Here is a 47,130-nt window from a genome sequence, read left to right as displayed (position 1 = left end):
CCACCAACCGTGAAGAGCCCGATTACCGCGTCACCGGCACCGAGGTCCTCACCTTCGGGCAGCGGCGTGTCAGTGTCGAGGCAACCGCCGAGGCGGGCTGCCCGTCCTGTGGGGTGATCAGCACCCGCGTTCATTCCCGCCGGCCCCAACGTCTCCGCGACATCCCTGTCGCCGGTCCCGTCGACGTGATCTGGGCCAAGCGGAGATTCTTCTGCGATGAGTATCTGTGCCCGCGCAGGACGTTCACCGAGGAAACGGCGCAGGTCCCGCGCCGGGCCCGGTCCACCCGCCGGCTCCGTGACGCCCTCGTGGCCGCGGTGATCGGATCCGGAAGGGCCGCCGCGGAGGCTGCCTCTTCGTTCGGTGTCTCGTGGTGGCTGGTCCAGCGGGCCCTGGACTCAGCAGCCCTGACACTGCCTGATGTCGACGCCCTGACGCCGCGGATGCTCGGCATTGATGAACACCGCTACCGGTCCGTACGGTTCTTCCGCGACCCGGCCACCAAGGCCTGGAAACGCTATGAACCCTGGATGACCACCATTGTTGATCTGGACACCGGACAAGTCCTGGGGATCGTTGACGGCCGTGACAGCGAGGGCGTCGGAGACTGGCTCTTCGCACGCCCGCTGGAGTGGCGCCTGGGCGTGCAGGTCGTCGCGATCGACCCCTCAGCGGCGTTCCGCAAGGCCCTGCGGATGTGGCTCCCGCGCACCGCGGTGTCGGTCGACGCGTTCCACCTGGTCAAGCTAGGCAACGACATGCTCACCGAAGTCCGGCAACGGCTCACCCAGCAAGTCCATGGCCGGCGGGGACGCTCCATCGACCCTGTCTGGGCTAACCGGCGACTGCTCCTCCGGGCCGGGGACACACTCTCGGACCGGGCACGGGACAGGCTCAGCACGGTGTTCGCGACCGACGACGCCACCGGGAAGCTGCAGGCCGCCTGGCTGGTCAAAGAGCAGCTCCGGGCCCTGCTCGCCACCGGGTCCCTCGCCGATGCAGCCGTGGCGAAAGACCGCCTGCAAACCCTGGTCGAACAGGCCGCCCAGCCGGAAACGAACCGGCTCTGGCGAACGGTCTGCCGGTGGTGGAAAGAGATCGAAGTCCTCATCGTCACAGGCGCGACAACGGCGAAAGTGGAAGCCAATAACACCGCGATCAAACACATCAAACGGACAGGCCGGGGATTCACCAACGCACGCAACTACAAAACGCGTATCCTGTTGCGCAGTGCCGCCAGAACAGCGGCGTGAACACCCATCACGGCAGAACATTCACCATGAACCGTGAAGAGCCCCTTTGAAAGGGCTATCAGCGCTTGACGCAGCCGCTGACCTTTCACTCTGCCATCAGCCCGCCGCAAATTGCGCATGAGCTAGCCTACGGTCTAGCGCGCTGCTGTGCTCCTGCCGCTCCTCTTCGTTCGTAAACCGACGACCAACGACACGAGCAGGATTGCCGACGGCAATCGAGTAACTCGGAATGTCCCGGGTAACAACCGCACCCGCACCTATCACAGAACCTTCACCCACGACGACGCCTCCCAGAATAATACTGGATGCGCCTATCCAGACATCGCGACCGATATCAACAGAGTCCCTCGGGCGAGGTTCCCGATTGCCAATCCAGGTTGAAAGTGACATTGGAGTTCCCACCTCCGATATCGCATGGTCTTCTCGCCCAATTATCTGAACATGCATTCCGATCAAGGCATAGTCGCCAATTCTCCCGTTGACCTGCACTACACTTCGCGGGCCGATCGAAACCCCTCGACCAATCTTGAGTCTGTGTGTAGACCCGATAATCACCCCCCTACCAACGCGCAAATCTCCTTTATACTCAACGTTCCCGTGCACTGACAGTCTTCGCATGAACGAACGTACCGCGCGGTTCATCCAAAATGGAATTATTGATCTACTTTCTTGATCCACGATCTCAACATCCCCCTATAACAGATTAGTCCGGCTATTCTTCAGCGCATCTTCAAGACCAGAAGCCATTGCTTCCGCTGAATAACGCAGTTTTGTGTAACGCGATATAGCTAGATTCGGTAAATTATCACGATTCTCCCATTTGGTGAGAATTGTTTTGCTCAGTTCGATATTTGAGTTTGATCGGAAGTAAGTTACGCCGCCGGAAGCATCTAGCTCTATCTCAGGCGAATGGGGCTCATCATCAGCTACCAGCATTGGGACTCCAAATCCTAAGCTTTGGGTGAGACCCAGCCCAGCAAAGCCTGGAGACACCGAGCAGAACGCACGCGCGTAGAACGGTGACAAGGCTTCCAGATCGTCAATCCACCCAGGGAATTCGACTTGCTCTGCGATACCCAGGCGCGACGTCAAATGCCTCAACGCCGCTTCCTCTGAACCGCCACCAACTAGGATCAACCTCATGTCCGGCTGTGTCCTTACGGCTTCCCCGAAAGCCTCCACTAACAAGGAAACTTTTTTAGCGGGTGCAAATCGTCCGACATAGAGCACAGAGCTGCGCTGGGCGTCGTTTGCGTCGAGCGCAGGCCGAACCGATTCCTTCCTGTAAAGGGAGTTAGGAGCAATCCAAACCGCACTTCCCGGTATGTCGCTAATCGCCTTTTCGGCATCTCGATACGTGTAGGAGATCGTCCCCTTTGCGATTCGACGCATAATCCGTCTCAAAACGGCGGTTCTCGATCCTGCACCAGCCTGCGGGTGGATGTGGCCCCAAACGAGTGTTCGCCTTCCTAGCGCGGCGCGAATTGCCAATAATAGCCATGCACTGATGCTTCGCGGGTTCAGGTCCAATACCGTAGTCTTCGCATTCACGGCCGGCCCCCATGAGCCCAATTGTATGAATGCTCTGCCCCTTAGGAGTCTTCTAATTGATACCTGCGTGTACAGGTCCTTGGGAATTCCTGTTTTCACTGATTCATCAAGATGCGCGGAGCTGACGAATATTCTGAGATTGTCACCCATTACATCGGTCAAAATCCGGACACATTCTGTCCGGTATTTTGGCAAGACTGCGAGATACAGTACGTATTTGCCGGGTTGTTTCTTCTTACTCATGCGTGGCATCACTTTCTGCTGCCGCTTCTGATCTGGGGGGAAATCGATCTCCCAAGACTTCCGCATCCGGCTGCCCGAAGATGACACCCTCGGGAACCACGACGCCAGATCGAACAACTGTATTTGGAGTTACAATGGCTGATCTTCCAATACTCGCGCCCCCGAGCACGATGCATCGAGCCGTAATCCATGCACCTGCTTCTACATTGATCGGCCTCGTTATGAGGCCCATGTCTTTCCGCACTGCATGGCTTCCAGTCGTCAGAAATGCATCCTGTGAAATCACTACATCGGTGCCTACAAAAATGTCATCTTGATTGTGCAGCCAGACACCTTCGCCGATCCAACAGCGGTCCGAGATATGCAGCTTCCATGGGAACTTCACCCTCGTGCGAGGCCTAAAAATAACGTCTGCGCCTATGTCGGCTCCGAACAACCTTAGGGCTTTGACGCGGATCGACGAACTGATTTGCCACGGGTTGTAGACGAACAACAATTCGACAATCGCCCACATGTAGACAACACTCCGCGGCTTGTCCCAGGCCAGCTTTTCACCGGGAGCTTGGGAGAGATCCAAAATCCTGATGCCACCTCGTCCTCGAGCGTCCGGCGTAGCTGCTTCCATTGTTTTTACTCCCCTTAGATCGCTGGCCACAGGCTGGCCACTATTGTTGCACCTGTGAACAGACGCCAGCTCAATATCGCGATTTTAGGACTGCATTACGCTCCTGAGCCTTCCGGCAATGCTCCATATACAACCAGCCTCGCGGAGGGGCTCGCTGCCAAGGGACACAACGTCCGTGTTCTTACAGGCTTCCCCCACTACCCGGAGTGGAAAATCCGTCGAGAGTACCAGGGGTGGACCATCCGAGAGACGATCGAGGGAGTTCGGGTCATGCGTCTCCGCCACCACGTTCCGCGCCACCCAACGGCTCTGGGCCGGATGCATATGGAGCTTAGTTTTGGCCTTCGCCTCTTGTTTGCAGACTGGGGCAACCCGGACGTCGTGGTGCTGGTCAGCCCTGCGCTCTTCTCCACCGGACTGGCCATGATTCGCGCAAGGTTGGGGCGGAAGCGGCCTGGTGTCGTCGTTTGGGTCCAGGATCTCTACAGCCGCGGCATTGTTGAAACGGGTGGAAGGCCCGGTTTTGCATCGAGGAGTATGGCGCGGCTGGAAGGCAAAATTCTCGGATCGGCACACGGTGTTGTGGCCATCCACGAACGGTTTGCGCGTTATATCGTCGACGCACTGGATGTCTCCCCTGGATCGATAAGTGTGGTTCGCAACTGGACGCATCTGCCATCAGCCGCCTCTACTAACTGTTCTGAAACTCGCAAGCGTCTTGGCTGGGACGACAAAGACATCATCGCGCTCCACTGTGGCAACATGGGAAGAAAGCAAGGACTAGAAAATGTTGTTGCCGCGGCACGTCTGGCTGAAGAAACGGATAGTCGCGTGAAGTTCGTTCTTATGGGGGATGGAAACCAAAGGGAGGCATTAATGTCTGCCGCTCAGGGCCTCACTCACTTGACATTCGTCGACTCGCTACCTCAGCAAGACTTTCAAGCTGCACTTCAGGCCGCCGATGTCCTTCTTGTGAACGAACTGCCCGGCGTTCGTGACATGTCCGTCCCAAGCAAGCTCACGTCGTATTTCACTTCGGGTGTGCCCGTAGTGGCGGCAACAGACGAAGGAAGTGTCACTTCGGAAGAAATTGCGCTGTCGGGCGCCGGGATCCGTGTGGATGCAGGGAACCCTTCCTCATTGGTTGCCGGCATCGAGTCATTGGGTAACAACCCAAACCTGTCAAAAGAACTAGGCCAGAACGGCATGCGATTCCGTGAAAAAACATTGTCCGAGTCCTCGGCAATTGCCCACTATGATGATTTCATAATGAGTCTGGGGTTGTTGCGCGGCCGCTAGGCAGTGCGACCATTTCAAATTCTCGCACTGTGGGGGGGCACCATGACTAAGCGCGCGCTGATCACCGGAATTACAGGGCAGGATGGCTCGTATCTCGCAGAACTGCTGCTGAGCAAGGGCTACGAAGTCCACGGCCTGATCCGCCGGGCCTCGACATTCAATACAGCAAGAGTCGACCACCTGTATGTCGATCCGCATGATCCGAAGGCAAGGCTATTCCTTCACTATGGTGATTTGAGCGACGGGGTTCGCCTCGTGACACTGCTGGCGCAAATCAACCCGCATGAGGTTTACAACCTAGCCGCTCAGTCACACGTTCGTGTGTCTTTCGACGAGCCCGAGCACACCGCCGACACCACAGGTGTCGGAACCATTAGGCTGCTTGAGGCGGTCCGCATGGCGGGGATCGACACGAGGTTTTATCAGGCATCCTCTTCGGAGATGTTTGGGGCTACTCCTCCTCCGCAGGACGAAGAGACCCCTTTTTATCCGCGGTCACCCTACGGGGCCGCAAAGGTGTACAGCTACTGGGTAACCAAAAATTACCGTGAGGCTTACGGCATGTTTGCCGTCAACGGCATTCTCTTCAATCACGAGTCACCCAGGCGCGGGGAAACGTTCGTGACTCGCAAGATCACCCGCGCTGTTGCAGCCATCCAGGCCGGCAAGCAGGACCTTCTGTATATGGGCAACCTTGACGCTGTCCGGGACTGGGGCTACGCCGCAGAGTACGTGGAAGGCATGTGGCGCATGCTTCAGGCCGACGAACCCGATGACTTTGTTCTCGCCACCGGGGGTAACTACACGGTCAGGGACTTCCTCCGGATTTCATTCGAATACGCCGGCCTCAAGTGGGAAGACCATGTCCGGTTCGACGAACGCTATCTGCGTCCAACGGAAGTGGACGCTCTGGTAGGAGACGCATCCAAAGCCCATGCCAAGCTCGACTGGAAGGCGTCAGTTCACACACCGGAACTTGCCCGCATCATGGTTGACGCTGACATCGAGGCCTTGAAGCACGCGGGAAGCAGCTGGATCGATAGCGTCGACCTTGAAAGCTGGAAGAACTGATGAACCCAGAGATCGATTTCGTACCAGTCGCGCTTGATCGTTCAGCAAAGTTCTACGTCGCCGGCCACCGAGGGCTCGTGGGGTCTGCAATCTGGCGAAACCTGAAGACCGAGCGTTTCACGAACCTCATCGGACGCACGTCCAAGGAGCTCGATCTCAAAGACCGCGATGAAGTCTTCGCTTTCTTCGCGGCTACGAAACCCCGCTATGTCGTCCTCGCTGCCGCCAAAGTGGGCGGCATTCTCGCCAACAATACGTACCCCGTGGATTTCTTCAGTGGGAATATACGGATCCAGACAAACGTTTTGGACGCTGCACGCGAGCAAGGGGTAGAAAGACTATTGTTCTTGGGGTCGTCTTGCATCTATCCCAAGTTCGCCGACCAGCCCATCCGCGAAGATTCATTGCTAACCGGTCACTTGGAACCAACCAACGATGCCTATGCGATAGCCAAAATAGCGGGCATCATGCACATCCAGGCGATTCGTCGACAGTATGGGCTGCCCTGGATATCGGCGATGCCCACCAACCTTTACGGCCCGGGGGACAACTTTTCACTTGAGGGATCGCATGTCCTTCCGGCGCTCATCCGGCGATATGACAAGGCAGTATCTGACGGTGCCAGCAGCGTAACGAACTGGGGAACAGGTTCCCCCCGACGTGAGTTTCTGCACGTCGATGACATGGCTGCCGCGTGCCTGCACCTTCTTGAGAACTATGATGGGCCCGAGCAGGTCAACGTCGGCACTGGAACTGACTTGACGATCAAGGAATTGGCCTCGCTGGTAGCGGATGCCGTTGGCTACGACGGACAGATCACGTGGGACACAACCAGACCTGATGGGACTCCGCAGAAGCTGCTCGATGTGGCCAAGCTGGCGAATTCCGGGTGGACTGCAAGCATCAATCTAAGCGACGGAATAAAGAGCACTGTCGAGTGGTATCGCGCAAACGTCGATCACATTCGATTGTGAAAAGGTCTTGTTGGGGGGATCAACATGCCACTCAAAGAAGAGATTAAACAATCCAAAGCCAAGGGCCACCAGGATTGGCGCAACAAGTATGCCCTGCGCCTGAAAGTGGTTGATGCTGGCGTTGTCGTCTGGGCTGTCGCCGGGGCTTACGGAGTTCGATTCGGATTCTCGGATATAAGTGCGGGCGGTGCCACGGATGTTGACTATTTTCTCCTTTCCATTGTGTTGGTGATCGCCTGGTGGCTGATGCTAGGATTTTGGGGCTCCAGGGAAGCCCGCGTACTCGGCTCCGGGTCGGAAGAGTATAAAAGTGTACTTGCGAGTTCTGCGTGGCTTTTTGGTTTTGTCGCTGTCGTGTCATACGCGGTGCGCATTGACACGCCTCGCGGATTCGTTGGTTTGGCCTTTCCCGCGGGCACTCTCGGTCTATTGGCGGCTCGCTGGTTGGTACGACAGCACCTGAGTCTTGAGCGGAAGCAAGGCAAAAGCACTTCCCGTGTGCTCATCATTGGTGGCACCCACTCCGCCGCTCATCTAGAACGTTCGCTGAAAAGCGCACCCGCTGCAGGTTACCTTCCTGTCGCAACTCACATAGCCGGGGAAACGTTTCGCGCCACAGATATGGAAGCCCCGCTGACGGGCATTCCGACCGATTTCGATTCCATTCTTTCCGTGATCCTGGCTACAAATGTGGACACCGTTGCTGTCTCTGCCGGCGTTAATTTGCATCCTCACGATCTGAGGCGGCTTGGGTGGGAGCTTGCTGCGAGAGACATCGGTATGATCTTGGCACCTGCCCTAACAGACGTGGCCGGTCCGAGAATCCACACTCAGCCTGTCGCAGGTCTTCCACTAATCCACGTCTCGACACCGAAGCTCACCGGTGGAAAGAAGATAGCCAAGCGCACTTTCGATATTGCCGTTGCAGGGCTACTGGTCGCATTCCTTGCCCCGGTCTTCCTAGTCCTGGCACTCCTCGTTCGAGTTACTGACCGTGGTCCGGTTTTTTATCGCCAGGAGAGGATTGGCCTTCGTGGCACCACCTTCTCCATGCTCAAGTTCCGCTCAATGAAAGTGAATGCGGATCCGGAACTCAATGCTCTACTGGCGGCGCAGGGTTCCAGCGACACTCCTCTTTTCAAGATCGAGAATGACCCCCGAATCACACCCTTGGGGCGAATAATGCGTAGGTACTCACTGGATGAGTTGCCTCAGTTACTTAACGTTCTCGGTGGAAGTATGAGCCTCGTAGGGCCACGTCCACAGCGCGAAGGTGAGGTCGCTCTTTACGATGACGCGGCACACCGCCGCCTTTACGTAAGCCCTGGAATGAGCGGGCTGTGGCAAGTCAGTGGACGGTCCAATCTCAGTTGGGAAGAGAGTATTCGGCTGGACCTCTACTACGTGGAAAACTGGTCACTTATAGGCGACGTTGTAATTCTCTTCAGGACATTCAAGGCAGTTTTCGCAAGCACGGGCGCGGTCTGACCAGGATCCTGTCCAACTCTGGCGGACTACGCCGAACATGCTGGCATTGGGGGAGGCAAAATGCGTATTTCAGTAATCGGTTGCGGATACCTCGGAGCAGTACACGCCGCTTGCATGGCGAAGCTCGGACATGAGGTGGTGGGAATCGATGTGGACGAGCAAAAGATCGCGGCCCTGTCCTCGGCAGCGGCCCCGTTTTATGAGCCCGATTTGGATGAACTTCTTCGCGAAGTCCAGGAGACGGGCAGACTGAGATTCACATCCGACCTGAGCGCTGCGGCAGGAAGTGACATCCACTTCATCTGCGTTGGCACGCCCCAGAAAAAGGGAGAAAACGGCGCCGACATGACCTACGTTGATGCTGCCACAATTGGGCTGCTCCCCTACATCGCGTCTGGGAACGTCGTCGTTGGTAAGTCCACTGTTCCGGTGGGCACAGCCGCGCGGCTCGCCAATCTAGTCCTGGACGCAGAGCCTTCAGCCCATCTGCTTTGGAACCCTGAGTTCCTACGAGAAGGGCATGCAGTGTCTGACACCTTACAACCGGATCGGTTCGTGTATGGCGTGCCAGGTGGCTCCGAAGAACATCCAGCCGTTGGTCTACTCGACGCTGTGTACTCGACGCCACTGACAGCTGGGACTCCCCGCCTTGTGGTCGACCTCCCCACCGCTGAGCTGGTAAAGGCTGCTGCCAATTCCTTTTTGGCGACCAAAATCTCCTTTACCAACGCCATGGCTGAAGTATGCGAGGCCTCAGGCGCCGACGTCAGCGGGCTCGCGGACGCAATCGGAATGGATGACAGGATCGGCCGCAAGTTCCTCAACGCGGGAATAGGCTTCGGCGGAGGCTGCCTTCCCAAAGATATCCGGGCCTTCATGGCCAGGGCCGGCGAACTCGGGGCCGATCAAGCACTAACCTTCCTTCGTGAGGTGGACGCCATCAACATGCGCCGCAGGACGCGCGTCGTTGAGCTCTCCCGTGAATTGTGTGGCGGCTCCCTGCTGGGCATGAGGATTACTGTGCTAGGTGCCGCGTTCAAGCCCGAAAGCGACGACGTCCGCGATTCGCCGGCCTTGAGCATCGCCGCACAACTTCAGCTCCAAGGGGCTGTGGTGACTGTCACCGATCCGAAGGTACTTTCCAACGCCTCGCGCAGGTTTCCCGAGCTACAGTACGAACCTAATTCTGAAAAGGCCGTTCAGAAGGCAGACGCCTTGCTTCTACTTACAGAATGGCAGGAGTACCGCGACCTTGATCCATACGAGCTAGCACGCTCAGTAGCCTCGCCCCGAATTCTCGATGGTCGCAACGTCCTGGATGCTGGTAAATGGCGCGCAGCTGGGTGGACCTACCGCGGTCTTGGACGTCCCTGACGATGACGGAAACCCAACACTCGGAGAATCGAGCCATCTCCAGCACTCGACGGTCTCCGAGGCCTCACCAGTATCGTCGCCGGCGACTCCTATTCGCCCTCGCCTCGCTGGGGGTAATAGCCGTCCTGGCTGTCGCCGCAGCGGCTTGGCTGGGAAGTAAAGCCTCTACGATAAACTCCGAGCTCAACGCGGCCACTCAGCTGATCCCTTCCCTTAAAGAAGAGCTCGCTGGTAACAACCCCAGTGGCGCGACTGGCTCGGTCGATCAACTTCGGGCCCACACCGCAGCGGCAAAGGACGCGGCCGACGATCCGATTTGGACCTTGGCGTCGATCCTGCCGGGACTCGGTCCCAACTTCGGTGCCGTGGCTGAAGTTGCACGCTCAGCCGACGACGTGGCCAACCTCGGGCTGGAACCGCTTGTGAAGGTCTATAGCTCCCTTGACTGGGACAGTCTGCTTCCGAATAGCTCTGGCACGAACTTTGGACCGCTTCAGGCAGCGTCTCCGAGCGTTTCGTCCGCCGCACACGCTGTCCGTCTATCTGCTGATCGCTTGAATCAGATCGATGTAAGCAGGCTGCTACCTCAAGTGAGCGAGCCCGTGATTCGTGCCAGAGACCAATTGCAGGACGTCACGGGTGCTCTGGATGCAGCGGCCGATGCAGCCCAGATCGTCCCTGGGATGTTAGGGGCAGAAGGACCACGGAATTACGTGCTCATGATTCAGAACAACGCCGAAATCCGCGCATCTGGTGGTATTCCGGGAGCTCTTGCCGTTCTCAACCTCGACAAAGGGAAGCTGACGCTGGGCTCGCAAAGCAGCGCCACAGAGCTTGGAGTGATGTCGCCGCCGGTGCCCGTGGATCCTGTGCAGCAGCAGATTTACTCCGGCCGTCTGGGTAAGTACATGCAGGACGTAAACCTAACGCCTGACTATCCAACGGCCGCCAGTACCGCACAGGCAATGTGGGAACGCAAAACTGGGCAACACGTTGATGGCGTTATCTCCATTGACCCCGTTGCGCTGAGCTACATCCTGGACGCGACCGGACCGTTGAACATTAGCAGTCCTGAACTCATCGGCCTGGCAAAGAATAAGTTGCCCACAGAACTGACAGGCAAGAACGTCGTACAGACCCTCTTGTCAGATGTGTACGCCAAAATCGAGCAGCCGAAGCTACAGGACGCTTACTTCGCCGGCGTCGCCCAAGAAATTTTTGCGGTCTTGTCGAACGGAAAAGGTGGCGCCAAGGGGCTGATCGAAGGGATCACGCGCGGTGCCGGAGAAGGCAGGGTCCTGGTCTGGTCCGGTATGACCGATGAACAGTCAGTTCTAGGTAAATACCCGCTCAGCGGCTCCATCACAGGCCCCAGCGTCTCCCCCGCCCAGTTCGGCGTCTACTTCAACGACGGCACCGGTGCCAAAATGGACTACTACGCCAAGCGCACCGTCCAGTTGGTGAAGGAATGCTCGCAGGACGGCTACGAGCAGACGACGGTTCGGGTAACCAGCACGAATACTGCGCCAGCCGACGCAGCAAGGATTCTGCCGGCCTACGTCACCGGCGGGGGCATTTACGGCGTCCCCACCGGTTCGGTTCGAACCAACATCGTGGCTTACGGACCAGTCCAAGCGAACGTGGAAACCGCCAAGTTGGACGGACAGAGGACAGACTTTGCTCCCTACCAGCACAGCAACAGGCCCGTAGGCGTTCTGGCCGTTCAACTCGCTCCTGGAGAAACCAAGACGGTCGAATTCACTTTCGGAAAAATCGTCCAGCACACGGAACCGAACGTGGTTGTCACGCCCACTGTGCAGGCTGTAAAAGAGGTCGTCCTGCCTACGCAAAATGCAGAATGCGTACCGGGCTCATAGACAGCCCGATAATCCTATTTAAATCGGACTGAATAGTCGTTGCCCCCACTGTGTAGCAGGTGGTAGCTTCATTTTGGGATATCCGGAATTTCCGCACAGGTCTCGTGCGGAGAGGAAAACCTCCTCAAATCGGTGCCCCACAACTTAATCGTCTCCGGGGGGACACCAATGAAAAAAGCACTCGCAGCACTCGCGCTTGCAGGATCTATCGCGTTGGTCGGCTCAGCACCGGCCATGGCAACCACTTACCCCGCCCTTCCGCCACAGGCAGCCGTTTCTGACGGCACCGTTGGCCCGGGCGAACAGTTCGTGTTTCGCGGCCAGGGCTTCCTTGCCGGCGAATCACTCACCATCACCGTCACGCCGGGCAACCCGCCCGCCGCCTCCGGCGCCAACATCGCCGGCAGCCGCTCCGTAGCAGCGAAGATCAATGTGTTCCTGGCACCGCAGACCTTCACCGCCACCGCTGACGCACAGGGCGCGTTCGCTTTCCCGCTCACCATCAGCACCGCAGGCACGTATTCAATCTCCGCCACGGGTAACACCTCCGGCGTCACCGTCGGTCCTGTCACCGTGGTGGTGGATCCCGCATTCGCCAGCACCGGCGCGCTGGCCAACACTGGTGGAGGTCCCCTCCCGAACACGGGCGGAGGCGCTGGTCTTGCGAACACCGGCGCTGACGCAGGCCTGATTCTTTGGACCCTGGTCGGCGCAGGTGCACTTGCCGCCGGCGCATCATCAGTAGTTGTAGTCCGCCGCCGCGCCAAGACCGAGGCCGCTGCCTAACCGCAACACACACAGGAACCAAAGAGGGTGGGTGGTTCTCCGTACTTCTGGAGAACCACCCACCCTCTGTATTAAGACCAAGAACAGTGGTCTTGAACTAAGCCCGTGGTATCTAATGGATCCATGGGGGAGACTTTGGCGCAGGACACCATGGTGGTTCGATTTCTTTATACCCCTCCCACGCCCCAAGGCGCTCCCCTACGTCCTTTTAGCTCTCCTGGCGGCAGCGCAGTCGGCACAGCCGCGTTAGCCTTCTGAGAACGCCCTGAGGCCCTTTTGAACCATTTAGAAAACCGACGGCTCTGGCGGGGAATTCTGTTAGCAATGTTCGTCCCTTTGGCGTTGGTCGCCTTTTGGCCAAGCCCCGTAGATCAGCCCATTCAGGGTGAACTCGCCAGAATCCTCAGGTTTTTCCATGCCCATGGAATTCCGGCCTGGTTCGATTACAAATTTGTCGAGGCTTCCGCCAACGTTGTACTTTTTGTCCCGCTGGGCGTGGTGGCATCGCTGGCTTTTGCAGAAAAACGCTGGTGGCAGATCGGAGCCTTCGGCCTCATAGTCTCCGGTTGTATCGAACTGGGCCAGCTCCTCTTTCTTCACGACCGCTTCGCAAGCCCGCAGGACGTTGTCACAAACACCTCAGGCGCTGTAATAGGAGCGCTGCTGGCGATAGAAGCCCTTAAACGGCCACAGGCCCGCCGCTTATCAGCGGCAGGCCTGCGAAACGCCAACAGCAGCTAGCTGACGAAACCCTTCATCCAGGTCTTCAGGTCCTCGCCGAACTCCACCCGCTCCGAGGCCAGGGTGATCACAGCCTTGAGGTAGCTGAGCTTGTCCCCGGTGTCGTACCGGCGGCCCTTGAACACCACGCCGTACACGCCGGAGCCTTCACCATCGCTGGCGGCCAGGGTCTGAAGCGCATCGGTCAGTTGGATCTCGCCGCCGCTCCCCGGCCCAGTCTCCTCCAGCACGCCGAAAACCCTGGGATGCAGCACGTACCGGCCGATCACAGCCAGGTTTGACGGTGCCGTGCCCGCAGCTGGCTTCTCCACCAGGCTGTTGACGCGGACGTAGTCCTCACCCTCAATGGCAGTGATGTCCGCGCAGCCATACGCGCTGGTTTGGGACGGATCCACCTCGATGAGTGCGATGACAGATCCGCCGGTCTTCTGCTGCACCTCCATCATGGTGGTGAGCAGGTTCTCGCTCTCGTCAATGAGGTCATCGCCCAGCAGTACAGCGAAGGGCTCGTTCCCCACGTGCTGGCGGGCGCACAAAACAGCGTGGCCCAGGCCCTTGGCCTCGCCCTGGCGGACATAGTGGATGGGCCCGAGTTGTGAGGCATGCTGAACGGCGTCGAGGCGGTCCTTGTCTCCCTTCAGTTCCAGGGCACGTTCCAGGCCAGGCTCGCGGTCAAAGTGGTCTTCGAGGGAGCGCTTGTTGCGCCCCGTGATCATCAGCAGGTCCGTGAGGCCGGACTTTACGGCTTCCTCAACGACGTACTGGATAGCCGGACGGTCAACAACCGGCAGCATTTCCTTCGGCATGGCCTTGGTGGCGGGCAGGAACCGGGTCCCCAATCCGGCGGCAGGAATAACGGCTTTGGTAATCGGTTTCCCCATTGTCATATCTGAACCATACAAATGTGTGCGTTAACATAGCAATCTCTAGCCGGTGAACTTCGGCTCACGCTTCTCCTGAAATGCCCTAAATCCCTCGGCATAGTCATTACTTTTACAGAGCCGTGCCTGCTCGGCATTCTCTTCTTCCATGGCATCCCAGAGGCCCAGCCGCTGGTCCCGGATGTGCGCAACGAGCTCCTTGCTGGCGTTGAAGGCACCCGTGGCACCCACAGCCGCTTTGGCTACGATGGCCCGGGTGTTCGCCAGCAACTCCCCCGCAGGCATCGCCCGGCTGAACAGCCCCTGCGCCACTGCATCGGCACCGCTCATCAGCTCCGCCGTATAGATCAGGTCCAGCGTGCGGTGCATGCCCAGCCGCTCCGTGAAGTACCAGTGCCCACCGGAATCCAGCGTCGCACCCAGCTTGGCGAACGGCGACCCGAACTTCGCGTTCTCCGCCACATACACCACGTCCGTAGCCAGCAGCAGGCCCAGCCCCACGCCCAGGCAGGCCCCGTGGGCTGCGGCAAACGTCGGCGCCGGGAAGTTGCTCATCTTCTTCAACAGGGGCTGCACCAGCCCACCCAGGTACGCTTCGGCGTCGTCACTTTCCGGCGTCACGCCGGAAATGTCCCGGCCCGCGCAGAAGGCGCGGCCCTCTCCCCTCAGCAGCAGCGCCCGCACCTCGCCCCGCGAGGCGGCGTCAGCGGCGTCGTCGTACGCCTGTCCCAGGTCCGCGAGCGCCTGCTCGTTCAAAGAGTTCAGCTTGTGCGGCGCATCCAGCACTACCTCGGCTACGCCGTTGCTGATGGAGACGGAAATCATGGGGCTCCTGTTCTGGCCGGTTCATCGTGCGGTTCAGCGTCCTGTATGACCTAAACGTCGAAGTCGACGGTGACTTCCGGCGTCGTGGGGTGCGACTGGCAAGTGAGCACGTACCCCCTGTCCAATTCATCCTGCTCCAGTGCATAGTTCTCGTCCATAGTGACGCTGCCCGTGACCAGCTTGGCCCGGCAGGTGCCGCACACTCCGCCGGCGCACGCGAAGGGCACATCCGGGCGGACGCGGAGCGCGGCGTTGAGGATGGATTCGCGGGCGTGCGTGGGGCTGGCCACCTCGCCCTGGAGTCCGTCCAGCTTGAATGTGATCTTGTACGTCTCCTTGGACTCGTCCACCAGTACGGGCCGGCCGGCGTGGCCCTCCGGGCGGTCCGGCTTGCCTGACGTGAACAGCTCGAACCGGATGTGCTCGGGCTTCACGCCGCGCTCGGCCAGTGTGTCCCGGCACAGCTGCACCAGCTCGAACGGCCCGCACAGGAACCACTCGTCCACATCGTCCGCGTGGATGGCCGTGCCCAGCAGCTGGCGGAGCTTCTCGGCGTCGATCCGCCCGCTGAGCAACGGCGCGATCCGCTGCTCGCGGGACAGCACGTGGTGCAGGGCCAGCCGCTGCGGGTACTTGTCCTTCAGGTCTGCCAGCTCCTCCAGGAACATGACGTCCATGGCGGCCTTGTTGGCGTAGATCAGGTCAAATCGGGTTTCCGGGTTGGCGGCCAGCAGAGTGCGGGCGATGGCGATCACCGGGGTGATGCCCGAGCCCGCCGCGATGGCCACGAAGCTGCCCGGCTCCCCCGCCAGCTCTCCGGCCAGTTCCTGAGGGCGGTTCATCGAGCTCATGACGTTCTGCTCCACCGCCCTGCCGTCCCGGCCGTGCCTGGACACGAACGCGCCCATGGGGCTCATGACATCCAGGGTGTCCCCCGGTTTCAGCTCCGAGTTGGCCCACGTGGAGAACAGCCCGCCCAGGTCCTTCTTCACGGCCACCCGGATCTCGCTGCTGCCGTCCTCAAAGGTCCGCGGCTCGGCGCAGATCGAGTAGCTGCGGCGGACTTCCTTTGGTTGCCCGTCCTCGTCCGGCAGCGTGGTGCGCAGGGCTACGTACTGGCCGGGCAGGTAGTCGAATTGGCCAGCCAGGTCTGCGGGGACCGTGAACGCCACCTCGATGGCGTCCTCGGTCAGCCGGCGGACCTCCTTCACCGCCAGGGTATGGAAGGACGGACGACGGCGGCCGGTGGCCTGCGCCGATTCGGCGGCAGTCTGGCGGACAACGGGCATGAGCCTTCCTTACAGGACTTTGAAGTAATCGAACGGTTCCCGGCAGTCCTGGCACACGTAAAGGGCCTTGCAGGAGGTGGAGCCGAAGCGGGTGAGTTCCTTGGTGTTCAACGACGAGCACTGCGGGCATTTCACGGCGAGGGTGAGTCTGATGGGACCCGAGTGACCGCCGGCTTTCGCCATGCCCGACGGCGGGGCGATGCCGTACTCCCGCAGCTTCGCCTTGCCGGCGTCCGTCATCCAGTCCGTGGTCCAGGCAGGCGCGAGCACTAGGTCCACCTGAATATTGTTGTACCCCGCCTGGGTGAACGCGGCCTTGAGGTCGTCACGAATGGCATCCATGGCAGGGCAGCCCGAGTACGTGGGCGTGATGGTGACCTGCACAGCCGGTTCCGGGCCGCCGTCGTCGAACAGCTGGACATTGCGGAGGATTCCCAGGTCCTCAATGGTGAGCACCGGGATTTCCGGATCGCATACCATGGCGGCGATGTCCCAGGCCTTCTGCCGGAGTGACTTCTCCTGGATCGTCTTCTCCTGCGCCTGCCTGGCCACGGCCGTCACCAGCTCGCTCCGGGATACTCCCGCGCCAGCACCTGCATCTCCGCGAGGATGTACCCCAGGTGCTCGGAATGCATGCCGCGCCGCCCGCCGCCGGTGGCAGCCGGAACCTCCGGCACCTGCAATTCGGCTTCCGCGAGGACCTCGCCGGTCAGCCGGTCAAAGTCCTCGCGCAGCGCTGAAGGCTCGACGGCGGCGCCGGTTCCAGCCAGGCGGGTGGTCAGCCCATCGTCCTCGAAGAGTTCGGCGACGTAGGGCCAGACCAGCTTGAGGCCGTGGATCATCCGCCGGCGCGACTCGTCCGTGCCCCCGGCCAGGCGCAGGATCCACTGGGCGCTGTGGTCCCGGTGGTAGTCCACTTCCTTCACGGCCTTGGCGGCGATGGCGGCAAGGGTAGCGTCCGTGGATTCGCTCAGCCGGCGGTAAAGCTCGAACTGGTAGTAGCTCACCACGAACTGGCGGGCGATGGTCACCGCGAAGTCGCCGTTGGGCTGCTCGAAGAGGTGGGCGGAGCGGAACTCGTGCTCGCGGCGGAAGTAGGCAAGATCGTCTTCGCTCTTCGCTGCCCCTTCCCCTCCGAGGGCGGCCCCTGCGTAGCTGAGGAAGGAGCGGGCGTGGCCCAGCTGGTCCAGGGCGATATTGCCCAGGGCCACGTCCTCCTCCAGCTCAGGGCCCCGGGAGATCCAGTGGCCCAGGCGCTGGGCCAGGATCAGGGCGTCGTCGCCCAGGCGGAGGGCGTACTCTGCCACGTCCTCGCTGGGGCTGGCAAGGCCGGTGCGGACCTCCAAGGCGATGTCCTCCGGGCGGAGGGCATTGCCGGGCGTGATGCGGGTGGCGGAGGCGCTCGAGTCGCTCACAGGTGCTTCACCCCTTCGCTCTTGGTGTAGTACGTGGCGTGCCGGTAGTCCTTGCCCTGCGGGGACTCGAAGAACGCGCCCTTGGAGTCAGGATCGCTGGCGGCGATGGCGTCGGCCGGGACCACCCAGATGGACACGCCTTCGTTGCGGCGGGTGTAAAGGTCGCGGGCGTTACGCAGTGCCATGGCGGCGTCCGGTGCATGGAGGGATCCGGCGTGGACGTGGCTGAGGCCCCGGCTGGACCGGACGAAGACCTCCCAGAGGCCCCAGGCGTTCCGGTCCTTTGCTGCTGCTGTTGCTTCGGTGGAAGCCGCCTCCGGAGTGGGGGCGCCTGCCGGGACCTTGGCCGCCGTGCTGTTTAGCTCCCCGGCGGAGCTTGCCGGAACTTCCGGGTTGCCGTGCGGACTCATGCTGCGTATTCCTTCTGCTGTTTTGCTCGCTGTTTGTCCGCGTAAACCGCAGCTGCCTCGCGGACCCAGGCGCCGTCGTCGTGCGCTTCACGGCGACGTTCCAGCCGCTGGGCGTTGCAGGGGCCGCGGCCGGCCAGGACTTCCTTGAATTCGTTCCAGTCCAACGGGCCGTGCTCCCACTTTTTGGTCTCCTCGTTGAAGCGGACCTGACTGTCCGGGAGGGTCAGGCCCAGCACGCGGACCTGCTCCACCATCATTCCCACGAAGCGGCTGCGGAGTTCATCGTTACTGAAGCGCTTGATGTTCCAGGCCATGGACTGGCGGGAGTTGGGCGAATCGTCATCCGGCGGGCCGAACATCATCAGGGCCGGCGCGTACCAGCGGTTTACCGCGTCCTGGGCCATCTGCCTCTGCCCCGGGGTGCCGTTGGCGAGTTCCAGCAGGATCTCGAAACCCTGGCGCTGGTGGAAGGACTCCTCCTTGCAGATGCGGACCATCGCGCGGCCGTAGGGGCCGTAGGAGGCGCGGCACAGGGGCACCTGGTTGCAGATGGCGGCCCCGTCCACAAGCCAGCCGATTGCGCCCATGTCCGCCCAGGTCAGGGCCGGGTAGTTGAAGATGCTCGAGTACCTTGCTTTGCCGGCGATAAGGTCGGCCATCATCCTGTCCCGGGACTGACCCAGGGTCTCGGCAGCGGAGTAGAGGTACAGCCCGTGGCCGGCCTCGTCCTGGACCTTGGCCATCAGGATGGCCTTGCGCTTCAGGCTGGGGGCGCGGGAGATCCAGTTGGCTTCCGGCTGCATGCCAATGATTTCGGAGTGGGCGTGCTGGGATATCTGTCGCAGGAGGGTCTTGCGGTAGGCATCCGGCATCCAGTCCCGCGGCTCGATCCGCGAATCCTCCGCCATCACACGGTCAAAGTTCACCTGGCCGTCCGCGTCGCGCTGGGCTGCTTCTGCTGCAGCTGCGAGGTCTTCCGGGGATAGCCCATCGGGCACTGACTGCAGATTCTGCGCTGCCATGGTTGCTCCTATGCAAAGGCTTTCGGCGGACCGCATTATTTACCGACCGTTCGTTCAGGATATGTGGAAGGGCGAGAAAGCGTCAAGCGACGGACCTTAAGCAAGTTCCCAGCAACCGTAAGTAGCATGAGCGGATCCGAAACGCGGAGAGGTATCCCCCTTGCCTGATCGTCAATATATTCCCGTCCCCAAGTCCGGCGCGTCCGTGCCCTACCCGGGACAGGGCACGCTGGTTGACAGCAGCCGCAAACACCCGGGCCGCCATGGGCGCCGCTGGCTCAAGATCACCGGCGCCGCCGCCGCCGCGCTGCTGCTGTGCGTCCTCGCTTTCGGCGGATACTGGGTCTGGCGTCTCAAGTCCAACATCACCACCTCTGCTCTCGGAGCCGGCGGTCTCCGGACGGAAGGGCCCGTTGATGACAGCAAAGACCGGATCCAGATCCTCGTCCTGGGCAGTGATACAAGGAGCGGGAAGGACGGACAATACGGCACCGCCGACCAGTCGTCAGGGTACGGGCATTCCGATGTGATGATGCTGCTGGACATTTCCGCCGACAACAACAACGTCAACGTCATCAGTTTCCCGCGGGATCTGCTCGTCGACGTCCCGGCCTGCAAGGACCCCGCCACGAACCAGCAACATGATGCGCGGCCAAACGTGATGATCAACAGCGCCATGGCCGACGCCGGCATCGGGTGTGCCGTGGACACGGTGAACAAGCTCACCGGGATGCAAGTAGACCACTTCATGATGGCGGACTTCAACGCCGTAAAGGAACTCTCCAATGCCGTCGGCGGCGTCGAGGTATGCGTCAACGCCGCCGTCTCCGATCCCGAATCAGGACTCCACCTGCCCAAGGGGACCTCCCTGGTCCAGGGCGACCAGGCCCTGGCCTTCCTGCGCACCCGCCACGGCTTCGCCAACGGTGGAGACCTGGGCCGAATCCAGGCCCAACAGTCGTTCCTGGCCTCCCTCACCCGGAAACTGAAGGCCGACGGGACCCTGGGCGATCCGCAGAAGGTGCTGGGTATTGCCGATACGATGACGAAGAACCTGACGGTCGATGATGGCTTGGCCTCGGTTCCGGCGCTGCTGACGCTCGCCGGCCGGCTTAAGAACATCGACCCGGCAAAGGTCAACTTCATCACCGTACCGACCGTCCCGGCGGCTTCGGATCCCAACCGGCTGGACCTTGACGAACCCGCGGCCAAGGACCTCTTTGCGGCCCTGCGCCGCAGCGCCGACCTAACCCAGGCCGCCCCCGCTGCGCCCCCTTCCACGGACCCGTCCACAACGGCGGCCGCAAAACCAAGCTATGACAAGGCAATCCAGCCCGTCACCATCGCCAACGGAACCGGCGTGGCCGGCCGGACCGGCGAGATCGGGGCGCTGATCAGCGGGGCCGGTTTCACGAAACTTACCCGGGTCCAGGCCCAGCCCCGGGCGCAGACCATGGTCTACTACGGCCCCGGCTTCGACGACGTTGCCGCTGACATCGCCGCCCTGTTCGGACTCCCGCCCGCCAGCGTTCAGCAGGCAGCCGGCATCCAGGGCGTGCAGCTCTACGCCGGTAAAGACTTCGCGACCGGAACGAGGCCGGCACCGCCCACCCCGGCCCCCGGCGCCGTCGCCCAGACGGCCAACGACCAGACCTGCCAGACCGCCAACCCGGGCGGCTAGACGTCCTCCCGTAAGGAACAACGATTGAAGCATCGCCTTTCAAGCACCCCTGGCCGGCGCCTGCCGTGGCGCTCCTGGTGGCTGCTGCCCGTATCCATGGTCCTGCTCTTCATCACACTGTCGATGGGGATTCTGGCGAAAAACTTCGGTTCACCTGGCCCGGACCTTGATGTGGATGTAAGCCTCAGCCACGGCCGCAGCCCGGCCCTGACCACTCTCGCCACGATCATCAACGATGCGCTCTCCCCGGCGGGCAACGTCGCCATCCTGGCCCTTGTGTGCCTGATCCTCATGTTCGGGCTGCACCGGCCGCTGACCGCTTTGGCGTTCGGTTCCACGGTTGCTGCCGGGTGGCTGTCCTCGGAAATCGGAAAGATCGCGGTGGCCCGGCTCCGGCCCCCGGGAGCATTAACACACGCACTCATCCCGGAAAACGGGTCCGACAGCTTTCCCAGCGGTCACACATCATTCGCGGCCGCGCTGGTCTTGGGCTCCGTCCTGGTCCTCGCCAGCACACCGACGCAGCGTGCGGCCACCGCCGTCGTCGGCAGTATTTTCGCCGCCACGGTGGGTTTGTCGCGGCTGTACCTGGGTGTCCACTACCCGACCGATGTTGCCGGGTCCCTGCTCATCAGCACCGCAGGAATACTGTTCTGGCTTCCCCTGTGGAACAACATCATCGAACCCCGACTCAGCCGGATCTCCCCTGGTTTTGCCAGCCCTCGCCGGTAGTCCACATATGTCCGCCCAGGTCCCTTCATTTCACCGGAGGTGCCACTGCATTCCCTGGCACTGTTGCCCGGACCCGTCGTGGAGTACGTTTCTCGAATGGAGGATACCCATCAGGTCATCGTGGTCGGGGCCGGATTTGCGGGCTTGACGGCAGCCAAGGAACTTGGCCGTAAAGGCGTGGATGTGCTGCTCATCGACGCGAACAGCTACCACCAGTTCCAGCCGCTCCTTTACCAGGTAGCCACGTCACAGATCGGAGTGTCGGCCATTGCCCGCCCCCTTCGATCCATTTTCCGCCGAATCCGGCGCGTGAAGGTTACCACCGCCAACGTGGCAGCGGTGGATGTAGCCAAGCGCACCGTCACCACGGACGACGGCGATACCCTCCAGGCCCAAACCCTGGTGATTGCGGTGGGCGCCGTTCCGAACTTCTTCAACACGCCAGGCGCCGAGGAACATGCCTTCCCGTTGTATTCGGTCACCGACGCCACCAGGCTCGGTTCCAGCCTGACCCGTCTGCTGGACCAGGCTGACCGGGAGCCCAGTGGCTCCGTGGACATGGTCGTCGTCGGCGGCGGTCCGACAGGCGTGGAGACAGCAGGAGCCCTCGCGGAAAACATCAAATTTGTAGTCACCAAGTTCTTCTCTCCGGAGCTCGCGGACCGCTGCCGGGTGCATCTGGTGGACATGGTCCCGTCCGTACTGAACACCTTTTCGTCAAAGTCCCAGGACTACACCAGGCGCCGCCTGGCCAGGATCGGGGTCCAGATGCACATGGGGGTCGGCGTCACCGAAGTCCGTCCCGACGGCGTGACGCTGGCCGACGGGACGGACATACCTAGCCGGCTGGTCGTCTGGGCGGGCGGCCTGAAGGCTGGCAACCTCATTGCCAACTCGGGCCTGGCCCAGGGCAAAGGCGGGCGCATCGACGTCCGCCCGGACCTGACCGCCCCCGACGTCGACGGCGTGTACGTCATCGGCGACGCGGCCAACATTACGGATTCGACCGGAGCCAAACTGCCACAGCTTGGTTCTGTGGCCCAGCAGGCAGGAAAGTGGGCCGCCCGCAACATCCACGCGGACATCAACGGCGGTACCCGCCAGGCTTTCCACTACTTCGACAAGGGATACATGGCGATGATCGGGCGGGGCGCCGCCGTGGCCGAGATCGGACGCAAGCGCATCCAACTCCAGGGGTCATTGGCTTTCGTCTCCTGGCTCCTGGTGCATCTGGCCCTCCTGTCCGGATTCCAGCAGAAGGTCCGTGCACTGTTTTCCTGGCTCAACGGCTACATCATTCACAGCCCGGCGCAGGTGGTCGTCGGCGCGCCTGAGTGACACCTGTCCAGTGCCGCCGTTGAGGGGCAGATGGGTCAGTGGAGAAGCCAGCTCGAATCTGATTCGCCGTCGAACTTTCCCGGCCTGCGCAGTCTGCGGATCAGGACGATGAATGGCCAAGCCATGAGCTGCAGAACGCCGCCAACAAGCAGCAGGAGAACGAAAAGAAACAACACCGGCGAGTACAACAGGAACACCGTCACCGCAGTTGCCACATAGCCGCCAACGAATGTGAAGATCGACTGTGTATCCATCTGGACTCCTATCAAACTGCCTCGGAGACCGCCGATACATAGGTAATAACACGAGAAGATCCGGTTGACAATGGAGCCGCCCAACAGCCTCCCGGGCCGTCTACAATCCGTCGACTGCCCAACCTTCCTCATAGTCCGGATGGTCCTGGTGGACCGAAGCCAGGCACATCAGGACATACTCACTGGTACCGCCGGTCTCGGTGGGAACGTCGGCCACCAACGGGACGTTACCCAGGATCTTCCGTTTGGCAGCGCATTCCGCCAGGACCCGGCCCGGATCACACCACCCCGTGACTCCGGTGCCCGGTTCCCCGCCGCTCAATTGTTGCCGGGCAGCGGACTCCGCTTCATTGATTCGCGCTTCAAGGAACTCAATGATGTCTGCCATGCACTTATCCTCGCATTCCGGTTTTGGCCCGCCGCTTCGTCTACTCCGCTGCAATCCCAGTCGATCGCTATCCGGCTCTCAGTCATGCGGCGAGTCTATGCAGAGGACAGTCGAACTCACGAATATTGCTGACCACTTTTCAGCCCTGACCAGGGTTTCCCTGACAGGTCGCCGCGGACACGTGAAAATCACTTCGCCGAAACACCACTGCAATCTCACCGGGGCATGCTGGCTTTACTGGGACACAACGAGCAGGAGGCGGCTCACATGGAAACTCAAGGGGTACAAACCGTCCAGCTTCAAACTGGCGACTACATCGAGGCGTGGCACAACGGGAAGCTGTTCCACCAGGGCCGGGTGACCGACGTCGTCCCCCGGCTGGATCTATTTTGGATCCTGGACTCTCGAACCGGCACTCGCAGGCTGCTGGATCCGGAGGCGCTGGTGATTGTGCGGGTGGCGGAATCGCCTGTTGCAGGCGCGCTTGGCGGCACCGCGAGCGCGGAGCCGATGCCCGCCTGATCGCGGACAGCACACGTTACATGCCTGGCCCTGCGCGGCCCAGGACACAGAAGCGCTGAGGCCAGCTGGAGCATTGCTAAACGAGTTCATCGTGGAGAATGCGCGCAGCATAACCCATCGCCTGCTCCGCTGACGGCTGGGCGAGAGCCGGCACCCGACTGCGGGTGAGTGCAACGACAACCAGGACTTCCCCGCCTTCATGTTCGACGACGCCCGCTTCGTGACGGAGGTGGACGAACGAACCCGTTTTCGAATACCAGGTTGAAGTATCGGCTGAGAAGTCCGGTGCGAGGCGATGCCGGAAGACGTTTGCGGCGAGCATGTCGCGCAGAGGTGCCGCCACCGCGTCCTCGATGTCTCCGTCCCAAATCTTTTGCAGAAGGTCGGCAAGCCCACGCGCGGTGCCGGCGTTAGCGCGCTCGATGTCCAGTTGCGGCAGCGGAGAGGGGTGCCCTTGTTTGTCAGCGGAGACGACGAGCGAGTGCACCGTGGCGACGTCCCGGGTTACAGTTTGGGTCGCGAGGGAGGCATAAAGTTCGCCAATCGGATGACGCAGGACGATGCCGCTCGTCCCGAGGGCCTGAAGCCATTCGGTGACATCGCGCGGGGAGACGATGCGGAAAATCGCATCTGCGGCCGTGTTGTCGCTGATCTCTATCGCAAGCCGGATGAGGTCCCCTACGGCGATCGTAGCCGGGTAAGTAAAGCGGGCTATGCCGGGACCGCCCTGAGATCGGCTCGCGTCATCGATGCGAACCGGCGTGCTCAGGTCGAGATCACCCCGTTGCGCGGCGTGGAGCGCGGCCGCTGCGAGTGGCAACTTGGCGATGGACGCCAACGGGAAGGGCCGATCAGGGTCAAGCGCGAGCTCCTGCCCAGTGCCGAGGTGACGCACGAGGAGGGACCCTGACAGTCCGGCAGTCTCGAGAACGTGCGCTGCTCGGCGCAGAGCGCTCGCCCGCGCACTGCTGCTGTCCGCCGGGACGGTCACGGCTGGTCCAGACTGACGACGCCGAGCGCCGCAGCGATTTCCCGCCGAAGGGCCGTATTGAACAGCTTCCCGCCGTCTGGAGTGCGCGACTCAAGCCGATACGCACGTGCTACATCCAACTCGCGCAGCCCGAACCATTGCAGACCCCACGCTGCGGCCTGATCCCGGGCGCAGAGGACCCAGTCGTCGCCTGCCAGCGCACCGGTGAGCGCGCTGACGACGCTTGCGGACGCGTACACCTGATGCGCAGCCAGCCCGGATTCCGCAGCTGCTGCTCGTGCAACGGACATAAGTTGGGCGGATGCGTCCTCTTCCAGGACGGCAATACGCGAAGCCGCGCGCGGCCCCAGGGCCCTGGTCGGACGCAGAACCGCAAGTGTAAGCGGCCTGATCCGATCGGTGGCTTGCGCGAGGCCCAGCGGCACTATCCAATCGGCCCGTGCGGTCTCGACCGGGAGGATGGCGGCATCCACCTCCCCCAGTCGGAACCGCAAGGAACGCCGCTCCCGGTCGTTTTCCTCGATCTCGACGTCGGCGCCCGCCCCGAGCGCACGCAGGCGAAGGGCTGCCCACCGGGCGGGATTTAGGTCGCCTGGTACGAGAAGGCGGATCGCGCCCCGAAGATGGGATGCTGCCGCATCGAGGAGCGAGCGTTCGGCGCCCAGAAGCCCCTGAGCATGTCCCAGAAGTGCCGCGCCCATCGGGGTGAGACTCACCTGGCGCGTGCTCCGTTCGAGCAGCGCCCCGCCGAGTTGGGCCTCGAGTGCGGCGACTCGCCGGCTTACTACGGGCTGGGTGGTCCGCTCGTCATGCGCGGCGGCCGAGAAGCTTCGCCGATGAGCGACGGCGACGAACGCACGCGCTCCACTGAGGACATCCATTCCACAATTATGCGGTAAATGCATTAATCTCGTCATTTTCGGCTTTGAACGCATCACACCCTGCCCCTCAGACTGGCCTCATGAATCCATTTCACGTAGCCCATCCGCAAAACCTGCCCTTCGACCCGACCCGCCGCGGGATCCTCGTGTTCGGCGCAAGCCAACTACTCGCAACGTCCCTAACCGGCACAGGAAGCCTGATATCCGCAGGCGGCAAGCCACCCGTGACGGGGAACGTCCATCGGCGTCTCGACCGGGCACTCGCCGACCTCGAATCGGCGACCGGCGTCACCATCGGGATTGCCGCGGGTCAACCAGGACAAAGCTCCTACACGTATCGAGGCGGTGACGCGTTCCCGATGTGCTCCCTTTTCAAGCCGCTCGCTGTCGCCCGGCTGCTGCGCGACCACGCATACGACGACGAGTTCTGGAAGCGCCGTATTCTGTTCCGTGACGATCAGATTGTCGAGAACTCCTTAATTTGCGCTGCCGACGAGGATCGGGACATGAGCGTCGAGGAACTCGCCGACGCTGCACTGCGTTTCAGCGACAACACTGCTGGCAATCTCCTGCTCGAACTCATCGGAGGTCCCGGGGAGATAGGCGCATATGCGCGGACGCTCGGTGCGCAGTCCACCCGTCTCGACCGGTGGGAGCCGGAGCTCAATGAGTCCCTTCCCGGGGACCTTCGCGATACCAGCACGCCGTCTGACATCCACAAACTCTACGAGGCCCTCCTGCTCGGCAACGCACTGAATACTCTCGGGCAGGCCCGTCTTCGCTGCTGGATGCTCCGCAACGCAACCGCAGGAAAGCGGCTTGGGGCTGCCGTCCCCCCTGGCTCTGAACTCGCTGACAAGACCGGGGCCGGCGGTTACGGAGTCGTGAATGACGCTGGCGCCGTGTGGAAGGATGCGCGTGCTCCCCTAACGCTCGCCGTGATGACCCGGACGAGCAATCCGGCAGCGGTGACCAGCAACGCCCTCATCGCACGCATTGGGCAGCTCGTTTTCGAGGAGCTCCTTTGAGGGCCGTTCGCCGATCCGGCGTAGTACCTAAACTGGTTAGCGTGGGAGCCACCTAAGACAGTTCATGCCCCCCCGAGGCAAGGGATTTTCTGACGGCCTGGCCACGGCGGCAATATCATCCGGGGTCGTCCGGCAGCACCCGCCTATGAGCCGGGCACCAAGTCCACGCCAGACGGCGGCTCCTGCCGCGAGGCTTTCGGGCTGCTGGCTACCGGGGCCGGCGGGGCTGTCCCCGGCTGCGGCCGGCCCCCACATTTTGGTGACTGCGTCATAAGTTTCGCCCGAATTTGGATAGGCGATGAGGGGCATATCGGTGGCATTGCCCAAAGCGTCCAGTGCCGGGGAGACCAACTCCAGTGGCACGCAATTCACTCCGACCGCCGCCACGAGTGGCTGATCCCCACAGAGCCTTGCCACCTGGGCCAGCGGCGTACCGTCACTGATGTGCCCTCCGTCCCGGAGCGTGAAGGAGAGCCAGCTTTCGACGTCGAACTCCTTTATCAGCGCCAGCAGGGCCTCGGCCTCCGGCAATGACGGGAGCGTTTCGCACGCAAGAAGGTCCACTCCCGCTTCCACCAGCGCTGCGATCCGAGGCCTGTGGAACTCCAAAAACTCGTTTCGGCTAAGGATGTAATCGCCCCGGTATTCCGACCCATCCGCGAGGTATGCGCCATAGGGCCCGACAGAACCCGCAATCAGCAGGGGGCCAGCTTCGGGGTGTTCGATCAGGTGCTCTCGGCGCGCTTCGTCGGCCAGCCGCACACTTAGTGCCACCCGTTCCAAGGCCGCTTCCTCAGTGATGCCGCGCCGGGCAAATCCCAGGGGTGTCGCCTGATAGCTGGCCGTGATGGCCACGTTTGCCCCGGCGCGGAAGTAATCACGGTGAACGCGTTTGACGAGTTGGGGCTGTTCCAGCAGGACTTTGGCGGACCACAAAGCGTCTTCCAGATTGCAGCCGTGCGCTTCAAGCTCAGTAGCGAGGGCGCCGTCCACTATCAGGTCCGCTCCGGCGTCGAGCAGGCGGGAGAGCTTGGTGTTACTTGGCATCGTTTAGGGCTCCAAGCGGTTCGGTCTTCTATTCAAGAGTATGCGCTATAAGCAACTTCTAATGCTTGTAATGATCATAACTCTATGCCAGCATGACATGCACCACACTATTGCACGCCGATCAGGAAGAGGCTTCCTTGAAGATTGAAATGAAGGCAGTGCGTAAGCTGCGCGTCCATTGGCCCATAGCCTCGGAAACCTTCTCGCGACTCGCAAAGGGCGATGCAGAAGCATTCAAGGACGAAGCGGGCATCGTGGCCCTGCTTCAGGCTTTATCTGGATCCCCAGACCTGGGGGATTTCGGCAACTACAGACATGTCTTCGAATCCGGTGTGGGTTTCGAGGGATTCACATGCGCTGAAGGTGCGACCCCTACCTTGGGGGCGGTAGGCCAGGAGACGATCTCACCGACCTTCGTCTTCACAACGTATTTCGATGCTGCACTCGATGACGCTGCGGTGCAACGCTTCCTGGAGCACATCGTTGACATCCATCCCTGGGAGGTGCCGGTCATCGAGCTGACGGGGCCGATGAGCGTCTCCAACACTGCCCTGCCGGCAGTCTTTGAAAGCCAGGCCGCATCATGATTGAAACCACAAGCGGACTTTGGGACGGCCTGCAGCCGCTTCTTGCCGGCAGGTCATTTACTGACCTGACGCACGCCTTCCACCCCGGCCAGCCGCACTTCCCGGCGTTCCCCGACGAAGTCAGGGAGACGGTATTCGACTTGGAGAAAGGCGACGGTTTCACCGCTCACCGGTATTCGATCATCGGCCAATGGGGAACACACGTTGATCCTCCCTCACACTTTGCCTCCGGCGGGCGGACCCTGGACCAGATTCCTGTGGAGGAGATGGTCCTTCCGCTGGTCGTCCTGGACATCACGGGGCGCGTCACTTCAAATGCGGACGCTACCCCCACGTTGGAGGACGTTCAGGCATGGGAAGACCGCAATGGTGCCATCGCGCCCGGGGCCTTTGTCGCGTTGCGGACAGGGTGGAGTCACCGATGGCCCGACGCCGGCGCCATGGCCAACAGGGACGACGACGGCGTCAGCCACACGCCGGGCTGGTCGCAGGAGGTTCTCTCCTTCCTGGTTGAGGAGCGGTCGGTTACTGCCGTCGGCCATGAACAGACGGACACAGACCCGGGGCTTGCCACGTCCCGGCAGGATTTCAGCCTGGAGACCTACATCTTGGCGCAAAACCGGTGGCAAATTGAGCTCATGGCCAACTTGGAAGGACTTCCGGAAGCGGGCGCGGTACTCATTGCCAGCTGGCCCAAGCCCCAGGGAGGCAGCGGTTTTCCGGCTCGGGTCTTCGCCATCCACTAAGAAGCATCCACCGAGTGGCTAGAATCGGACCCATGCCAAAGACATCCAGCATGGGCCGGGGAATCACGGCCGTCCTGGCGGCCGGCTCCCGCAACGCGGAAGGCCTGCCCGGAGGAACGGTCGCTGATATTGCTGCCGATCTTGGCAAAGACCGCAGCCAGGTTTCTCGCAGCCTGCGGACCGCCCAGCAGGAGGGGTTCCTGGCACGCAGGGATCGGTACTACACCCTGGACTGGTCGCTCCTTACGGACGCCCAGCAATTGACACAGCAACGGCTGCAGTCTGACGGTGTGACCGCGCTGGAAGGCCTGGCGGCTGAGACTGATGAAGGATGTTTCCTTGGCGTCCTGAGCGGGGACAGCACGGTCACCGTCGGCGAGCGTGTTCCAGCCAGCAGCAACATGGTCGGTTCGTGGCTGGGCCGCCCCTACCCGGCCTACTGCAGCGATGCCGGCCAGGCACTGCTGTGGGAAGAGTCCGACGACGAGGTCCGGACTATCTTTTCCGACGTCGCCTTCGTGCGTCACGGCCCCAATACACCCGTCGACGTCGAGGACTTCCTGTCACGACTGCGCACGGCCCGGGTGCGGGGGTACTCCATCGTGGACGAGGAAGCCGAGCCGGGACTGTATTCCCTGGCTGTGCCGATACGTGACTTTAAGGGCGACGTGGTGGCAGCGCTGCAGGTTGTCGGCGCCAAGACACGCCTGGAGCCGCGGCTGGAGCCCAGCGCCAAGGCTCTCGTGTCATGGGGAAAGTGGCTCGAGTCGACACTGGGTCACGCCGGTCCGCAAAACCGGCCCTAGCCTGCAAGACCTTTCCGGCCCGCGCCGTCCCTGGCGCGGCCCTCGTACCGTCCCAGCCGTTCACCTGCTGCCGTGAGGGCCCTTGCAATATCGACAGTGCCGGACTGGATCTCGGCCCGGCCCCCCAGGACGCTGAGCGCGGCAAGAATGGAGCCATCAGCGCCCCGGACGGGAACGGCCAGTTCGGAGACTCCGTGCTCAAATTCTTCCTCTGCGACAATGCAGCCCCTTTCCCTGTCCCGCTCCATCAGTTCGGCGACTCCCTGGGGCGAATGGGCCGCCCCGGGACCGCCGACGCCAATGAAGTTAACGTCCTCAAGGAGGGCTTGAACGGCTGGCTCATCTTCGTCCCAAAGCAACGCCCGGCCGGACCCCGTACACCAGACGGGCGTCACCATGCCGGGTTTCACGAAGCTGCCGGGGACTGCGTCATTGCTGGAGGCCCGCAGGAGAATGACGCGGAAGCCCTCGCGGACGGAGAGCCTGGATCTAAGGCCGAAAGAAGCCGCCAAAGCCTCAAGTTCGGTCCTGGATTCTCGGACCCAGCCGGTATTCAACGATGCGGCCAGGCTGAAAAAACGTGGGCCGGCTCGGAAGGGGCCGCGGTCGACACGTTCCAGCAGCCCCAACTCGCACAATTCCTGGGTCAGACGGGAGACGCGGCTTTGCTCCATCTCCAGCTCGGCTGCGAGCTGGGAAACGCCGAGAAGCCGCCGGCCCCACTTCTCCCGGTCTGCGACCAGCCGAACAATCCGAAGTCCTTGGGCCATGGACGACGCTTCCGAGGAGGAATCCACGCTCCATGCTCCTTCCGGCCGATAACTACGCCTATTCTCACATGCCTTCACGGCTTGGTGGCCGGGGACGAAAGCCCCGGCCACCAAGCTGAGTAGCCGTCAAGTGATGATGGCGTCAGGAGGCCTGGTTGGTGCGCGCTTTCCGACCGTACCTGAAGTAGTAGAAGGCGTAGCAGGCCGCGACAAAAGTGAGTCCAAAGTAGAGGGCCGCCACCTGGTTCGGGTCATAGGCGATGCCGATGAGCGAAATGAGACAGAGCGAAAAGGCCAGGATCGGCACGAGCGGAAACAGCGGGGCCTTGTAGGGAAGTGCAGCAACATCGCCGCCGTTCTTGACGAAGGCCCTCCTGTGGAAGAAGTGCGAGGCGGTGATGGACATCCAGACTCCGACGACGGCGAATCCTGCCACCGAAACGAGCGCCAGGTACACAGTTTCGGGCGCAACGACACTGCTGATGAGTGATGCCAGGCCGCCCACCATGCTGACGGAGAGCGCGACCATGGGGATGCCGCGCCGGGTCAGCTTTTTCAGTGCCCGGGGGGCCTGCCCCTCATCTGCAAGGGAGTAAAGCATCCGGGCGCAGGAGAAAAGACCGCTGTTTCCGGCGGAGAGCAGCGCGGTGATGATGACGAAGTTCATGACGTCGGCGGCAAATGGAATGCCGATGGATGAGAAGACGGTAACGAACGGGCTTTCGTCCAGTCCGACCTGGTCGAACGGGATGGTGGCGGCAATGACAGCGATGGCCCCGACGAAGAAGATCAGGAGGCGGATGACTGTGCTGCGCATCGCTTTGGGGATGCTGGTGGCGGGGTCAGTTGTCTCGCCCGCTGCCACACCGATGAGTTCCGAGCCAGAGAAGGCGTAGAACACGGCAAGTGCGGTGACGAGGACACCGGTGAAGCCGTTGGGGAAGAGGCCGCCGGAGGTGTTGAAGTTCTCAAACATGAAGGGATGACTGGCCCCCTCGCTGAGCGGGTGGAAGCCGAACAGCGCAGCGCCGCCGAAAACGATCAGGACCACGATGGCGCCCACCTTGACGATGGCAAACCAGAACTCGGATTCGCCGAAGAACTTCGAAGAAACTGCGTTCAGACCGAAGAGGATCGAGGCGAAGATGAGGCACCATACCCAGACGTCAACGCCCGGGAACCAGCGTTGCATCAGGAGACCGGAGGCAGTGAACTCCGATCCAATGGCAACTGCCCAGCAGAGCCAGTAGAGCCAGGCTGTGGTGAATCCGGTGGCCGGCCCGATCGACCTCGCCGCGTAGATATGGAAGGAACCTGAGACCGGATAGGCAATGGCAAGTTCACCGAGGCAGGCCATCACCAGATACACAACAAAGGCGCCGATGAGGTAGGCGATGACCGCTCCGAGCGGCCCTGCCTGGGAGATGGTGTAGCCCGAGCTCAGGAACAGGCCGGAGCCGATCACCCCGCCCATGGCGATCATGACCAGATGCCGCGGCCCCATGGACCGCCGGAGCCCGGAATCAGCGGACGCGGGAGTAATGGGCTGTGGTTCCAGCCGGACTGGTGCTAAGGGTTCCATGGTTTCTCCCAGGTGAGTGGACAGGTCGTGATGCGAAAGGTATGTACGCGTCCCTCTTTAGGGGACAGGCGGCTTCGAAGCTGTGCAGCAGCGGTAGTGATGAAAGTAACACAGAACAGCAATTTGGTCATCAAGAACATTTCGTCATGCGTATGTTGAACGCAATAACGAAGGAGGGGGTCATGTCGAATCGGCATGGAGATCCCTAGATGGACAGAGGAAGGAAGAAGTATTCGGGCCGGTGGTCATGCTGCGCAGATTCAACACCTTCGAGGAGGCCATTGAAGTCGCCAATGCCATCGAATTCGCCAATGCCATCGAATTCAGCCTTCATGCCGGCATATTCACCGACTCCCTTGCCAGGGCCATGGACGCAGCCCGACAAATCGAAGCGGGAGGCGTCATGATCAACGATTCCTCCGACTACCGGTTTGACGGCATGCCCTTCGGCGGGGCGAGCTAGCGCGTGCCGCGCCTGATGAGACTGGACAGCGTCATGGCCGTCACGGTGTTTGTAACCCCTGGATATGCCCCTGGCGTTCCATCCGTTCGACCCGTTGCCGGACTGCGTTCCTCGACAGGAGAACTTTGGTGGCCAGCTCGGCATGGCTCTCGCGGGCGTTCTTGGTGAGCTCCGCAAGAATCCTCTGATTGATCTGATCAAGACTCACTCGATCCATGCCTACCCTTCGCAGCAACTGTCCCCGGGTAATCGGCCCTCCAATGCTACCGGCAGGAGTATGCCGACCTAGGCGCCGAATCTGCTACCTGGGCGGGGTCCCTTGCTCGGTCAGACCGTGCGCCATCGCGAACAGTGTGGCGCCTACCCGGTTGCTTGCACCGATCTTGGTGTAGATGTGCTCCACGTGGTTGCGTACGGTCTTGCGGGCGAGAAATAGGCTGGCGGCTATCTCGGCCGGATTCATCCCGCGGCACAGCATGCCGAGGATTTCCACTTCCCGGGAGGTGAGACCGGCCGGAAACGCACGCTGACGGCGGGGCTGCTGGCCGGCCGCCACGAGCACGGCTTCCGCTGCTTCCAGGCTGTGCCTGCCGGCTGAGACTTCGCGCCGAAGCCTTGCCGCCGCATCAGTCGGACCGAGCGCAGGCCGGTGCGGACGTGGCTCGAGGGAAGACTGGTACGCGTCCGCTGCCGCCAGGAGTCGCTGCTTCATCCCCAGTTCCGTTCCGCCGATCCCACGTGGATAGCCCGAGCCATCGAGACGTTCGTGGTGGGAGCCGGCCAGGGCGGCCACGCCCTTCAGCCCGGGAACGCGACTCAGGATCCGCTCTCCCAGATATGGATGCATGCGCACGCGTTCGAGGTCCAGGCGGGAGAGCGGCTCCTTCTTATCCCACACCTGGTTGGACACACCCAGCCGGCCCAGGTCGTGTACCCATCCTGCGCGCCTGAGCTCTACGGCGTCGGCAGGCGGCAGCCCGTACTCCTCGGCTGCGTGGGCCACGAGGACCGCCACTCCGCGCGAGTGGCCCGCCGTGTAGGGAGACTTGAGGTCGGCGAAGTCGCCAATCGCACGAAGCACGGAGTCCAACTGAACACCGGACAGCGTGCCGTCGTCGGGAGCCACGTCCAAGGCCACCTGCCAGCAGTCGATATCGAGGAGTCCTTCGGTAAGCGTCTCGGCCTGATCGATGAACAGCTCAGCCAGTGCCGGATCGAATTGGCTCCCCCGGCGGGACCGGACCATAGCCACCGCACCGGCCAGCCCTTCCCCCCGCAGGAATACCTCCGCAGTATCAGCAAGATGCGTGATGCGCATCTCCAGCGGGATCTCCGGCCCATTGACGCCTTCCGGCAGCCCTTTGCCGTCCCAGCGCTCGAAGGTGTGGGCGAGCAGCGCTGCCACGCCGTCGTCCAGCCCCACCCTGCTGGCCAAAACCCCGGCGGAGACGCAGTGCGAGGAGATCAGCTTCCGGACAGCTGAGTTGCCGGTCGTGGCGAACCGCGTCCACTGTCCCAGCCTGGCGAGCGGCGGTAGGCCGGCGCCGGCATGGCCGAACATGCCGGCATACATGGGCAGGCCACGCTGGTCGCGGGTGTAATAGTCGGCGCGGAAGGCAATGTCGTCCGTGAACAGCGCGGCCAGCTCGAAGGAGTCCGCGTGGCAGCCGATCCAGGCCAGCAGATTGGCGTAGTAGATCCTGCCCTGGCCGGCGGCGTCGACTCCCGCTGCGCCGGCGATCCGCAGCGCCAGCAGGGAGGACCGCAGCATGTGTTCCATCGGTTGCCCCAGCCCCAGATCAATGGCGAGCGAGAGCGCGGCGAGGACTTCACTGCGCCGAGGGTCAGGCGATGACTGCGTCACGCCTCCCATTCTAGGGAGCTAACGGCGGTGCAACTGTGAGTTCACATGGATGATTCGTGGCGACGGCGGAACATTGTTTCGTCTTAAACGCGGGACCTGCCACGGACGAAGTGGAAGATCAAGACCACCACGGCAATAACCAAAAGCAGGTGAATGAACCCCCCACCGATGTTGCCGAGCAGGCCAAGAAGCCAGAGAACAGCGATGACGATGGCTATCCAAAGCAACATGAGAGTCTCCTTTGTTATGTGGCGTGTATGGAAATGCACCTTCCCTCCCTACATAGCCACAGAATCAGACCAAAAAGCAAGCATGCTTAGTAGTCGTTTTTCTCGCGCTGATCTTCAGCACATGCTGGGAGCCTCGCGCCACGGGGTCCGTAGGCTCCGGCCTTAAGCCCTCAGGCGGCCTCATTCTTCCTCGTTGCCATCTGTGCGAGGCCATGCTCGCGGCCGTGGGCCGTGGACGGGTACCTGATGCCCACTCCGGCCGCGAACAGTCCGCGCTGCGGCAGCCAGAAGTCCGCGAGGCGCTCCTGTACTGGCAATGCACCCGGAACTCCTGCATCCTCACCGAGGATGGCGGCCCGGGAGTCCGCCACCAGCCACAACTGCCGTGGCTGGGCCTGAAATGTCTGGCCGTTCGGCACCACACCGGAGACCTTCATCCTTCCCGCTTGCAGTAACGGGCCGGCGAACGCTCCCATGGATCGGAGCACAGTCTCGTTGCGCCACAGCGCCTCTGGCATCCGCACTGCCATGGCGGTCAGCATCGAGGTGGCTCCGGATTTGCTGAGCTCCAGGCCCCAGTCGACTATTCCGGGAACCCTGATCCGGGCGCTGAACGGCCCGCTCCACTGGATGTCGACGTCGGTCGTGACAGTGTGCTGGACGGCTGCGCCGAAGTAGCGCGCGCAACTGAGCTCGGGCGAGGCGTTTGCGTAGATTGTCCACTCGCCGTCGGGCGTTCGGTGCCAGACGGCGCGGTAGCCGGGCCCGACGGAGCTGGCCGGAAAATCGCGGAAGGTCAAATAGTGGCCGCTGGTGAACGGTAGTCCCAGGACGGCGTAGCCGGCGAAATGCTCGGCTGCGTCGTCCGGAAGTTCGGCAAGTTTCGGTGTTGCCTCGGCTGATGACTGCGGCTGGAAGATGGTCATGGCCGCCTCCTTCTCTCTATGTCCTGAGACTAGGGCCGGGCGATTGGAATGGCATGGGGCAAGTGCCTCATTTTGACGTGGCATAACCAAGAATGTGGGCGACCGGCGGTGCCAGGGGGTGGACGGCGAAGCCGAAACGCCGGTGGTCCCGGACTGTGAACCCCGCTGCGGCGATGGCCGCGAGGGTGTCCCTGTTGGGGTGGCAGCCGCCGGCGATCCGTCTCCAGGCCGGTGTCAGGAGATCCTCGGCCTTAGCGAGCAGCGGCCGCGTGGAGCGGACATGTTCGTAGAAGGCCAGGGTCCAGCCGGGCCGCAGGACCCGCTGTATTTCGGTAAGGACCCCAGCCTGGTCGGCAACACTGCACAGGACGAGGCTGGCGACGACGGCGTCCGCTGTGCCGTCGTCGGCCGGGATATGTTCTGCGGCCGCGGCCACCACGGTAACGGGGACAGGGGCAGAGGCTGCCCTCTCCAGGGCCAGGTTCCTGAGGTAGTCATCCGGCTCCAGGGCTAAGACCTGCATGACGGTATCCGGATATAACGCGAAGGCAGATCCGTCGCCCGCCCCGATCTCAACGACGGTTCCCCGCAGTTCTGCGAGCAAGGTACCCCGGTGCCCGGCGCCCCCGCGGCGGTTCATACCTCCGACAGCGCGTGCGTACGCGCGCGCGAACCGGGGATGCTGCAGCCGCGACAGGTCGCCGTCGTCCGTGCCCATAATGCTCCTTAAGAACGGTGCCGAGGGCTGACCTACCGAAAAGCTGCGCGCTCAGGCCACCTTAAGGGCGGCCGCCCCGGCGCTGACGGCGTCCAGCGGTATCTCCGGGCAAAGGTCGGATATCAGGCCCATCCCGGCGCATTCACGCACGGCGGTGATCCCAATAACGGCCGCCCGCTTGTCAACGAAGGGCGGGGACACAGCCATCACCGTTCCATCCGCGGCTTTGAGCCGAAAGCCGAAGCCCGTGGTTCCGTCAAAAAAGAGTTCGAACGTACCGGTCACCGGGCCCCCTGCCGTTTGGGCATCCTCGCCCATTCCCCTGATTTTTTATACCTGGAACTGGCCGATGCCACGTCAGCCAAAGCACAACGAAACGCTTAGAAGCGCCGATAAACCGCCAACGAGAAGTGGGGTTTGATCTTCGATCACGCTAACCGCAATCCTGGCCCTACCGCAAGGGGCCGGCGCGAATCCGGGCTATATGTTTGCGCTGCGCCGCTGCGCCGTGAATTTAGTCGGCCGGGCGCTCGCCTATATCCATGCTGGTAGTCCCCTGCAGCGGGTCGGCGAAGATATCGGCGCTTTCGCCTGAGCTTGCCGATGAGGCCTGGTCGATGACGGGAATCATGTGCTCGAGAAGGTAGCGTTGCCCGGCGATCGTGGGATGGTCCCCGTCCGGGCCTATCAGATCCTCCACATCGTTGCTGATCCAGCCCTCCTCGATCGGATCGACAAACTTGGCACCGGCCCCCCGGGCCGCAGATTCGAGTTGTCCACTTATGTCCAAAAGCCCAGGATCAGGGTCCGTCGAGTACGACGGCGGCCCCACCACGATGATCTTCGCAGCGGGGGCCAAAGCCTCTACGCGCGTGATCGCCGCCGAGGCTGCCTCAGCAACCCCACCGGCGGCATAGCCCAGGTCGTTTTCCGAACCGAAGAAAACCACAATACCGGTATCCGCTGTGACAAACTGCTCCGCTTCTGTGCCGAAAGTGCCCCCGTAATAGCCCGGGCTGAGGTAGCCGCTGCCGTCCTCGGCGGCATTGAGCACCTGAAATCCAGCCCCGACCGGATCGGTCCGCATCAGCGCTGGCCAAGCCTCCCCCGGCGAGGTGCCATGTCCAGTACTCAGTGAATCCCCAACAACAACAACCCGAACTGCCGTGACACCGGGCAGCGGCTGTCCGGCGCGGGCCGACGCTGCCATCAAGAGGACGGTCACCGCTCCCACCGTTGCGAGCAGGCGGCGGCGCGCGCGTGGAGGCAGGCTGATGCGCATAGCTGCCGCCTCCCGCCAGTTCCGTACCCGTACGCCGGGCCCATTCGCACTACGTATCCAATGAATCTATTCTGGGCCATGTTGAAAGGTACGGGGGTCAGTTTCAGAAGCCGACTGCAAAGAATGTCAGAAGTCCTCTGCACAAGGGTCGCCTCTTCCTGCGGCGGAGTTGTGCGTCTCACTGACGGATCGGCTAACGGGCAGTCGGGGATGACATTTATCGCTGCGATTCACAGTGCGATCAACCTTCAGTGCAGTCTCATGAACGGTCGTTTGTGAAAACGAAACTCTTCAAGTCCGCCCGTGTCGCTGATATGACGGACAGGCAGACGATCGCCAGGGCAAGCGTTCACCGGGCTTCGCTGCCCCTGCAGGCTGCGGCCGCTGCTGAGCTGATCAATGACAGCAATCTCGAAGACTTAGCATTCTCGAACTTCCAGCAGCGGTTTGACGCAGGCACCATTCAAGATCCAGATCGGAGATGTTCCAGCCGGTCTCTGATCGACCGGACAGCGGTTCGGGTGGAAGCTTTGAATTCCATTCAAAGCTGCGTTTTTACTTTCATTCCTGGCTAGCCGTCACAGCTTCCCCCGGGAAGCACCGATGCACTTCACTGGTAGACAATTTTGGCTGTCGGGTGCAATAGTGGCGCGATGATCAACCAGCAACAGCTCTGGGACGAACACGCCGCGAAACAGTACGACACCCCCGGAGAGGGAATGTTTTCCCCAGAGGTGCTGGATCCCACGGTAGAGGTGCTGTCCAAGCTCGCGGGCCACGGTCCGGCCATCGAGTTTGCCATTGGCACGGGTCGTGTCGCCATCCCGCTCTCAGAGGCGGGGGTCCAGGTCAGCGGCATCGAACTGTCTCACGCGATGATCTCCCGTCTCCGTGAGAAAGTCGGAGAAGACCACATTCCCGTCGTTCAGGGCTACATGACCGAGGCAACCGCGGGCGACAGCTTCTCGCTTGCATTCCTGGTGTTCAACACCATCTCCAACCTCTTGACACAGGACGAACAGGTCCGGTGTTTCCAGAACGCTGCCCGCCATCTTGCACCCGGCGGGCGCTTCGTCATTGAACTCTGGGTGCCACAACTGCGTTCGCTGGCACCCGGACACGGCGGAACAGTCGAGGTAAGTGAGCCCGGGTACCTCCTGGTCGATACCTATGACGTGCTGCACCAGCACGTCATCTCGCACCACGTGCGATTCGGCCCTGAACTATTGGATGGCCGGGATGCCCGGATTGTACGGACACCACACCGGTACATCTGGCCCAGCGAGCTCGATCTCATGGCGCGGCTGGCCGGGTTTGAGCTGGAAACCAGGTGGGCGGACTGGGACCGCAGCGAAGTGACCGCCGAGTCCCGCAGTCACATTTCGGTGTACCGGCTCACGGCACGCTGAGGGCTCCCTATCGGGCCGTGGAAGACGAGCAGGCCAAATAGCATTGCGAAAACTGATGAGTCTGCGATTCACAGCAGTGAAGTGCACGCCTCGGTGCTGGTTCACTCACTGCCGCTAACGGCCTTATGGATGGCCCGGATATCGGGATCACCCAAGATCCTCCGAAGCGTATTTCGGCCGAGGGCACTCATGCCCGGATTCGTCGTTCTGTAGTACGAGACCAGGCCTATGGACTGTTCAAATGCCCACGCCGCTCCTCGTAGCCACTCCACGCGGCCAGCGCCAAGACTTGCTTGCAGAAACTCGCGTCCTTCGCGGTCCAGAAGATGCCAAGCTGCGACAAGATCTAGTGATGGATCTGCTGGGCCAAAGTCACCCCCATCCAGAACACCGACCAGATGCCCGCCACTTACGAGCAGATTCGCCGGGGTCAGATCACGGTGACTCATGACGTGTGGCCCGGCTGCGGGGAGCTTCTTGAACTGCTCCCACAGTGCGCGCAGCCGTGGAACGTCGAGGAGATCCTCGCTGTTCTCAAAGCAGAGTTTCATCCAGTGGTCATGATCGACCAGGTTGCCGCCCCTCCCTGTACCACTAAAGCTTCGCCCGCGGGTTCCGGCTTTCCGCAGGGAATCAACCAAGAACCCGAGATCCTGCGCGAACTCGGACGATCCAGCGAGGCCGGTTGGGGAAGCGACGCTGCCTGGGAGCCAGGTCTGAACCGACCATGGCATCGGATAGCTTCCCGAGGGCCGGCCAATTGCTACCGGCAGCGGAGTGGGGAATGGGCAGTGGTCGGACAGCTCAGTCATTGCCGCGGCCTCGGCCCGCAATCTCGACTTCACCGTGTCTGGCTCCTCTGCTCGAAGCCGGAACCGGGCGCCCAAATCCGACCCTATTCGAAAGATTGCATTAACAGTACCGTCAGCCGGAACATCCACGATCGGCTCCGTACTCCACTGAGGGAACTGACCCTGGACCAAGTCACGGACAGTGTCCAGGTCGATCGGTACCTGATCGTGGTGCATCATTCGTTATCTCCTCTGAGTTACTACGAACTCCGATACACGGCCCATAGAACACTCGCCTGAGCCCCTAGCGCCACGCCGCGGGTTTCGAAGGCTTAGAGCTCAACCTCTCAATTTTCGGCATGACCTGAACGCTAACACCTGTCCGGTGAAGGATCCTTCACCGGACGCGTGCTAACGGTCAGCAGCGATGCCGCGCGAAGCGAGAATGGTGCCGTCCGAGACCAGCGCCACGCGAATTGATGCAGCGTGGAGGTCGATTTGGCCGAGGTTGCCTTCAACGGTGTAGTGATCTCCCTCGATGATGAGGTAGTCGATATTGCCGTAGTCGACTGACCCGTCAGGGTCCCGCGAAGGACGGGAACTGAGCTGGCCCGTCCAGGTCAAATCTCTTACACCATCGAACGCCAGTACCCCCTTGCGGTAGCAGTATTGCTCTCCCGCGCGTGCCGGCATAAGAGGTGTGTTCCTCGGTCAGCACGAACTCCGCGGTGAGATTAGGCCTTTGAATCCGCCAATGAGACAAGATGTCTAGATGGCGAATAGAACTAAGAATAAGTATCTAGGTGACGTTGGAGAAACTCAGGTCCTTCGAGAACTCCTCGACACTGGGGCATCCATAAACAGCCTCACAGCGTCTGACTATGGGTGGGATCTCCATGTCCAACTTCCCGAAGAGGTGTTGGATGCCGCGATGATCAGTCGCTTCGGCCCAAAGGACACGTGGAAGTTGTCCGGTCATGTGGTCCACGTTCAAGTGAAGAATCAGACAAGTGGTTCCGACCCGAGCGTTAGAATGGGCACTTTGAGGGGTTGGCTGGAAGCTGTAATCCCAACATTCGTGATCATCGTGCGCCCAGAAGGCATGATCTATTTGAGTCCGTCTGTGTTGCAGGCGAAGCATGACCGCGCCGTTGCTAAAGGAAAAGACGAAGACGGTAGCGTGTCGATGAGCGGAGGCGTTCTATTGCCGCGCGATAGGAACTTAGGGCACCTTCTGGCGATATGGACAAAGCATTACCAGGTCATGATGGCAGGAGCGGATGACTGTGGGGACAGCTTCGACCGGATTGCAGCGCTTCCGGAGCCCGACCGCGAGGAGAAGGCTCGGTGCTGTGCGCGGGACTTGGCCACCGATATCTCCACCGCGTGGTTGACCGAGTTCGATAACTCCGATCGCTATTCAACAGAATGGACCGTTCCGGTAGGTCATTTCAGTATTGCAGCCGCCGAAGAAATTATTGGTCGAGGCGAAGATAGCGAGAAAGAACGGGATGCCTTCGAGCAAGAGGTCGCCATGGCGGTCAACGGTCAGCAGATGGGCGACGGTTACTTCGACAGCAGATTTTCAAAGATCTACACAACTTCCGGTGATCCATCGAAAGCCCGGGACGACGGAGTGAAAGTCATCGAAGATATCTGCTTCTTCATGGCACAATTTTTGGACTAGCAAATATTCATAGGTCCAGGCTGCCTTCGACCGTCGCTCCTGTCAGTTCACTTCCTAAAATTCGGCTACAGAGACGTGGAGTAATCGTAGCTATCTAGTCCTTGCCGAGCTTCGGTCAGCGGCGCGGGCGAAGGTAAGTCGTGGGCGTTCGGTGAGGGATCGTTCACCGGACGCCGACTTGGGGGCTGCCGTCGCAGAAAGCTAACCTCCCACCATCCGGTTGATCTCGGTCCCCGGCGGCAGACGCATTGCGCCTAGCCGCAGCTGACCGCAGATAGACCAGTACGCCTCCAAATCACTGAGCTCGACATTCTCGACGGCATCCGACCCACCGAGGAACAGTGGAACCCGGTAACCCGCACATTGATGCGGGCTCAAGGGCAGGGAATCGCTGTTGGCGGCCGACCAGATCTCGAAGAATTCTCTTGCCAGAGCGGCGTCCGCATACTCGGTGAGTTCTTCATCGTGGAACCCGGAGAACGGCGCAGGGATCTCCAACGTTTCGCCGGTACCCGGTTCAAAAATGAGAACCAGCGGCTGCCCTTCCACAATGCGGCCGAGATCGACGGCGAATTGCCTTCCAAGCCAATCGAATCCGAACGGGCATATGCGAGCGGCGAACTCTGGGAACGCCTGAGCAATCAGTTCTAGCGCGAGGGGACCAATCTGGTCGTCATGGACCGATAGAGGCCACCGTCGAAGGATGCGCCAGAGAACTCAGAGGAGAAGTCGGTTTAGCCCTCAACCTCCGAGAACCGGTCATGACGCCATGGCTCCCCAACTTCGATGGTGTCCCGAAGATAGCGATACTCGGCGCGGAATCGTTCAAGCACAAGGGAACCCTTCACTAGAAATTGCCCTGCCAAGGTGCGGGCATATGTAAACCCTAATGATGGATCGAACTCCGGGGCGAGCCGGCATCGGCCTGGCAGACGGTGTTCGTAAGCCGGTGGCACAGCGGACGCCGCTGCGTCCGATTGGGATCCTCCGCCGGGACATCCTGTCGTTCGCTGGGACCTTCAGCGTTGCTCTTGGTCCGAGAGACTCGGATTCCTTCCGGCCGCTCCGCCGGTGCGAGTGACGGTGCCAGAACCTCGCGGGCTCTCGAACGGTTGCTCCGTCTGGCTATCAGGACCAGTGCGGCAGCGCCCATCAGCACCACCGCGACGACGGCGCCAAGGACTGCCGGAATGCTGGCCCAGAAGCCAGCCCGCGCTTTGTCGGAGGGTGCCTGTGCCGGCGGACCTGGTTCTTCGGCCTGCGGCTGTGTCGCCTGAGCTTTGGACTGGGGCGGCTGGGACGCGCGGAGGATCTGGGAAGCGAAGACAGTCACGGATTTGGAAGTTGTGTTCGTAACGAGGACGGATCCGTCGGGTTCGAGGGCGATATGCCCGGGGTCCTGGCCCGTGGGTAGGCCGACCGAAACGCTCGTTCCGCCAGGTCTGATGACGGAAAGGCCGTTGGCCAGGTAGAGGACGTAGACAGTTCCATCCGGGCCGACCGCGACTTCCTTCGGACCCCCTGGTACTGCCACGCGGTAGGCGACCGCTACGCCTTCGGGCTTGATCACGGCGAGGTCGTTTGCCGTGATGTTGGTGCCGTCCGGGCCGACCGCAATCCCGTGCGGGTCGCTCGTCCGCCCGGGCGTGGAACTGACCTGAATGGTGCGTGAGACGTTGCTCGCGCCAGCAAGGATCACCGAGACCGTCCCGTCATTTTGGTTGGTCACGTATGCGGTGCCGTCCTTTGCTACTGTCAGTTCCCGGGGATTCGCTCCGACGATGATCTCGCGCGCCGGCGCGTCTGCTCTGGGCGGGATGACCGAGTCCGTGCCAAGATCGGGGTTGGGAACAAACACCGTCCCGTCCGGCGCCGCGGCTGTCCGGTCCTGGTGATTACAGCCGGCGGAGGTCCGGTAGTGAAGCGGTGGGCTTCTCCATTCATGGGCTGCCAAAGCGGTATCAAATCGGCAGGGACACAGTCCGGCAGGCATTGTCGTCCAGGAGAGGAGACAGGCCTGACGCGCGAGGATCCGCAGGGAGGCCAGCACGGAGGCAATCTTCTATCTACCCGCCCGGGAGATATGGTCCCGAAATTTAGGTGCTTCAGGCAATCTTCCGTCACACTTTTCGGTTCAGTAACTGGTAAGTTGGCGGCATATTGGGAGCGCAGTGGGTGCTCCCGCGCACTGAAACGGACTTCCCTGATGAGTGGCTACTACCCGCAGCACAATGACCAGCCGCAATCGCACGAGCCCGTGGTGTCGCTCTCTTCCCTGGAGACGAAACGGTCCCGGTCGCTGCGGACCACGGTCGGGGTCTCGTGCCTGATCCTCACTGCCGGGGCCGTGTTCTATACGGGCCTTGACCTGTCTTTGCTGGGTCGTTTCAGCGGCGCCACGGACATGGTCTTCGCTGAGTCTGCAGCAGGGTACGCGGTCGGCGCCGCAGCCTACCTCGGAGTCGGCATCTGGGTGCTTGCCGCCCGGAAGACGACGTCGAAGGCCCCGCTGATTGCAGCGGTGGCGGTCGGCGGGATTGCCGCGGTTCTTCTGCTGCTGGGGCTGGTGACGTCCCCGGCGGCGAACCATGCACCGCACTACGGCAGCCTCGCGGTGAACCTGCTGATGATCATGCGTGCCATTACGGCGCTGCGTATCCGTCCGGCTCCCGCCGTCGTGGCCGCCTCCCGGTTCTAAGAGCCGATGGTGGCACGGGCTGACCGATCAGACGTCGCGCGCTCACTGGGCTGATTCTCACGGTTACCGCAGTTGCGGTGATGGCAGCGGGCTGCACCTATGCCGCACCCCCGCCCAGCCCGACAGCCCAACCGCGGCGGTGTAGGTTCGCAGCCACGGGAAGGAAGGCTCGACCTTGCAGGTAATTCAAACCCGATGTCGAGCGAGCTCGAGGTCACTCAAATGGAGGTTCTGTCTCCGTGAGATCGACGCGTTGCTCGGGCTGCGGAGTTGTCGCATGGGCCGAATCCGCTGGCGGAGCACCAGGGCGCTTCAGCCAGGCGTTGGATTCCGAATCTCCGTGCGCGACAATCTCGACAGCCACAGCGTCCCAGCGGTAGGCGATGGTACCGGAGGCTGGATGTTGCGATGTGATGTAGAACAGTCCGGGCCAAGCGAGGGCTCCGATGGGCGGCCCGTCCGGATCAGGATTCGCAAGGGTCACGCCGGCATCGTGTGCCACATCTCGGCCGACGTGAAACGGCAGCCCGACAACATCAGGCACCGTCACCCGATCGGCAAACCTCTCCTGCATTCTCCCAATCTAACTCAGAGAGGTATCCGCTGTAACGGGTGCGAACCGTCCGGTGGGGGATCCCTCACCGGCCTTCGCAGCAGGTTGGCTAGGGGCCACCCATCAGGCTGCAGCTGAAATTGCCCTGATCCGTTCGGATGACGATAAAGACTCTGGCCTCGGCCGCCGGCGCTTCCGCAAATATCTCAGCCCCTCCTGCCGTCCTGCCCTGGGAAGTTGGGTCGAGCAAAGCACGTTCAGCGGGTTTCGGATCGGGACCGCAGTTATAGTCGCGGCCTGCAAATTGCACTTTGGAAGGAACTTCCTTGGGCGAAAAGACCCAGTCCGACGTCTGTTGATGGATGTTCCACAGCCTCACGCCCGCAAGAATCCCTGCGAGCACCAATGCGGAAACGATAAACGACAATGCAATTCGCGTACCCCGGCTCACGGAACAAACGATCCCCGAACTCAGCGTGAAGGTCAACGAACCGCTGAATCAGCTGGAGCTCTGGCAGCTACCGCCCAAGCTCACTGATGTGCAGCGGCGCCCGCATGCCGATCCCTTACCGGACGCCTCCCATCCCGAGTCCGGGTGGCACGACCATGCGCCTTCGGCAGTTCCTGGCCGTAGAGGGCGTAGAAGAAGACTGCCGCGAAGACCACGAGCAGGACCGGGTTGTTGAGTGGATTCATCCCTGCACCTCTTCCTCAGGCCAGTACTTCTGGACTCCAACAGCGGCATCTCGAAGCTGAAGGCCGTCGAGGGAGATGGAGCTTTCGGGCATTCCCATGTCCGTCCACTGGGCGACAAGGCGCAGGTCCCCGGCCGACGGCAGCGGCCAGAGCCAGAGTGCGGCGTTTGCTGACATGTCATCTTCCCCGCCATTACCGCCCTTGGGCCGGTATTCGAAGACCGGGCCATCAGGCTTCTGGTCCCGCGGCTTGTCCCCGTACATGGCCAGGGATGAACTGCTGGCCTTTGTGCCGTCCGGGAACTGGACTCCGAGCAGGAGGATGGAGTCGGAAGAAATGCCTCCATCGCGCACTTGCTGCGGCAGCCGGTGAAAAACGGCATTGATCTCCGTCCACTTTCGGTCCTCCTGGTCGGTGCGACGCAGAATCCAGTTCACGTCAATGATGCATCCGGTGGAGTAGACCTTCACGGCTTCAACGGCCATCACAAAGGTCGGGGACTGGTGGACGAACCGATTCACCGGGACGAGGGCGGGCAGTTCGTAGCGGGGTGGCGCCACCCAGGGAGGTGGCGTGAACCGCGGCGTCCGTGGGCGGGGAGGCGGTGACGGGATCGAGTAGTCCTGGAAGAAGGTCACGGTCGTTCCTACGGTTACGATGGCTGCGACCGACCAGTGGCACAGCGGCGTGCGCCGCTTTGGATCCCCCAATCCGTCCTTACCGGCCCCAGTCTAGCCTCGGACCACAGTCCTAGGGATCGTGATGCCGGCGCGACGGCACGAGCATCCGCACGGCCACCTACTAGTGGGACTCAAGCCGACCAGCTGCAGTAGTGCAGCAGAGAACGTCCTTGCACACTGCCCAACGGCCGATGGCTGCCGATGCGCCTACGGTGGACCACGGGATCAACATCAGGGGGTGCCAACCAGTACCTAAAAGGCTGCCCAACACCCAGAACGCGAGGGTCGGCACCGCAAAGGAGGCTCCAATGTGGATCCGTTGATTCCGGATCGGGCGCAATAGGTAGGCCAATACCCAGGCCAGTGGAGCCGCGAAAACCAGAGCAACTCGGAAGCCATAGAAGACCGCCATGCCCAAAAAGCCCCACACGTGGCCGATGTCAGTTCCATTCCTCACCGCGGGTGCGCCAAAGTATGCCGCAACCACGACCAGTAGCACGCCTACCCAGCGTGAGGTTGCAATCAGCCAGCCAAAATCTCCCCACTTCGTGAATCCTTTGGATCTCTGGGAGTGGCGTAAACGATGGTGGTCTCAACCGGTCAACGCACCGCCGGTAATCGATGATGAGCAAGTGTGTCAATGGCCAGCTGTTTCT

General features: G+C 61.7%; 52 protein-coding genes and 2 pseudogenes. 22 read left to right on the top strand and 32 right to left on the bottom strand.

Annotated features, from left to right (window positions below; genetic code table 11):
* A partial coding sequence (locus J7E83_RS14555; RefSeq protein ID WP_214963341.1) for an ISL3 family transposase occupies window positions 1-1,253 on the top strand: 1,253 nt, incomplete at its 5' end.
* A 96-nt stretch (window positions 1,254-1,349) separates the two neighbouring features.
* Here the strand turns inward: J7E83_RS14555 and J7E83_RS21205 are convergent.
* The 3 genes from J7E83_RS21205 to J7E83_RS14540 all read right to left on the bottom strand — a co-directional run bounded on the left by J7E83_RS21205 (window position 1,350) and on the right by J7E83_RS14540 (window position 3,672).
* Window positions 1,350-1,643 carry a DapH/DapD/GlmU-related protein gene (locus J7E83_RS21205; RefSeq protein WP_251043893.1) on the bottom strand — a complete coding sequence of 98 codons (294 nt, stop codon included), beginning with the start codon at window positions 1,641-1,643 and terminating at the stop codon, window positions 1,350-1,352.
* Between the two features lie 303 nt (window positions 1,644-1,946).
* Complete coding sequence (locus J7E83_RS14545; protein ID WP_214963339.1) at window positions 1,947-3,047, bottom strand: glycosyltransferase; 1,101 nt, start codon at window positions 3,045-3,047, stop codon at window positions 1,947-1,949.
* The gene (locus J7E83_RS14540; protein ID WP_214963337.1) at window positions 3,040-3,672 is read right to left on the bottom strand and encodes an acetyltransferase; all 633 of its coding nucleotides are present in this window, start codon (window positions 3,670-3,672) and stop codon (window positions 3,040-3,042) included. The genes J7E83_RS14545 and J7E83_RS14540 overlap by 8 nt, the downstream gene beginning before the upstream one ends.
* Window positions 3,673-3,726: 54 nt before the next feature.
* Between J7E83_RS14540 and J7E83_RS14535 the strand changes: the two genes are divergently transcribed.
* The 8 genes from J7E83_RS14535 to J7E83_RS14500 all read left to right on the top strand — a co-directional run bounded on the left by J7E83_RS14535 (window position 3,727) and on the right by J7E83_RS14500 (window position 13,282).
* Entirely contained in the window at window positions 3,727-4,971 is a 1,245-nt protein-coding gene (locus tag J7E83_RS14535) for a glycosyltransferase family 4 protein (RefSeq protein ID WP_311379694.1), read from the top strand.
* A 42-nt stretch (window positions 4,972-5,013) separates the two neighbouring features.
* The gene (gene gmd, locus J7E83_RS14530) at window positions 5,014-6,042 is read left to right on the top strand and encodes a GDP-mannose 4,6-dehydratase (protein ID WP_214963335.1); all 1,029 of its coding nucleotides are present in this window, start codon (window positions 5,014-5,016) and stop codon (window positions 6,040-6,042) included.
* Window positions 6,042-7,016 carry a GDP-L-fucose synthase gene (locus J7E83_RS14525; protein WP_214963333.1) on the top strand — a complete coding sequence of 325 codons (975 nt, stop codon included), beginning with the start codon at window positions 6,042-6,044 and terminating at the stop codon, window positions 7,014-7,016. The genes gmd and J7E83_RS14525 overlap by 1 nt, the downstream gene beginning before the upstream one ends.
* A gap of 24 nt (window positions 7,017-7,040) precedes the next feature.
* Window positions 7,041-8,504: a sugar transferase gene (locus tag J7E83_RS14520; protein ID WP_214963331.1), complete on the top strand. Its 1,464-nt coding sequence runs from the start codon at window positions 7,041-7,043 to the stop codon at window positions 8,502-8,504.
* A 60-nt stretch (window positions 8,505-8,564) separates the two neighbouring features.
* Window positions 8,565-9,878, top strand: a complete 1,314-nt coding sequence (locus J7E83_RS14515) for a UDP-glucose/GDP-mannose dehydrogenase family protein (protein ID WP_214963329.1) — start codon at window positions 8,565-8,567, stop codon at window positions 9,876-9,878.
* Between the two features lie 365 nt (window positions 9,879-10,243).
* On the top strand, window positions 10,244-11,755 hold the full coding sequence (locus J7E83_RS14510; protein WP_311379693.1) for a DUF4012 domain-containing protein: 1,512 nt from the start codon (window positions 10,244-10,246) through the stop codon (window positions 11,753-11,755).
* Window positions 11,756-11,923: 168 nt separating this feature from the next.
* Entirely contained in the window at window positions 11,924-12,541 is a 618-nt protein-coding gene (locus tag J7E83_RS14505) for an LPXTG cell wall anchor domain-containing protein (RefSeq protein WP_214963324.1), read from the top strand.
* A 336-nt stretch (window positions 12,542-12,877) separates the two neighbouring features.
* Complete coding sequence (locus tag J7E83_RS14500) at window positions 12,878-13,282, top strand: VanZ family protein (protein WP_311379692.1); 405 nt, start codon at window positions 12,878-12,880, stop codon at window positions 13,280-13,282.
* Here the strand turns inward: J7E83_RS14500 and galU are convergent.
* The 7 genes from galU to paaA all read right to left on the bottom strand — a co-directional run bounded on the left by galU (window position 13,279) and on the right by paaA (window position 19,124).
* Entirely contained in the window at window positions 13,279-14,169 is an 891-nt protein-coding gene (galU, locus tag J7E83_RS14495; RefSeq protein ID WP_214963311.1) for a UTP--glucose-1-phosphate uridylyltransferase GalU, read from the bottom strand. The two genes, J7E83_RS14500 and galU, sit on opposite strands and share 4 nt — an antisense overlap.
* Window positions 14,170-14,208: 39 nt before the next feature.
* Window positions 14,209-14,988: an enoyl-CoA hydratase/isomerase family protein gene (locus J7E83_RS14490; RefSeq protein ID WP_214963308.1), complete on the bottom strand. Its 780-nt coding sequence runs from the start codon at window positions 14,986-14,988 to the stop codon at window positions 14,209-14,211.
* A gap of 50 nt (window positions 14,989-15,038) precedes the next feature.
* Window positions 15,039-16,277, bottom strand: coding sequence for a 1,2-phenylacetyl-CoA epoxidase subunit PaaE (paaE, locus tag J7E83_RS14485; protein ID WP_214963305.1), 1,239 nt, complete (start codon window positions 16,275-16,277; stop codon window positions 15,039-15,041).
* A gap of 9 nt (window positions 16,278-16,286) precedes the next feature.
* A complete protein-coding gene (paaD, locus tag J7E83_RS14480) occupies window positions 16,287-16,757 on the bottom strand; it encodes a 1,2-phenylacetyl-CoA epoxidase subunit PaaD (protein ID WP_214963353.1) in 471 nt (156 codons plus the stop codon).
* Window positions 16,758-16,834: 77 nt separating this feature from the next.
* On the bottom strand, window positions 16,835-17,692 hold the full coding sequence (gene paaC, locus J7E83_RS14475) for a 1,2-phenylacetyl-CoA epoxidase subunit PaaC (RefSeq protein ID WP_214963303.1): 858 nt from the start codon (window positions 17,690-17,692) through the stop codon (window positions 16,835-16,837).
* Entirely contained in the window at window positions 17,689-18,102 is a 414-nt protein-coding gene (gene paaB / locus J7E83_RS14470; protein ID WP_214963301.1) for a 1,2-phenylacetyl-CoA epoxidase subunit PaaB, read from the bottom strand. Before paaB ends, paaC begins: the two co-directional genes overlap by 4 nt.
* Window positions 18,099-19,124 carry a 1,2-phenylacetyl-CoA epoxidase subunit PaaA gene (paaA, locus tag J7E83_RS14465; RefSeq protein ID WP_214963299.1) on the bottom strand — a complete coding sequence of 342 codons (1,026 nt, stop codon included), beginning with the start codon at window positions 19,122-19,124 and terminating at the stop codon, window positions 18,099-18,101. The genes paaB and paaA overlap by 4 nt, the downstream gene beginning before the upstream one ends.
* Window positions 19,125-19,284: 160 nt before the next feature.
* Here paaA and J7E83_RS14460 point away from each other — a divergent pair, with 160 nt between their 5' ends.
* The 3 genes from J7E83_RS14460 (at window position 19,285) to J7E83_RS14450 (ending at window position 22,875) form a co-directional block, all read left to right on the top strand.
* Complete coding sequence (locus tag J7E83_RS14460; protein ID WP_214963297.1) at window positions 19,285-20,805, top strand: LCP family protein; 1,521 nt, start codon at window positions 19,285-19,287, stop codon at window positions 20,803-20,805.
* 24 nt (window positions 20,806-20,829) lie between these two features.
* Window positions 20,830-21,537 (top strand): phosphatase PAP2 family protein, encoded by a 708-nt coding sequence (locus J7E83_RS14455; protein ID WP_251043892.1) that lies wholly within the window; start codon window positions 20,830-20,832, stop codon window positions 21,535-21,537.
* Window positions 21,538-21,633: 96 nt separating this feature from the next.
* Window positions 21,634-22,875, top strand: a complete 1,242-nt coding sequence (locus J7E83_RS14450; RefSeq protein ID WP_214963295.1) for an NAD(P)/FAD-dependent oxidoreductase — start codon at window positions 21,634-21,636, stop codon at window positions 22,873-22,875.
* 35 nt (window positions 22,876-22,910) lie between these two features.
* Here the strand turns inward: J7E83_RS14450 and J7E83_RS14445 are convergent, their stop codons facing one another.
* Window positions 22,911-23,129: a hypothetical protein gene (locus J7E83_RS14445; protein ID WP_214963293.1), complete on the bottom strand. Its 219-nt coding sequence runs from the start codon at window positions 23,127-23,129 to the stop codon at window positions 22,911-22,913.
* Window positions 23,130-23,229: 100 nt separating this feature from the next.
* Entirely contained in the window at window positions 23,230-23,517 is a 288-nt protein-coding gene (locus J7E83_RS14440; protein ID WP_214963290.1) for a DUF6221 family protein, read from the bottom strand.
* A gap of 267 nt (window positions 23,518-23,784) precedes the next feature.
* Between J7E83_RS14440 and J7E83_RS14435 the strand changes: the two genes are divergently transcribed.
* The gene (locus J7E83_RS14435; RefSeq protein WP_214963287.1) at window positions 23,785-24,039 is read left to right on the top strand and encodes a hypothetical protein; all 255 of its coding nucleotides are present in this window, start codon (window positions 23,785-23,787) and stop codon (window positions 24,037-24,039) included.
* Between the two features lie 76 nt (window positions 24,040-24,115).
* Here J7E83_RS14435 and J7E83_RS14430 read toward each other — a convergent pair whose 3' ends face one another.
* Window positions 24,116-25,030, bottom strand: a complete 915-nt coding sequence (locus J7E83_RS14430) for a serine hydrolase (RefSeq protein WP_214963284.1) — start codon at window positions 25,028-25,030, stop codon at window positions 24,116-24,118.
* On the bottom strand, window positions 25,027-25,911 hold the full coding sequence (locus tag J7E83_RS14425) for a LysR family transcriptional regulator (RefSeq protein ID WP_214963281.1): 885 nt from the start codon (window positions 25,909-25,911) through the stop codon (window positions 25,027-25,029). Before J7E83_RS14425 ends, J7E83_RS14430 begins: the two co-directional genes overlap by 4 nt.
* 80 nt (window positions 25,912-25,991) lie before the next feature.
* Between J7E83_RS14425 and bla the strand changes: the two genes are divergently transcribed.
* Window positions 25,992-26,939, top strand: a complete 948-nt coding sequence (bla, locus tag J7E83_RS14420) for a class A beta-lactamase (RefSeq protein WP_214963278.1) — start codon at window positions 25,992-25,994, stop codon at window positions 26,937-26,939.
* 36 nt (window positions 26,940-26,975) lie between these two features.
* On the opposite strand, the gene mmuM is transcribed toward bla, so the two are convergent.
* Window positions 26,976-27,986, bottom strand: coding sequence for a homocysteine S-methyltransferase (gene mmuM, locus J7E83_RS14415; protein WP_214963275.1), 1,011 nt, complete (start codon window positions 27,984-27,986; stop codon window positions 26,976-26,978).
* A 92-nt stretch (window positions 27,987-28,078) separates the two neighbouring features.
* On the opposite strand from mmuM, the gene J7E83_RS14410 reads away from it, so the two are divergent.
* Genes J7E83_RS14410 through J7E83_RS14400 form a run of 3 tightly spaced genes read left to right on the top strand, consistent with a single transcriptional unit; the run spans window position 28,079 to window position 30,125 of the window.
* Window positions 28,079-28,573 (top strand): hypothetical protein, encoded by a 495-nt coding sequence (locus tag J7E83_RS14410; protein ID WP_251043891.1) that lies wholly within the window; start codon window positions 28,079-28,081, stop codon window positions 28,571-28,573.
* On the top strand, window positions 28,570-29,319 hold the full coding sequence (locus J7E83_RS14405) for a cyclase family protein (RefSeq protein ID WP_214963273.1): 750 nt from the start codon (window positions 28,570-28,572) through the stop codon (window positions 29,317-29,319). The genes J7E83_RS14410 and J7E83_RS14405 overlap by 4 nt, the downstream gene beginning before the upstream one ends.
* Before the next feature lie 32 nt (window positions 29,320-29,351).
* Entirely contained in the window at window positions 29,352-30,125 is a 774-nt protein-coding gene (locus J7E83_RS14400) for an IclR family transcriptional regulator (RefSeq protein ID WP_214963270.1), read from the top strand.
* Here J7E83_RS14400 and J7E83_RS14395 read toward each other — a convergent pair.
* Window positions 30,122-30,922, bottom strand: coding sequence for an IclR family transcriptional regulator C-terminal domain-containing protein (locus J7E83_RS14395; protein WP_214963267.1), 801 nt, complete (start codon window positions 30,920-30,922; stop codon window positions 30,122-30,124). The two genes, J7E83_RS14400 and J7E83_RS14395, sit on opposite strands and share 4 nt — an antisense overlap.
* 115 nt (window positions 30,923-31,037) lie before the next feature.
* Window positions 31,038-32,477 (bottom strand): amino acid permease, encoded by a 1,440-nt coding sequence (locus J7E83_RS14390; protein WP_214963264.1) that lies wholly within the window; start codon window positions 32,475-32,477, stop codon window positions 31,038-31,040.
* A gap of 220 nt (window positions 32,478-32,697) precedes the next feature.
* On the opposite strand from J7E83_RS14390, the pseudogene J7E83_RS14385 reads away from it, so the two are divergent.
* Window positions 32,698-32,934 (top strand): annotated as a pseudogene (locus J7E83_RS14385) (aldehyde dehydrogenase family protein); the annotation flags it as partial.
* Between the two features lie 61 nt (window positions 32,935-32,995).
* Here J7E83_RS14385 and J7E83_RS14380 read toward each other — a convergent pair.
* From J7E83_RS14380 to J7E83_RS14350, 7 genes and pseudogenes are all read right to left on the bottom strand, one after another.
* Window positions 32,996-33,157 (bottom strand): annotated as a pseudogene (locus J7E83_RS14380) (AsnC family transcriptional regulator); the annotation flags it as partial.
* Between the two features lie 84 nt (window positions 33,158-33,241).
* On the bottom strand, window positions 33,242-34,804 hold the full coding sequence (locus tag J7E83_RS14375) for an HD domain-containing phosphohydrolase (RefSeq protein WP_311379688.1): 1,563 nt from the start codon (window positions 34,802-34,804) through the stop codon (window positions 33,242-33,244).
* A gap of 83 nt (window positions 34,805-34,887) precedes the next feature.
* Window positions 34,888-35,034, bottom strand: a complete 147-nt coding sequence (locus J7E83_RS14370) for a lmo0937 family membrane protein (protein ID WP_214963258.1) — start codon at window positions 35,032-35,034, stop codon at window positions 34,888-34,890.
* Window positions 35,035-35,204: 170 nt separating this feature from the next.
* Complete coding sequence (locus J7E83_RS14365; protein WP_214963255.1) at window positions 35,205-35,960, bottom strand: hypothetical protein; 756 nt, start codon at window positions 35,958-35,960, stop codon at window positions 35,205-35,207.
* Between the two features lie 67 nt (window positions 35,961-36,027).
* Window positions 36,028-36,678, bottom strand: coding sequence for a class I SAM-dependent methyltransferase (locus J7E83_RS14360; protein WP_214963253.1), 651 nt, complete (start codon window positions 36,676-36,678; stop codon window positions 36,028-36,030).
* Between the two features lie 51 nt (window positions 36,679-36,729).
* Complete coding sequence (locus J7E83_RS14355; RefSeq protein ID WP_251043890.1) at window positions 36,730-36,996, bottom strand: YegP family protein; 267 nt, start codon at window positions 36,994-36,996, stop codon at window positions 36,730-36,732.
* A 196-nt stretch (window positions 36,997-37,192) separates the two neighbouring features.
* Entirely contained in the window at window positions 37,193-37,960 is a 768-nt protein-coding gene (locus tag J7E83_RS14350) for an SGNH/GDSL hydrolase family protein (protein ID WP_214963250.1), read from the bottom strand.
* 275 nt (window positions 37,961-38,235) lie between these two features.
* Here J7E83_RS14350 and J7E83_RS14345 point away from each other — a divergent pair, with 275 nt between their 5' ends.
* Window positions 38,236-38,535 carry a hypothetical protein gene (locus J7E83_RS14345; protein WP_214963247.1) on the top strand — a complete coding sequence of 100 codons (300 nt, stop codon included), beginning with the start codon at window positions 38,236-38,238 and terminating at the stop codon, window positions 38,533-38,535.
* Window positions 38,536-38,613: 78 nt separating this feature from the next.
* On the top strand, window positions 38,614-39,369 hold the full coding sequence (locus tag J7E83_RS14340; RefSeq protein WP_214963244.1) for a class I SAM-dependent methyltransferase: 756 nt from the start codon (window positions 38,614-38,616) through the stop codon (window positions 39,367-39,369).
* Window positions 39,370-39,470: 101 nt separating this feature from the next.
* On the opposite strand, the gene J7E83_RS14335 is transcribed toward J7E83_RS14340, so the two are convergent.
* Together J7E83_RS14335 and J7E83_RS14330 are read right to left on the bottom strand one after the other, a co-directional pair.
* Window positions 39,471-40,397, bottom strand: coding sequence for an aminoglycoside phosphotransferase family protein (locus J7E83_RS14335; RefSeq protein ID WP_214963344.1), 927 nt, complete (start codon window positions 40,395-40,397; stop codon window positions 39,471-39,473).
* A 174-nt stretch (window positions 40,398-40,571) separates the two neighbouring features.
* Entirely contained in the window at window positions 40,572-40,784 is a 213-nt protein-coding gene (locus J7E83_RS14330; RefSeq protein WP_214963241.1) for a hypothetical protein, read from the bottom strand.
* 148 nt (window positions 40,785-40,932) lie between these two features.
* On the opposite strand from J7E83_RS14330, the gene J7E83_RS14325 reads away from it, so the two are divergent.
* Window positions 40,933-41,847: a hypothetical protein gene (locus J7E83_RS14325; RefSeq protein WP_214963238.1), complete on the top strand. Its 915-nt coding sequence runs from the start codon at window positions 40,933-40,935 to the stop codon at window positions 41,845-41,847.
* A gap of 201 nt (window positions 41,848-42,048) precedes the next feature.
* On the opposite strand, the gene J7E83_RS21435 is transcribed toward J7E83_RS14325, so the two are convergent.
* Together J7E83_RS21435 and J7E83_RS14315 are read right to left on the bottom strand one after the other, a co-directional pair.
* The gene (locus tag J7E83_RS21435; RefSeq protein ID WP_214963235.1) at window positions 42,049-42,396 is read right to left on the bottom strand and encodes a T6SS immunity protein Tdi1 domain-containing protein; all 348 of its coding nucleotides are present in this window, start codon (window positions 42,394-42,396) and stop codon (window positions 42,049-42,051) included.
* Window positions 42,397-42,733: 337 nt separating this feature from the next.
* Window positions 42,734-43,705, bottom strand: coding sequence for a YncE family protein (locus J7E83_RS14315; RefSeq protein ID WP_214963232.1), 972 nt, complete (start codon window positions 43,703-43,705; stop codon window positions 42,734-42,736).
* Between the two features lie 348 nt (window positions 43,706-44,053).
* Between J7E83_RS14315 and J7E83_RS14310 the strand changes: the two genes are divergently transcribed.
* Window positions 44,054-44,545 (top strand): hypothetical protein, encoded by a 492-nt coding sequence (locus J7E83_RS14310; protein WP_214963230.1) that lies wholly within the window; start codon window positions 44,054-44,056, stop codon window positions 44,543-44,545.
* 214 nt (window positions 44,546-44,759) lie between these two features.
* Here the strand turns inward: J7E83_RS14310 and J7E83_RS14305 are convergent, their stop codons facing one another.
* From J7E83_RS14305 to J7E83_RS14290, 4 genes are all read right to left on the bottom strand, one after another.
* Window positions 44,760-45,119 carry a PASTA domain-containing protein gene (locus tag J7E83_RS14305; RefSeq protein WP_214963228.1) on the bottom strand — a complete coding sequence of 120 codons (360 nt, stop codon included), beginning with the start codon at window positions 45,117-45,119 and terminating at the stop codon, window positions 44,760-44,762.
* Window positions 45,120-45,207: 88 nt separating this feature from the next.
* Entirely contained in the window at window positions 45,208-45,549 is a 342-nt protein-coding gene (locus J7E83_RS14300) for a hypothetical protein (RefSeq protein WP_214963226.1), read from the bottom strand.
* Window positions 45,550-45,629: 80 nt separating this feature from the next.
* On the bottom strand, window positions 45,630-45,794 hold the full coding sequence (locus J7E83_RS14295; protein WP_214963224.1) for a hypothetical protein: 165 nt from the start codon (window positions 45,792-45,794) through the stop codon (window positions 45,630-45,632).
* Window positions 45,791-46,432, bottom strand: a complete 642-nt coding sequence (locus tag J7E83_RS14290) for a hypothetical protein (protein WP_214963222.1) — start codon at window positions 46,430-46,432, stop codon at window positions 45,791-45,793. Before J7E83_RS14290 ends, J7E83_RS14295 begins: the two co-directional genes overlap by 4 nt.
* Window positions 46,433-47,130: the final 698 nt, after the last annotated feature.

The sequence above is a fragment of the Arthrobacter sp. ISL-48 genome (assembly GCF_018613805.1).
GTDB lineage: Bacteria > Actinomycetota > Actinomycetes > Actinomycetales > Micrococcaceae > Arthrobacter.
The sequence above is the reverse complement of the archived record's forward strand: the minus strand, read 5'-3'. Positions and strand labels throughout refer to the sequence as shown.

Excerpts from the sequence above, each read along its gene's own strand:
- paaD (WP_214963353.1), bottom strand. The coding sequence starts at position 16,757 with ATGGTATGCGATCCGGAAATCCCGGTGCTCACCATTGAGGACCTGGGA.
- J7E83_RS14490 (WP_214963308.1), bottom strand. The coding sequence starts at position 14,988 with ATGATTTCCGTCTCCATCAGCAACGGCGTAGCCGAGGTAGTGCTGGAT.
- J7E83_RS14545 (WP_214963339.1), bottom strand. The coding sequence starts at position 3,047 with ATGAGTAAGAAGAAACAACCCGGCAAATACGTACTGTATCTCGCAGTC.
- J7E83_RS14520 (WP_214963331.1), top strand. The coding sequence starts at position 7,041 with ATGCCACTCAAAGAAGAGATTAAACAATCCAAAGCCAAGGGCCACCAG.
- J7E83_RS14525 (WP_214963333.1), top strand. The coding sequence starts at position 6,042 with ATGAACCCAGAGATCGATTTCGTACCAGTCGCGCTTGATCGTTCAGCA.
- J7E83_RS14445 (WP_214963293.1), bottom strand. The coding sequence starts at position 23,129 with ATGGATACACAGTCGATCTTCACATTCGTTGGCGGCTATGTGGCAACT.
- paaE (WP_214963305.1), bottom strand. The coding sequence starts at position 16,277 with ATGCCCGTTGTCCGCCAGACTGCCGCCGAATCGGCGCAGGCCACCGGC.
- J7E83_RS14390 (WP_214963264.1), bottom strand. The coding sequence starts at position 32,477 with ATGGAACCCTTAGCACCAGTCCGGCTGGAACCACAGCCCATTACTCCC.
- J7E83_RS14295 (WP_214963224.1), bottom strand. The coding sequence starts at position 45,794 with ATGAATCCACTCAACAACCCGGTCCTGCTCGTGGTCTTCGCGGCAGTC.
- J7E83_RS14340 (WP_214963244.1), top strand. The coding sequence starts at position 38,614 with ATGATCAACCAGCAACAGCTCTGGGACGAACACGCCGCGAAACAGTAC.
- J7E83_RS14440 (WP_214963290.1), bottom strand. The coding sequence starts at position 23,517 with ATGGCAGACATCATTGAGTTCCTTGAAGCGCGAATCAATGAAGCGGAG.
- J7E83_RS14310 (WP_214963230.1), top strand. The coding sequence starts at position 44,054 with ATGAGTGGCTACTACCCGCAGCACAATGACCAGCCGCAATCGCACGAG.
- paaB (WP_214963301.1), bottom strand. The coding sequence starts at position 18,102 with ATGAGTCCGCACGGCAACCCGGAAGTTCCGGCAAGCTCCGCCGGGGAG.
- J7E83_RS14425 (WP_214963281.1), bottom strand. The coding sequence starts at position 25,911 with ATGGATGTCCTCAGTGGAGCGCGTGCGTTCGTCGCCGTCGCTCATCGG.
- J7E83_RS14410 (WP_251043891.1), top strand. The coding sequence starts at position 28,079 with ATGACATGCACCACACTATTGCACGCCGATCAGGAAGAGGCTTCCTTG.
- galU (WP_214963311.1), bottom strand. The coding sequence starts at position 14,169 with ATGACAATGGGGAAACCGATTACCAAAGCCGTTATTCCTGCCGCCGGA.
- bla (WP_214963278.1), top strand. The coding sequence starts at position 25,992 with ATGAATCCATTTCACGTAGCCCATCCGCAAAACCTGCCCTTCGACCCG.
- J7E83_RS14450 (WP_214963295.1), top strand. The coding sequence starts at position 21,634 with ATGGAGGATACCCATCAGGTCATCGTGGTCGGGGCCGGATTTGCGGGC.
- J7E83_RS14540 (WP_214963337.1), bottom strand. The coding sequence starts at position 3,672 with ATGGAAGCAGCTACGCCGGACGCTCGAGGACGAGGTGGCATCAGGATT.
- J7E83_RS14360 (WP_214963253.1), bottom strand. The coding sequence starts at position 36,678 with ATGGGCACGGACGACGGCGACCTGTCGCGGCTGCAGCATCCCCGGTTC.
- J7E83_RS21205 (WP_251043893.1), bottom strand. The coding sequence starts at position 1,643 with ATGTCACTTTCAACCTGGATTGGCAATCGGGAACCTCGCCCGAGGGAC.
- J7E83_RS14325 (WP_214963238.1), top strand. The coding sequence starts at position 40,933 with ATGGCGAATAGAACTAAGAATAAGTATCTAGGTGACGTTGGAGAAACT.
- J7E83_RS14350 (WP_214963250.1), bottom strand. The coding sequence starts at position 37,960 with ATGCGCATCAGCCTGCCTCCACGCGCGCGCCGCCGCCTGCTCGCAACG.
- J7E83_RS14405 (WP_214963273.1), top strand. The coding sequence starts at position 28,570 with ATGATTGAAACCACAAGCGGACTTTGGGACGGCCTGCAGCCGCTTCTT.
- paaA (WP_214963299.1), bottom strand. The coding sequence starts at position 19,124 with ATGGCAGCGCAGAATCTGCAGTCAGTGCCCGATGGGCTATCCCCGGAA.
- J7E83_RS14400 (WP_214963270.1), top strand. The coding sequence starts at position 29,352 with ATGCCAAAGACATCCAGCATGGGCCGGGGAATCACGGCCGTCCTGGCG.
- J7E83_RS14365 (WP_214963255.1), bottom strand. The coding sequence starts at position 35,960 with ATGACCATCTTCCAGCCGCAGTCATCAGCCGAGGCAACACCGAAACTT.
- J7E83_RS14435 (WP_214963287.1), top strand. The coding sequence starts at position 23,785 with ATGGAAACTCAAGGGGTACAAACCGTCCAGCTTCAAACTGGCGACTAC.
- J7E83_RS14370 (WP_214963258.1), bottom strand. The coding sequence starts at position 35,034 with ATGTTGCTTTGGATAGCCATCGTCATCGCTGTTCTCTGGCTTCTTGGC.
- gmd (WP_214963335.1), top strand. The coding sequence starts at position 5,014 with ATGACTAAGCGCGCGCTGATCACCGGAATTACAGGGCAGGATGGCTCG.
- J7E83_RS14335 (WP_214963344.1), bottom strand. The coding sequence starts at position 40,397 with ATGCACCACGATCAGGTACCGATCGACCTGGACACTGTCCGTGACTTG.
- J7E83_RS14305 (WP_214963228.1), bottom strand. The coding sequence starts at position 45,119 with ATGCAGGAGAGGTTTGCCGATCGGGTGACGGTGCCTGATGTTGTCGGG.
- J7E83_RS14355 (WP_251043890.1), bottom strand. The coding sequence starts at position 36,996 with ATGGGCGAGGATGCCCAAACGGCAGGGGGCCCGGTGACCGGTACGTTC.
- J7E83_RS14515 (WP_214963329.1), top strand. The coding sequence starts at position 8,565 with ATGCGTATTTCAGTAATCGGTTGCGGATACCTCGGAGCAGTACACGCC.
- mmuM (WP_214963275.1), bottom strand. The coding sequence starts at position 27,986 with ATGCCAAGTAACACCAAGCTCTCCCGCCTGCTCGACGCCGGAGCGGAC.
- J7E83_RS14505 (WP_214963324.1), top strand. The coding sequence starts at position 11,924 with ATGAAAAAAGCACTCGCAGCACTCGCGCTTGCAGGATCTATCGCGTTG.